Genomic DNA, 57,671 nt, shown 5'->3' with positions numbered 1-57,671 from the left:
GCACGTACATCGCGCTAATCTGATGGAAAAACTGGGCGTCAGTAACGACGTTGAACTGGCTCGCCGTATGTTTGATGGCTGGTGATGAAGACGTTTTTTTCCCGCTTAATTACCGTTATAGCCTGCTTTTTTATTTTCTCTGCCGCGTGGTTTTGCCTGTGGAGTATCAGCCTGCATTTGGTTGAACGCCCGGAGCTGGCTGTGCTGCTGTTCCCGTTTGGCTTGCGGCTGGGACTGATGTTGCAATGCCCGCGCGGATACTGGCCCGTATTGCTGGGCGCGGAATGGTTGCTGATTTACTGGTTGATGCAGGCGGTTGGGTTAACGCATTTTCCGTTATTGATGATCGGTAGTTTACTGACGTTACTGCCCGTGGCGTTGATTTCTCGCTATCGCCATCAGCGTGACTGGCGCACGTTGCTGTTACAAGGAGCAGCGTTGACGGCGGCAGCGTTGTTACAGTCACTGCCCTGGCTTTGGCACAGGTATGGAAACGAGTCGTGGAACGCGCTGTTATTGACCTTAACTGGCGGTCTGACGCTGGCTCCTGTTTGTCTCGTGTTCTGGCATTACCTGGCGAATAACACCTGGCTACCGCTGGGGCCGTCGCTGGTTTCTCAGCCGATAAACTGGCGTGGACGCCATCTGGTCTGGTACTTGCTGCTGTTTGTTATCAGTCTCTGGCTGCAACTGGGGCTGCCGAACGAACTGTCGCGCTTTACGCCATTCTGCCTGGCGCTGCCGATTATTGCCCTGGCCTGGCACTATGGCTGGCAAGGAGCGCTGATTGCGACGCTGATGAACGCCATTGCGTTGATTGCCAGCCAGACATGGCATGATCATCCGGTGGATTTATTGCTCTCGCTGCTGGTGCAAAGCCTTACAGGCTTGTTGCTTGGTGCAGGTATTCAGCGACTGCGCGAGCTTAACCAGTCGCTGCAAAAGGAACTGGCGCGCAATCAGCATCTTGCCGAACGTTTGCTGGAAACCGAAGAGAGCGTGCGCCGCGACGTAGCGCGTGAACTGCACGATGATATCGGCCAGACCATCACCGCTATTCGCACCCAGGCGGGCATTGTTCAGCGATTGGCAGCGGATAACGCCAGTGTGAAGCAGAGTGGGCAGCTAATCGAACAACTGTCGCTGGGCGTTTACGACGCGGTGCGCCGCTTGTTAGGGCGGTTACGCCCACGTCAGTTGGATGACCTCACTCTTGAGCAGGCCATCCGTTCACTGATGCGAGAAATGGAACTGGAGGGGCGCGGTATTATCAGTCATCTCGAATGGCGGATAGATGAATCGGCGTTAAGTGAAAACCAGCGAGTAACGCTGTTTCGTGTCTGCCAGGAAGGGCTGAACAACATTGTGAAACATGCCGATGCCAGTGCGGTCACGCTGCAAGGCTGGCAGCAGGATGAGCGGTTAATGCTGGTGATTGAAGACGATGGTAGCGGTTTGCCGCCAGACTCAGGGCAACACGGTTTTGGCCTCACCGGAATGCGTGAGCGCGTGACGGCGCTGGGCGGCACCTTAACCATCTCCTGTCTGCACGGCACACGCGTCAGTGTCTCTCTCCCCCAACGTTATGTCTAAGGCTTGATGATGTTGCAGTTTCTGAAAGCGCCTGCCGACGCGCCGCTGATGAGTGATAAACGTGAAATTGATGCCTGCTACCGCTACTGGCGTCGGCATATTTTGTTGACCATCTGGTTAGGTTATGCGCTGTTTTATTTCACGCGTAAAAGTTTTAACGCCGCTATGCCGGAAATCCTTGCTACCGGCGTGCTAAGTCGTAGCGATATTGGCCTGTTAGCAACCCTGTTTTATATCACCTACGGTTTGTCGAAGTTTGTCTCCGGCATTGTCAGCGACCGCTCAAATGCGCGTTATTTTATGGGGATTGGGCTTATCGCGACTGGCATCATCAACATTCTGTTTGGATTTTCCACTTCGCTATGGGCGTTTGCCGTGCTCTGGGTGTTGAACGCCTTTTTCCAGGGTTGGGGGTCGCCGGTTTGTGCGCGTCTGTTAACTGCCTGGTATTCACGTACCGAGCGTGGCGGTTGGTGGGCGCTGTGGAATACGGCACATAACGTTGGCGGTGCGTTGATCCCCATCGTGATGGCGGCAGTTGCGCTGCATTATAGCTGGCGTATCGGGATGATGATTGCCGGAAGTTTAGCCATTATAGTGGGGGTTTTTCTCTGCTGGCGGCTACGCGACCGCCCGCAGGCGTTAGGTTTACCGGCGGTCGGAGAATGGCGGCATGACGCACTGGAGGTAGCCCAGCAACAGGAAGGGGCGGGGTTGACACGTAAAGAGATCCTCACCAAATATGTGTTGCTGAATCCATACATCTGGCTGCTTTCGTTCTGCTACGTGCTGGTTTACGTGGTTCGTGCAGCGATTAACGACTGGGGCAACTTGTACATGTCCGAGACGCTGGGCGTCGATTTGGTGACGGCGAATACCGCGGTAACCATGTTTGAACTGGGCGGATTTATCGGTGCGCTGGTTGCAGGCTGGGGATCGGACAAACTGTTTAACGGTAACCGTGGGCCGATGAATTTGATATTCGCCGCGGGGATTTTGCTTTCTGTCGGCTCGCTGTGGCTGATGCCGTTTGCCAGTTACGTGATGCAGGCGACCTGCTTTTTCACCATTGGCTTTTTTGTTTTTGGCCCGCAGATGTTAATCGGCATGGCAGCGGCAGAGTGTTCTCACAAAGAGGCGGCAGGGGCAGCGACGGGGTTTGTCGGCTTGTTTGCTTATCTTGGGGCATCGCTCGCCGGTTGGCCGCTGGCGAAAGTGCTCGATACCTGGCACTGGAGCGGTTTTTTTGTGGTTATCGCTATCGCCGCCGGGATTTCGGCGCTGCTGTTACTGCCCTTTTTGAATGCTCAGGCACCACGCGAAGCGTGATGCATCTCACCTTTTTACTTCATATCCGGCAAAACTAAGAAATTTTCCTGGTTTTGCCTGGACGCTATCCCAGGCCTGATTTGCTGCTGATTTTTACAATGAATACCTCACGCAGGTATTCATTTCAGGAGTAACCCATGCTGGCTTTCCTCAACCAGGTTCGCAAGCCGACTCTGGATCTTCCGCTCGAAGTGCGGCGCAAAATGTGGTTCAAACCGTTCATGCAATCCTACCTGGTGGTCTTTATTGGCTACCTGACGATGTACCTGATTCGTAAGAACTTTAACATTGCGCAGAACGACATGATCTCCACCTACGGGCTGAGCATGACGCAGTTGGGGATGATAGGACTGGGCTTCTCCATCACCTATGGCGTGGGTAAAACGCTGGTTTCCTATTACGCTGACGGCAAAAATACTAAGCAGTTCCTGCCATTCATGCTGATCCTTTCAGCCATTTGTATGCTGGGGTTCAGTGCCAGTATGGGCAGCGGCTCGGTTAGCCTGTTCCTGATGATTGCTTTCTACGCCTTAAGCGGCTTTTTCCAGAGCACCGGCGGTTCGTGCAGTTACTCCACCATCACCAAATGGACGCCGCGTCGTAAGCGCGGGACGTTCCTCGGTTTCTGGAACATTTCCCACAACCTCGGCGGCGCGGGTGCGGCGGGTGTGGCGCTGTTCGGCGCAAATTACCTGTTCGATGGCCACGTGATTGGCATGTTTATTTTCCCGTCGATTATTGCACTGATTGTCGGTTTTATCGGTCTGCGTTACGGAAGTGACTCCCCTGAAGCTTATGGTCTTGGCAAAGCCGAAGAACTGTTCGGTGAAGAGATCAGCGAAGAGGACAAAGAGACGGAATCCACGGATATGACCAAGTGGCAGATCTTTGTCGAATATGTTTTGAAAAACAAAGTGATCTGGCTGCTGTGCTTCGCCAACATCTTCCTGTACGTGGTGCGTATTGGTATCGACCAGTGGTCAACCGTCTACGCTTTCCAGGAACTCAAACTCTCTAAAGCGGTAGCGATTCAGGGCTTTACGCTGTTTGAAGCAGGCGCACTGGTCGGTACGCTGCTGTGGGGCTGGCTCTCCGACCTGGCGAATGGTCGCCGTGGCCTGGTGGCCTGCATCGCGCTGGCACTGATTATCGCGACACTCGGTGTGTATCAGCACGCCAGCAATCAATACATCTACCTGGCTTCTCTCTTTGCATTAGGTTTCCTGGTATTTGGTCCGCAACTGTTGATTGGCGTGGCGGCTGTTGGCTTTGTACCGAAAAAAGCGATCGGCGCTGCCGACGGGATTAAAGGCACCTTCGCCTACCTGATTGGTGACAGCTTTGCCAAGTTAGGTCTGGGGATGATTGCCGATGGTACTCCGGTATTCGGCCTTACCGGCTGGGCTGGAACCTTCGCCGCGCTGGATATCGCCGCAATTGGCAGTATCTGCCTGATGGCGATAGTCGCGGTGATGGAAGAACGCAAAATCCGCCGCGAGAAAAAAATTCAGCAGTTGACAGTGGCATAAACGTAACTGGTGACTTTTGCCCGGCATGATGCCGGGCTTTTTTTATTCCGCGATCTCAAGCGTAGTGAAGGAAAACGTCTCGCCATCAAACAAACCCTGGCTGGTCAGTTTCAGCGCGGGGATCACTGGCAGGGAAAGAAATGCCATCTGAATAAACGGTTCATCCGGTAGTGGACCACATTCACGGGCGGCGACTTTCAATGCGTCAATTTGTTCCGCCAGTGACTGTGCTGTGTCGGTGCTCATCAGCCCGGCAATGGGCAACGGCAGGTGGCTCTGTACCTGACCGTTACGTACTACGCAAAGCCCACCGCCGTCCTGAATAACCTGATTCACCGCCAGCGCCATTTCTTCGGTGCTACGACCGATCACCACAATATTATGGCTGTCATGGCTGACCGTCGCCGCCATCGCGCCTTCGTTCAGGCCAAAGCCGCCGAGCAAACCACAGGCCGGAGCCAGTCGTTGCCCGTAGCGCTCAAGCACGGCAATAAAGCACACATCATCGCGATCAAAACCGTTTTCGCTGTAAACGCAGGAGCGGGAGTGCGTAATCAGTTCGTTATGAATAACGTCAATGACACGATAGCGTTTTCCGGGAGTAAATTGCAGCGCAAAGTCGCTGGCGGAAACTGGCTGGCGGGCAATGGTATTGCCATACGGCGGGGCAGATTGCGCCAGTCTTACCGACTCTTGTGCCTGTAAGGTTCGTGCGTCAATCGGTTCGCCTTTCACCAGTACCTGTTGTACTGTGACCTTACGCGCGTCACTTAGCAGAACGATATCGGCCTGTTTGCCTGGTGCCAGTAAACCGAGATGATTAAGACCAAAATGACGCGCCGTCGACCAACTGGCTACACGATATGCCACATGCAGCGGCACATTGTGTTGTTCGATCAGGCGGCGGATTAAGGCGTCGATATGCCCTTCATGGGCAATTTCCCACGGGTTACGGTCATCGGTACAGAGCATGCATTGCGGGCTGTTAAATTCGTTGATCAACGGTGCCAGTGCATTGAGATTGCGGGCGGCGGACCCTTCGCGGATCATCAACGACATACCGAGTTGTAATTTCCGGCGACCTTCTTCCAGCAGATAACTTTCGTGGCAGTTTTCAATACCCGCAGCAATATAAGCGTTAAGTTCTTTACCACCCAAACCGGGACAGTGACCGTCCAGCGTCAGATGGCGAAACGCGTCCAGTTTATCGAGTAGCGCATTTTGGCCGCTAATCACGCCTGGATAGTCCATCATCTCGGCCAGACCGGTAACCTGCGGATGATCCCGCCAGGTGAGCATCTGTTCGAGGGTAAAACTGGCGCCGTTTACATCGCAGCCTTCCAGGGCGGGAACGCAAGAACTGACCTGCAAATACTGATTCTGCCTTGCCTGTTCAGCGCAGCGGGCAAACCAGGCGAATCCGGCTTCACCCATGACGTTGACGATTTCATGAGGGTCGCAAATGACGGTTGTCAGGCCACGCGGCAGGGTGGCGGTTTCAAAGGTGACTGGCGTCATCATGCTGGATTCAATATGCAGGTGAGCATCAATAAACCCCGGCACTGCCGTTGCGCCGTTAGCATCAATTCGATGCAAAGCCGGAGCGTCGGCGTATTCTGCGCCAACACCGGCAATGTAACGCCCTTTAATCACAATCGGGCCGGAAATTTCTCCGCCATTGATCAGATCCAGAATAGAGACATTATCAATAATATAATCGGCAACGGCTTTTCCACGGGATACGGCTAACAATTCCTGGTATTCGCCCCGACTAATGTGATGAAATTTATGGCTAATAGAATTATTCATGTTTTTCTCATTTTGATTTTATCAGTTTGATTATTATTTATCATAAAGAAACGTCGCGAGATTATTAAAGAATATCCATTAATGTGCAATTGAAATGTGATAATTATCACTGAACCGTTGTTGTCATTTGTTTTACAAAAGCAAGAAATTAAATCTCCTTCAATGGACAAAAAAATGAATAATGAAAATATCGATTACGTGAGTAATGAATCAGGGACGCTTTCGCGATTATTTAAACTGCCGCAACATGGGACCACCGTCCGCACAGAATTGATTGCAGGGATGACCACTTTTTTAACCATGGTGTACATCGTTTTCGTTAACCCGCAAATTCTCGGTGCGGCGCAAATGGATCCGAAAGTGGTGTTTGTCACCACCTGTCTGATTGCCGGTATCGGCAGCATTGCGATGGGGATATTTGCTAACTTACCCGTAGCGCTGGCTCCAGCAATGGGGCTGAATGCCTTCTTTGCGTTTGTGGTGGTGGGGGCAATGGGCATCTCCTGGCAGACCGGTATGGGCGCTATATTCTGGGGCGCAATAGGGCTATTTTTGCTCACGCTTTTTCGTATACGTTACTGGATGATATCTAACATTCCGTTAAGTTTACGTATTGGTATCACCAGTGGCATCGGGTTATTTATTGCCTTAATGGGATTAAAAAACACCGGTGTTATTGTCGCCAATAAAGATACGCTGGTGATGATTGGTGATTTAAGTTCTCATGGTGTGTTGTTGGGTATTTTAGGTTTTTTTATTATAACCGTGTTGTCATCACGTAATTTTCACGCCGCGGTGTTGGTTTCTATTGTTGTTACTTCCTGCTGTGGATTATTTTTTGGTGATGTTCATTTTAGCGGCATCTATTCCATTCCACCTGATATTAGCGGTGTTATTGGTGAAGTTGATTTGAGCGGAGCATTGTCGCTTGAACTGGCCGGTATCATTTTCTCCTTTATGTTGATCAACCTATTTGATTCATCAGGAACATTAATTGGCGTAACTGATAAAGCTGGCTTAATAGATAGCCACGGTAAATTCCCGAATATGAATAAGGCGCTGTATGTCGATAGCGTCAGTTCGGTGGCTGGCGCGTTTATCGGCACCTCTTCTGTTACCGCCTATATTGAAAGTACTTCTGGTGTGGCGGTCGGTGGTCGCACGGGGCTGACTGCGGTAGTGGTCGGCGTTATGTTCCTGCTGGTTATGTTTTTCTCGCCGCTGGTGGCGATGGTTCCTCCTTACGCAACCGCCGGGGCGTTAATCTTTGTTGGTGTGTTGATGACTTCAAGTCTGGCGCGCGTTAACTGGGATGATTTTACCGAATCGGTGCCCGCATTTATTACCACGGTAATGATGCCTTTTACCTTTTCAATTACTGAAGGTATCGCGCTGGGCTTTATGTCGTACTGCATCATGAAAGTGTGCACCGGGCGCTGGCGCGATCTGAACCTGTGTGTGGTGGTGGTAGCGGCGCTATTTGCGTTGAAAATCATCCTGGTGGATTAGTATCTGATAAGTGTTTCCAGATATCATGAGTGCCGTTTACGCAGGAGAACTCATGATCTGGATAATGCTTGCCACGCTGGCGGTGGTGTTTGTGGTTGGTTTTCGGGTGCTGACATCCGGGGCCAGAAAAGCGATTCGCCGCCTGAGCGATCGGCTGAATATTGACGTGGTGCCTGTCGAATCGATGGTCGATCAGATGGGAAAATTAGCCGGTGACGAATTTTTACGTTATCTGCATCGCCCGGATGAGTCGCACTTACAAAACGCCGCGCAGGTGTTGCTCATCTGGCAAATTGTCATTGTCGATGGCAGTGAACAGAACCTGCATCAGTGGCATCGAATTTTGCAAAAAGCCCGTCTCGCCGCACCCATTACCGATGCACAGGTGAGGCTGGCGCTGGGTTTTCTACGAGAGACAGAGCCTGAAATGCAGGAAATTACCGCTTTCCAGATGCGCTATAACGCGTTTTTTCAGCCTACTGAGGGCGTTCACTGGCTGCATTAAAACCGCTTTGCCTGATGCGACGCTGGCGCGTCTTATCAGGCCTACAGACCGAGTACGGATAAGGCGTTCACGCCGCATCCGGCAATCTTTGTCTTGTTCCGTTTCAATCTTACCCCTACCTCATGCGACACCGTAAAAGTTGCAAAAACGTTAAATGCATCACACATTTCAATGTTAAAGTGGTCGGCTTTTCCCCTGAAACATGCCTCGAGTAACACCATGAGTGAATTTATTACAGAAAACCGCGGCGCGGGTGCCATCAGCCGACCGAACTGGTCAGCCGTTTTCTCGGTGGCGTTTTGCGTCGCTTGCCTGATTATCGTTGAGTTTTTGCCTGTCAGTTTATTGACGCCAATGGCTCAGGATTTAGGTATTTCGGAAGGGGTTGCCGGACAATCGGTGACTGTTACCGCCTTTGTAGCGATGTTTGCCAGTTTGTTTATTACCCAGACAATTCAGGCCACTGACCGTCGCTACGTTGTTATTTTGTTTGCCGTTTTGCTGACGCTCTCTTGCTTGCTGGTTTCCTTTGCCAGTTCCTTCAGGATGTTGTTAATCGGCCGCGCTTGTCTGGGACTGGCGCTGGGTGGGTTCTGGGCAATGTCAGCGTCGCTGACCATGCGGCTGGTGCCGCCTCGAATGGTGCCGAAGGCTCTGTCGGTGATCTTCGGTGCCGTTTCTATCGCGCTGGTGATTGCCGCGCCGTTAGGCAGCTTTTTAGGCGAGCTTATCGGCTGGCGCAATGTCTTTAACGCGGCGGCAGTGATGGGCGTTCTGTGTATTTTCTGGATTATTAAATCATTGCCCTCACTGCCTGGCGAACCGTCACATCAGAAGCAAAATACCTTCCGCCTGTTGCAGCGTCCGGGGGTGATGGCCGGGATGATCGCTATCTTTATGTCCTTTGCGGGGCAATTCGCTTTCTTCACTTATATTCGCCCTGTGTATATGAATCTGGCGGGATTCGGCGTAGATGGCTTAACGCTGGTACTGCTGAGTTTTGGTCTCGCCAGCTTTGTCGGTACATCGCTTTCGTCGATCATTCTTAAACGTTCGGTAAAACTGGCCTTAGCGGGCGCACCGTTAGTGCTCGCCTTTAGCGCGCTGATACTGGTGTTGTGGGGAAGCGATAAAATTGTTGCTACCGGCGTGGCGATTATCTGGGGGCTGACCTTTGCTTTAATTCCCGTTGGCTGGTCAACGTGGATCACCCGCTCACTGGCTGATCAAGCAGAAAAAGCCGGGTCTATTCAGGTGGCCGTTATTCAGCTTGCCAATACCTGTGGCGCGGCAATCGGCGGTTATGCGTTGGATAACATTGGCCTGACTTCGCCGTTAATATTGTCCGGTACGTTGATGTTGCTTACCGCACTGTTGGTTACCGCAAAGGTGAAAATGAAGAAATCCTGATGTCAGGTTAAAGAGGCGTTAGTCAGAGGTCATTGCCACTCTTACATATCCGGGCATTCTACCCGACCCAACGCTTCCCAGTAGTTATTCTGATTATTACGCTCCATCGCCACGATGGCTTCGCGTATGTGTTGTTTATTGCCTTCATCTGACAACATTAACTTTTCCCATGCTTCATCTGACAATGAAGCCTGTGGGGTGCAAATTTTCCGCAAATCCTGCAATACCGTATTTTTCTCTTTTGCGGATTGTAATGAGCTAAAAGGTGACTCGGCGTATACGATATCTGGCACAGTAAAAACGGTGAAAATAAGCAGTAGTGTCGTTGATTTCATGGATTCAACCTCTTACAAATGCGCATCGAATAAAGCATAAGTGTAGTTTGCTTTATTCGCTCTCATCATGCTGTACGAAACGCGCTTGTGTAGTCAGTAAGAAGTGCCAGACCTTATATGCCTCTTTTATTCCTTTTTATTCTTATCGATAGCGTTTCGTTTTTTAAACCGCAGCGACCTTACCGCTATAGTCAGGTAATCATTAATAAAAGGATAAAAAATGAAACTGACAACACATCATCTACGGACAGGGGCTGCATTATTACTGGCGGGGATCTTGCTGGCAGGCTGCGACCAGCAAAGCAGCGATACAAAACACATTAAAGTTGGCGTAATTAACGGTGCTGAACAGGATGTGGCGGAAGTCGCTAAAAAAGTGGCCAAAGAGAAGTATGGCCTTGAGGTTGAACTGGTAGGATTTAGTGGCTCATTGCTGCCTAATGATGCAACAAATCATGGTGAACTGGATGCCAACGTTTTCCAGCATCGCCCTTTCCTTGAACAGGATAATCAGGCTCATGGTTACAAGCTGGTGGCGGTGGGAAATACCTTTGTCTTCCCGATGGCTGGTTATTCGAAAAAAATCAAAACGGTCGATCAGCTAGAAGATGGGGCGACAGTAGCAATTCCGAATGATCCGACCAATCTGGGTCGTGCGCTGTTACTGCTGCAAAAAGAGAAACTGATCACCCTGCAAGAGGGAAAAGGTTTACTGCCAACGGCGCTGGATATTACCGGGAACCCGCGCCATTTGCAGATAATGGAGCTGGAAGGGGCACAATTACCGCGAGTGCTGGATGATCCGAAAGTGGATGTGGCAATTATCAGCACGACTTATATTCAGCAAACCGGGCTTTCCCCGGTGCATGACAGCGTTTTTATTGAAGATAAAAATTCGCCGTATGTGAATATTCTGGTGGCGCGGGCAGATAATAAGGATGCAGAAAATGTGAAGGAATTTTTGCAATCTTATCAATCACCGGAAGTGGCTAAAGCGGCAGAAACTATCTTTAACGGTGGCGCGGTGCCGGGCTGGTAATCATCAACCGTACCGCGCTGGATAGTTAAATTTTTCTGGCGCGGCGGCGGGAATCTACAGAAATTAATATTACTGATGAAAGAATCAATAGTGTCCCTAACCAGTCTGGTAATGTGAAGGTGATCCCCAGTAACAGCAAAGAAAGCAGCGCGCTACTTAACGGTTCTGCGCAACTCAAAATGCTGGCTTTCGGCCCGCCAATTAACTGTGCGCCCTTCAAATACAGACTAAAGGTCAGTGAAGTTCCAATTACCACCAGATAGAAAAACGCCAGGATCAGGCTGCCATTAACCACGAAATTTGTTCCTTGCCCGGCATAAAAAGGTAGCAGGATCAGACCACCAATGAGCATACTCCAGCCAACGACGGGCAGCGTGCCGTAACGGGCAATGAGCGTTGAGGGGTATGTTGTATAGAATGCGGCAGCGAAGGCTGAAGCTATCCCCCAGAACAGCGCGGCGGGAGAGATCGATAACGATGTCGGATTACCGTGGGTGACCAACAAAAAGGTGCCCACGAGAGAGGTCAAAATCGCGGTAAATACCAGAATGCCGGGGCGTGATTTACGTACTAGTGAGAACCAGGCCACGATAATCGTTGGTGATAAAAATTGCAGCACCGTTGCTGTAGCGGCATTGGATTTTTCGATGGTCAGTAAGAAAGTAAGCTGGACGGTCAGCGCGCCAACGATGGAAAAAATCAGCAGGCTGATGGCATCTTTATGATTTCTAATGATTGAGAAGACTTTATCGCCGTGGACAAATGAGAGTGTCAGCAGAATAAACCCGGCAAATATCAGTCGCGTCATGGTAAGAAACTGCGATGACATCTGGCTTTGCTCCATGATGTATTGTGCGCAGACCCCTGAACTCCCCCACAAAACGGCGGCAATTAGAACGTTCAGCATTCCCTTTCTGGTGGAACTCATATTTTCCTCTGCATACTGTTTTGTCGTTTATGTTGCAGGCATGATAGCAAAAATGGCGAGGATGGCCGTGTTCGTGCAAGGCATATTTATAAAACCAGTGAAATGCTTGTTAAACTGTCATGTTATGGCGTTATCACTTTTTTTTGACAGCGTGCTACTGTTCGCTTTTTAAACGCGAAGAATGCTATGCAAATCCATAAAGTAATAACCCCCGAGTTTGTGAAGAAGTTTTCCTGCGTCGGTCCCAACTGCCTGATTTCCTGCTGTCAGGGATGGAATATACACATCGACAAGAAAACCCATCATACTTACCTCAACGAACAACACCCGAAAATTGCCCAGTTGGCGAAAGAGAATCTATTACGGGTGCGAAATGGTAAAAGCCGCTATTCGATAATCAAACTGGACGCGCAGGGGCAGTGTCCGTTTCTCGATGAAAATAAACTCTGCCTGGTTCATCGCGATCTGGGAGAAGAAGCGCTTTCAGAAACCTGTTCTACTTATCCACGTAACAAAAGGCACTACGCGGATACAACTCGCCATTCGATGGTGCTCTCATGTCCAGAAGTAGCCCGACTGGTATTGTTTGATGCCGACAGCATGTTAGTGCACGAACAGGATGAGCTGTTGGCGAAGGCGAAAACCCCCTTCACTGCCAGGCAGCCGGTTAATCAGATCCACCAGATTGTGCATCTCTTTGCCTGGCACCTCCTGCAGTCGCCATCGTTGAACGTTGAAGAGAATCTGATGGCGCTGGCACAGTTTATGGTTTACCTACAGCGTATTGAGTTCGATCTGCACCGCTATTTTGTGCAGGCTGAACAGTACCATCAGGAGTTATTAAGCGAGCTGGCGGCAGGTATTAGCCTGATGAGTCAATCAACGCCTACGGAGTCGGTGGGATTGAAGGTGCGTGCGCTGACGGTATTGGGTTCGCTTGTCGCGAATAAGAGCAGCAGGGATCGTATTATTGCTGATGCGCATCGAAAGATGGCAGTGTATTTAGACGTAGCAAACAGCCCGGATAAGCAGGTTCTGGCTGACAAGTTTGCAGTTCTGGACAAGCAGTGGCAGCAGCTTTGCCAGGAATCTATCCTCAGCGCTCCGCATGTATTGCGCAATTTACTGACCTACAAAATTTACCACAGCCATTTTCCTGAGGCTGATTTCTCAACGGTTATGCGCCAGGTTTACCGTTTGATCCTCGACTATTTCTATACAAAGCATTTGCTGAGTGTGATATCGCTGGAAGTCACTCCAGATGAGGCAACGGTGCTGAAGATTGTGGCGAGCCTTGCTGAGAAAACCTTGCATTCGCCAATTATCAATCAGCGGATGGATAAAGCGATCGACATGATCAATACCGGGGACGATCTCTCCTGCTTGCTGTTGATTTGTTGAAAAACAGGCGCAGTAGTAAGCCAGAAATCCCAGGGAATGCCAGCTTCAGCTCCCGTTGTTTCATTAGCGCAGGTAAAGCCAGGTCGATATGAAGCAGCATCGGGGAACAGGATTTCCCGGTGATTGCGGCCAGATCAGTCAGGTAAGATACCCCCAATGACCCCCCAAAAATAACGTGCCGCAGGTTGAAGTCGGTTGACCTCAGGATACAAATAAAACCTGGTATATAAGGAAATAGAAGAGGTTTTGTGAATGTCGGGAGAGTTCAGAAGAGGCAAATTGGCGGAAGATTATCGGGGTCGTATTTGATGGTTAATTTATTGATTTAATATTCATATTTTGAATTGGATAAATGAGTAACCCCCATAAGTATCCCCAAATGGTTTTGCATATGGAGTTGGGGGCATTCTGAGCTACTTTTTCGACTCTTTATTCCACTGTAGCAAAGCGGCAATATCCTTCTCGCCTTCGGCCTCTTTTAAGCACCGTTGTTGTTTGGCAAACTGAACATACTCCGTCTGCGCTTTTTCATCGGCCATTTTCTTACTGATTTTACCCGCGCCGTGTAGAACCTCACGGTCATTAAATTGCAGGAACTGATCCAGCTTATCCTGCCAGTCGCGCAAAAAGACCTGTTGACGACGACGGGCCTGATCCTCGGCAAAGTCCAGCCACATGTTAACCACGCGATTAAGCTCGCTGACTTCATCCTGGGTGAGATAATTTTTTGCCACCGTCACGTCGCTCTTACGCACCTCTTCACCTTTATAGCTGGTCAGCCCCATATGCGGCTGGCTGGCATCGGCACGCAGATGAATGAGTTCAGCAGCGGTATGCCCGGTACAGGCAAAATGCAGTTTGTTCTGGATGGTTTGAAAAAATTGCGTGGTTTCTTTTAACGAAGGCTGATAGTCAGCAGCTAATGCAAAGATCTCCCGCACCCGCAAATATACCCGGCGCTCGCTGGCGCGAATATCGCGGATACGTTCGAGCATCTCATCAAAATAGTCGGGCACAACCGATGAACCGACAGGGGGATTCTTCAGTCGCTCATCGTCCATCACAAAACCTTTGATCAGGTATTCCTGAAGCGTCTGCGTTGCCCACTGACGGAATTGAGTGCCGCGAGGCGAGCGAACGCGATAGCCAACAGCGAGTATTACAGGCAGGCTGTAATGTAGCTTGTTGCGACTTACCTGGCGGTTACCTTCCTGTTGAACTTGTAAGTAAGACTTACAGGTTGCGTTTTGGTCAAGTTCGCCTTCTTCATAGATCGCTTTAATGTGCTGCGTGACGGCCTGAGGAGTGATCTGATAAAGGTTTGCGATGGTTGCCTGAGGGAGCCAGAGTGTTTCTTGTTCAAAGCGACATTCAACACGCACTTCTCCGTCACCGCTGGCAAACATAATAAATTCGCCTTCTGGGGACTGGGTTAAGTCTTTGTCTGACATGCCGCCTCCGTTAGAATCAAATCCGCAATGCTATAACTCACGTAGTATGCCAGAGAACCGCATATGAACAGTGTTATTTTGCTGATAACGCTGACGGATAGTGCTTCGCCACCATGTCATTCATCTTACCCACCAGATCCAGCCGCTTGAATGTGATATGCCCACTGCCTTTCTGGTAATCGAGTGCCATGACATCCTCCGGCTTTTGACGAATCCATCATCCAGGGGGATGTGCGCCAGTAACTAACCTGATACCCCAAAAATAACGCTATTCAGGACGGGGCACAGGATACAAATAAAACCTGGTATATAAGGAAATAGAAGAGGTTTTGTGAATGTCGGGAGAGTTCAGAAGAGGCAAATTGGCGGAAGATCACAGGAGTCGAACCTGCCCGGGACCGCTGGCGGCCCCAACTGGATTTGAAGTCCAGCCGCCTCACCGGAGACGACGATCTTCCGCGCCTCGATTGCTACATGGAGGCGGGGCGCATTATAGCTACTTCCTTGAGTTTCTACATCCCCTGGTTCATTTTTTTCCGGGCAATATGCGCAAAGCTTTATCACTAACCCATTATAATTAACATAAATATCATATATTCCAATGATATATGGGTAGGTTTATCGCTACCACGATCACATAAAACAAGAATCATAAATTAATAACCAGATATCGAAATATTCACTCTGGCAGGGATGGTTTACAAAACTCTTTATCGGTCTCAGCACCCCCATAGCATCAAGGAAAAGCAGATGAAGAGTGAAGTGTTGTCCGTTAAAGAGAAAATTGGTTATGGCATGGGAGATGCCGCCAGCCACATTATCTTCGATAACGTAATGTTATATATGATGTTCTTTTACACCGATATTTTTGGTATTCCTGCCGGATTTGTCGGAACCATGTTTTTGGTCGCTCGTGCACTGGATGCGATTTCCGATCCTTGCATGGGGTTGCTGGCCGATCGAACGCGCTCTCGCTGGGGTAAATTTCGACCGTGGGTACTGTTTGGCGCACTGCCATTTGGTGTGGTCTGTGTACTGGCATATAGCACGCCAGATCTCAGTATGAACGGTAAAATGATCTATGCAGCAATTACTTATACCCTACTTACCTTACTTTATACCGTCGTCAATATCCCTTACTGCGCATTGGGTGGTGTAATTACCAATGACCCGACTCAGCGTATCTCGCTGCAATCCTGGCGTTTTGTGCTGGCGACCGCGGGAGGCATGCTCTCCACTGTGCTGATGATGCCGCTGGTTAATTTAATTGGTGGTGATAATAAACCACTCGGTTTCCAGGGCGGCATCGCGGTGCTTTCCGTGGTGGCATTTATGATGCTGGCTTTCTGTTTCTTCACCACTAAAGAACGCGTTGAAGCGCCACCTACGACGACGCCTATGCGGGAAGATTTACGTGATATCTGGCAAAACGACCAGTGGCGTATTGTCGGTATTCTCACCATTTTTAATATTCTGGCGGTGTGTGTACGTGGTGGGGCGATGATGTATTACGTCACGTGGATTCTGGGTACGCCGGAAGTGTTTGTCGCTTTTCTCACTACTTATTGCGTGGGTAACCTGATTGGTTCCGCACTGGCAAAACCACTGACCGACTGGAAATGTAAAGTCTCTGTCTTCTGGTGGACGAACGCCCTGCTGGCCGTGATTAGCCTCGCGATGTTCTTCGTTCCCATGCAGGCCAGCATCACCATGTTTGTCTTCATCTTCGTGATTGGTGTGTTGCATCAACTGGTGACACCTATCCAGTGGGTAATGATGTCCGATACCGTTGACTACGGCGAGTGGTGTAATGGTAAACGACTCACCGGGATCAGTTTTGCTGGCACGCTGTTTGTGCTCAAACTGGGGTTGGCCTTCGGAGGCGCACTTATCGGATGGATGCTGGCTTACGGTGGATATGATGCAGCAGAAAAAGCGCAGAACAGCGCCACAATTAGCATCATTATCGCGCTATTCACGATTGTTCCGGCGATCTGTTATTTGCTGAGCGCGATTGTCGCTAAACGCTACTATTCTCTCACAACGCACAATCTGAAAACCGTTATGGAACAGTTGGCTCAGGGCAAACGCCGTTGCCAGCAGCAATTCACCTCTCAAGAAGTGCAGAACTAAGGAACGGCAATGAAAATTAGCGATGGAAACTGGTTGATTCAACCTGGCCTCAATTTGATTCACCCGCTTCAGGTGTTCGAGGTTGAACAGCAGGGTAATGAAATGGTGATCTATGCTGCCCCCCGTGATGTGCGTGAACGTACCTGGCAGCTTGACACGCCTTTATTTACGCTGCGTTTTTTCTCCCCACAGGAAGGTATTGTCGGTGTACGGATTGAGCATTTTCAGGGGGCGCTGGAGAACGGCCCTCATTATCCGCTCAATATTTTGCAGGACGCGAATGTCACAATCGAAAACACAGAAAGTTACGCTGAGTTTAAAAGTGGCAACTTAAGCGCGCGTGTCAGTAAAGGTGAGTTCTGGTCACTGGATTTTCTGCGTAATGGCGAACGTATTACCGGTAGCCAGGTGAAAAATAATGGCTATGTGCAGGACACTAATAATCAACGAAATTATATGTTTGAGCGGCTGGATCTTGGCGTCGGTGAAACGGTTTACGGGCTGGGAGAGCGTTTTACTGCCCTGGTGCGCAATGGTCAGACGGTAGAAACCTGGAACCGGGATGGCGGCACAAGTACTGAACAGGCGTATAAAAATATCCCGTTCTACATGACTAACCGTGGTTATGGTGTACTGGTCAATCATCCCCAATGCGTCTCTTTTGAAGTGGGATCGGAGAAAGTCTCCAAAGTGCAGTTCAGCGTGGAGAGTGAATACCTCGAATACTTTGTTATCGACGGCCCGACGCCGAAAGCGGTACTTGATCGTTATACCCGTTTTACCGGCCGTCCGGCGCTGCCGCCCGCGTGGTCCTTCGGTCTGTGGTTAACCACTTCATTTACCACTAACTACGACGAAGCGACGGTTAACAGTTTTATCGACGGTATGGCGGAACGCAATCTGCCGCTGCATGTTTTCCACTTTGACTGTTTCTGGATGAAAGCCTTCCAATGGTGCGATTTTGAGTGGGATCCGCTGACCTTTCCGGACCCGGAAGGCATGATCCGCCGCCTGAAAGCAAAAGGGCTGAAAATCTGCGTCTGGATTAACCCCTATATTGGGCAGAAATCTCCAGTCTTTAAGGAGTTACAAGAGAAAGGCTATTTACTCAAACGCACGGACGGCTCGCTATGGCAATGGGATAAATGGCAGCCAGGGCTGGCGATTTATGACTTTACTAATCCGGATGCCTGCAAATGGTACGCCGATAAACTGAAAGGTCTGATCGCGATGGGTGTCGATTGTTTTAAGACCGACTTTGGCGAACGTATTCCAACAGACGTTCAGTGGTTTAACGGTTGTGATCCACAGAAAATGCATAACCATTATGCATACATCTACAACGAACTGGTATGGAACGTGCTGAAGGAAACCGTTGGCGAGGAAGAAGCCGTCTTGTTTGCCCGCTCGGCTTCCGTAGGTGCGCAGAAATTTCCGGTGCACTGGGGCGGTGATTGCTACGCCAATTACGAATCAATGGCGGAAAGCCTGCGCGGAGGTTTGTCTATTGGCCTTTCTGGTTTTGGCTTCTGGAGCCACGATATCGGCGGCTTTGAGAATACCGCTCCGGCGCACGTTTACAAACGCTGGTGCGCGTTTGGTTTGCTCTCCAGCCATAGCCGTTTACATGGCAGCAAATCTTATCGTGTGCCGTGGGCCTACGATGATGAGTCCTGTGATGTGGTGCGCTTCTTCACGCAACTGAAATGCCGCATGATGCCGTATCTTTATCGTGAAGCTGCTCGTGCGAACGCGCTGGGTACGCCGATGATGCGCGCAATGGTAATGGAGTTTCCGGACGATCCGGCCTGTGATTACCTTGATCGCCAATACATGTTGGGCGGCAGCGTGATGGTCGTGCCGGTGTTCACTGAAGCTGGCGATGTGCAATTCTACTTGCCTGAAGGTCGCTGGACACACCTGTGGCATAACGATGAAATAGACGGCAGCCGCTGGCATAAACAACAACACGGCTTTCAGAGTCTGCCGGTATATGTGCGTGATAACACCCTACTGGGGCTGGGCAACAATGAACAACGCCCCGATTATGCGTGGCACGAAGGCACGGCCTTCCAGCTCTTTAATCTGCAAGACGGGCGTGAAGCCGTCTGCGAAGTCCCAGCCGCTGATGGTTCGGTGATCTTCACCCTGAAAGCGGCACGTACTGGCAACATCATTACTGTGACTGGTACGGGAGAAGCGAAGAACTGGACGCTGTGCTTACGCAATATCGCTAAAGTAAATGGTCTGCAAGGCGGTTCGCAGGCTGAAAGTGAGTTGGGTGTGGTGGTGACCCCGCAAGGGAATGAACTGACAATTACGCTGTAATTTGTTGAAGAAATACCGGGTACGTCTGTGTCGTACCCGGCGAGATTGATTTTACTGTACCGGCTCCGTCGATGTAACTTCACCACTGGAAACCACGCCAGCATTCATGGTTTGGGTCACTTGTTGTTTTTCAGCATTTACGGCGTGGAGCAGTCCGTTAACCGTGGGTTTTAGCGGTGCATCGGCCTGAATATCGCCGCTGGCAGTGAGCTGAATATTGCCATCGCCCGTAATCGGTAACTCTGGCCATCCCCACTGTTGCAGAATATTCACCGGCACACCGCGTCCGTTCAGGCTGATATGGGTCTGGCGCTGCGGCGTTTGTGAGACGCTGGCAGTGGCTTCCAGAATGCCTTTCTCGGTAAACGCGCTAAGTTCGCTGATATTCACCGTGCTGCTGTTGGCGGTTAGCGCCAGCGACGGGCGGCGCACATCAACACGATTGAATGTTGCAGCGGCAGCATTCAGATTTGCCGTGCCACTCCAGACGCCCCACTTATGATCGGCTACCAGTGTCAGATTCGCGCCGTAGCCATCCAGCGCTGTGAGCTGCCACGGGAAGGCTGGGTCAATATCAATGATTAGATTGCGGCTGGCGCTGAATCTCTTCAGTTGCAGAGTGTTTAACCAGGCGGGAGTTTGCTGCATCCACAACTGTTGCCAGTTTTTAGGTAAGGTATATTCCAGTCCAACAATCGCTGCATCGTCGAGGATCAGCGTTTTTCCATCGCGCTGCCAGTTTCCTGACGTTCTGACCATCCCCCCTTCCCAGCGGCTGGTGAACTGGCGCAGTGCTACGCCTTGCGGGGAAAATTCCGCGTTTATAATCGGGTCAAATAAATGCAGCGAACCATAAATAAACTCGCTGGCGTTCATTGACAGCTTGCCTTCCTGTGTCTGCCAGTCATCTTTAATAAAGGTCATATTGCGCAAGCTGAGATCGAGATCGGTCACCGCCCAGTCCGGGCCTTGCAGGCGGGCGTCGATCACTTCCAGGCGGCCAATCTGCAATGACGGGACAGAGCGCAAGGGCGCAAAGAAGTCGGTGAGCGATTTTTCGCTTTGCAGACGGATATCCGCCAGGCGCAGATTTTCCACCTGCCAGCTACCGTCGGCGTTACGCTGCGCATTTCCGGTTAATGTCCCGCGGGCGATGTCGGCACCCAGATTAGTCAGTGTGACGCGATCGTTATCAATATTCCCTTCAATCAACACATTGGTGGCAGGAACATCATTGAGCGACAGAGAGCCAGCACTGAACTGAATTTGTGCTTTTGAGCCTAGTACTTTACCGGCTTCCGGCGACCACGGAACGACGCCGCCATTGACTCGCTGTGCGCTAAGATTCCACTCGCTATTGGGACTGTTAAATGCCATATCACGCAGTTGCAAACGATCCGCTTTAAACGGTAGCGGCGCGGTCTGGTCGGTGAGATTCAGCGTCCCGTTTTCCAGCAGGATAGTATCGACATGCCGTGGCTCGCTCAGTTGCCGACTACTTAGCGCGATATCGACACTTTTTGCAACCAGAGTGGCGGGTTGACCATCACGACCGAATGTGACGTTCTCCAGCAAGATATGAGACGGCGCGGAAAAACGGTGATCCATCGCCCCGAAGGCCAGATGATAGTCGCTATTCTCGGAAATCCATGCGCTGATATGCTCTGCTCCCCAGCGGGTTTGCAGAAGGAAATAGAGGCCAACTATCGCCACTAACAGCGTGATGAAAATGTAGAGAAGCAGCTTCCCAATAAATTTCATGGTCTTCCATCCCGTGAAATGCACATAAGGGAGTTATGCACGATTTACGCGCATTCCTCAAGGCAGGAATGGAGAAAGAGAGTGGTTACGGCGGTAAAGAATTTTACCGCCGCGAGTAAATTACTGCTTTTCTGGCGGGAAAATCAGATTCAGTACAATGGCAGTGATACCGCCAGCGGCAATCCCGGAGGAGAGCAGATTTTTCAGCCAGTCAGGGGCAAACTGCAAAATCAGTGGCTGCTGAGAAACACCCAGACCGACCGCCAGCGACAGGGCAATAATCAGAATCGCCCGACGGTTCAGTGGCTCACGAGAAACGATACGCACACCGGATGCGGCGATAGTACCAAACATCACCAGCGTAGCGCCGCCCAGAACAGGTTCGGGAATGTGTTGGACAAAACCGCTCACCGCAGGGAACAGACCCAGCACGATCAACATCAGCGCCACGACAAAACCGACATAACGACTGGCAACACCGGTCAATTGGATCACACCGTTGTTCTGCCCGAAGCAGGAGTTCGGGAAGGTGTTAAACACCGCCGACACAAACGAGTTCAGGCCGTTTGCCAGCACGCCGCCTTTCAGACGTTTCATGTACAGTGGGCCAGAAACCGGTTGTTCGGAAACGTCGGAGGTGGCTGTGATATCGCCAATAGTTTCCAGTGAGGTGATCATAAAGACCAGCATCAGTGGTAGCAGCAGGCTCCATTCAATACCAAGTCCGTAATAGAGCGGCGTTGGCACCATAATCAGCTCTTGCGTCATCGGCTCGTTGCTTTCTGGCAACATGTCCATAAACCACGCCAGTGCATATCCTGCCGCCATCGCAATCACCAGCGAGGCTACGCGTAAGTAGGGGTTACGTTGGCGATTAAGCAGGATGATTAAAGCTAAGACCACGCCCGCCAGTAGCAGATTTTTCGGTGCACCAAAGGTGTTATCGCTCATGGCCGCATAACCGCCACCAATGGATGTTAGCCCAACCTGAATCAGTGACAGGCCAATAATCATCACCACGACGCCGGAAACCAGCGGCGTAATAATGCGGCGCGCCAGATGCAGAACGCGGGAGATAACCATTTCGGTGCAGCTTGCCAGCATCAGTGTGCCGAACAGAGCCGCCATCATCGTAGGAACATCGGCACCACCGGTCTTCAGCGCTGTTCCGCCCATAATCAGCGGGGCAACGAAGTTAAAGCTGGTGCCCTGAATAGACAACAAACCGGAGCCAACCGGACCCCAGGCTTTAATTTGAATAATTGATGCCACACCAGAGGCAAACAGCGACATACTAATAATGTGTTGCGTGTCCTGTGCTGGTAAACCCAGCGCCTGGCAGATTAACAATGCTGGCGTGATTACCGCGACAAACATCGCCAGCAGGTGCTGACAGGCGGCAAACAGAGTTTGAGCAAGCGGCGGACGATCTTCAAGACGGTAAATCAGTTCGCTGTTTTGAGTCTGCGCAACCGGTTGCGCATTTTCTGACTCGAAGGTGGAAACAGACATCGAAAACAATCCCGTGGTAGCAAAGCGGGCATTTTAGCTGACCGAAAGGCAAAAGCAAACGTTTGCCAATCATTCTTCTAAATATTTAAATGCGATAAATGCACTTTTTTATATAACTTTTGGTTGTTTTCTGCTTAAAATCCATGCCATTTTTTTATTTTCAGCTAAGAATTCGAACCGGGAAAGCATGACTCGATACTCGTCATATTTCGTCTTACTATGATTGCGCGATGAAGTATGACGAGTATGAAGAGTGGTGCGGATACAAAGGAGTAACTATGTTTCATCTCGATACTTTAGCAACGCTTGTTGCCGCAACGCTGACGTTGCTGCTCGGGCGCAAGTTGGTCCATTCCGTCTCCTTTCTGAAAAAATACACCATACCAGAACCGGTTGCCGGAGGGTTGTTGGTGGCACTGGCTCTGCTGGTGTTGAAAAAAAGCATGGGCTGGGAAGTTAATTTTGATATGTCCTTGCGCGATCCATTAATGCTGGCTTTCTTCGCCACCATTGGCCTGAACGCCAATATTGCCAGCCTGCGTGCCGGTGGACGCGTAGTGGGGATTTTCCTCATTGTGGTTGTTGGTCTGTTGGTGATGCAAAATGCCATCGGCATTGGCATGGCTAGCCTGTTAGGGCTTGATCCGCTGATGGGGCTGTTGGCGGGGTCTATTACGCTTTCTGGCGGTCACGGGACCGGCGCAGCGTGGAGTAAATTGTTCATTGAACGTTATGGCTTCACCAACGCGACGGAAGTGGCGATGGCCTGTGCGACGTTTGGTCTGGTTCTGGGTGGACTGATTGGCGGCCCGGTGGCGCGTTACCTGGTGAAACACTCCACCACGCCGAACGGCATACCTGATGACCAGGAAGTCCCCACCGCATTTGAAAAGCCCGACGTAGGGCGCATGATCACCTCGCTGGTACTGATTGAAACTATCGCGCTGATTGCTATCTGTCTGACGGTAGGGAAAATCGTTGCGCAACTTTTGGCTGGCACTGCTTTTGAATTGCCAACCTTTGTTTGCGTGCTGTTTGTGGGCGTGATTCTGAGCAACGGCTTGTCAATGTTGGGCTTTTACCGCGTCTTTGAGCGCGCGGTATCCGTACTTGGTAACGTAAGCCTGTCGCTGTTCCTGGCGATGGCGTTGATGGGGCTGAAACTGTGGGAGCTGGCTTCGCTGGCGTTGCCGATGCTGGCGATTCTGGTCGCGCAAACCATCTTCATGGCGTTGTACGCTATCTTTGTCACCTGGCGCATGATGGGGAAAAACTACGATGCGGCGGTGCTGGCCGCGGGGCACTGTGGTTTTGGCCTTGGTGCAACGCCCACGGCAATCGCCAACATGCAGGCGATCACCGAACGCTTTGGCCCGTCGCACATGGCCTTCCTGGTGGTGCCGATGGTCGGTGCGTTCTTTATCGATATCGTCAATGCCCTGGTGATTAAGCTCTACCTGATGTTGCCGATTTTTGCGGGTTAACTGATGAAGCGGCGGTGCAAATGCCGCCGCTTTTTACGCATTCGAATAGCGTTCCGTCTCCGGCATCCAGCGTTCTATCAGGGCTTTTGCCTGCTGGGGATAACGTTCGTGAATATGGCGTGCCAGGCGCTGAACTTCCGGGATCATGGCCTGATCGCGCAGCAAATCAGCCACTTTAAACTCTGCATTGCCTGTCTGGCGCGTGCCCAGCAGTTCACCAGGGCCGCGAATCTCTAAATCTTTTTGCGCAATCACAAATCCGTCGTTGCTGTCGCGTAGCACTTGCAGGCGGACTTGCGCCGTTTTGGAGAGTGGTGTTTTGTAAAGCAGAACACAGTGAGAAGCCACCGCGCCACGACCTACGCGCCCGCGCAACTGGTGTAACTGCGCCAGACCCAGACGCTCCGGGTTCTCGATAATCATCAGGCTGGCGTTGGGGACATCGACGCCTACTTCAATAACAGTCGTCGCAACCAGCAGGTGTAGCTCGCCTTGTTTAAACGACGCCATTACCGCTTGCTTTTCGGCAGGTTTCATCCGCCCATGAACCAGACCGACGTTCAGTTCCGGCAGCGCCAGTTTTAACTCTTCCCACGTTGCTTCGGCTGCCTGCGCTTCCAGTAATTCCGATTCTTCAATCAATGTACAAACCCAGTACGCCTGACGGCCTTCCGTTATGCAGGCGTGGCGCACGCGGTCGATAATGTCGTTACGACGCGTATCCGGGATCGCCACTGTCGTCACTGGGGTACGTCCTGGCGGCAGTTCATCAATGACCGAGGTATCGAGATCGGCATACGCGGTCATCGCCAGCGTGCGGGGGATCGGCGTGGCGGTCATGATCAACTGATGAGGATGAAAGCCCTGCTGCTGGCCTTTCTCCCATAACGCCAGGCGTTGATGCACGCCAAAACGATGCTGTTCGTCGATAATCACCAGCGCCAGACCGTTAAACTGTACCTGTTCCTGGAAGATAGCGTGGGTGCCGACAATCATCTGCACCTGACCGCTGGCGATGGCTTCTTGCTGTGCCAGCCGCGCTTTGCCCTTCTGTTTGCCCGCCAGCCAGCCCACTTCGATACCGAGCGGTTCAAACCAGTTGCGGAAATTATTGGCGTGCTGTTCGGCAAGCAATTCGGTTGGTGCCATCAGTGCCACTTGTTTGCCGTGAGCGATAGCACGCAGCGCAGCGAGAGCGGCAACCAGTGTTTTACCGGAACCTACATCGCCCTGTACCAGACGCATCATTGGCACATCCAGCGCCATATCGCGCTCAATCTCCGCCACCACACGCGCCTGCGCGCCCGTTGGCTTGAACGGTAAGGCAGCGAGCAGTTTGTCCTTCAGCGCGTCACTGGCGCTAAGCGGCTGAGCATGAAAACGTTGGGCACCGGCGCGTAACGCTAACATGCTGAGGTTGTGCGCCAGCAGCTCTTCCAGAATAAGACGACGCTGTGCCGGATGCCGCCCGGTTTCCAGATCGCTGAGCTGTAGTGTTGGCGGTGGACGATGCAGGGTGCGCAAGGCTTCCGGCAGCGTCATCATTCCTTGTGACAGTTCCGGCGGCAGCAGTTCTTCAATGGCGCAGGTGTCGAGCAGATCCAGCGCCTGATCGGTCAGTTTGCGCAGCGTTGCCTGTTTTACACCTTCCGTTGTTGGGTAAACCGGGGTGAGGGTTTCCTGTAACTCCGGAGTACTGAGATCGCCCTGTACGCGGTATTCCGGGTGGATCATCTCCGCACCATATTTACCGCGCTTTGCTTCGCCATAGGCCAATACGCGTCGACCTGTCGCCAGGCTATTTTTCATCGCGGCGTTAAAGTTGAAAAAGCGCATGGTGAGAATGCCGGAACCGTCGCTAATCTGACAGGTCATCATCCGGCGACCGCCGAAGGAGATATTGCAGTTCAGTACTTCGCCTTCCACCGTGGCATAAATGCCCGGCAACAGCTCACCTATGGGATAGAGATGGGTGCGATCTTCATAGCGCAGGGGAAGGTGTAACAGTAAATCCTGCACGGTATGCAGGTTGATTTTCGCCAGTTTGTTACTTTGCGCCGCGCCAACGCCCGTTAGGGAACTGAGCGGGACAGCATCTAACAGGCGACCTTTCATAGCGCTTACCCTGCGGCCTGCATGGTAGCCCACCACTCAGCATCGGCTTCAATCTCGCCTTGTTGATTGACGTGGGGGTAGGGCAGGCCTTTGCGTTTCGCGACTTTAGCCAGCACCGGATAGCCACCTTCAAACAGCAGGCGTTGTTGCTCTGCTTCCGGCAACATACTGTTTTCACGCAGATACATACCCGCGTTTTGCCGCTGACGCTGGGCTTCGTAAAGAATAAGTGCGGAGGCGACGGAGACATTAAGCGACTGCACCATGCCGATCATCGGAATGATGATGTCCTGATCTGCCAGTTCTAATGCTTCCTGCGTGATGCCCGTTTTTTCCTGTCCCATTAAAATACAGGTCGGGCGGGTGTAATCGATTTCGCGAAAATCGACGGCTTTATCAGAAAGGTGGGTTGCCAGAATCTGCATACCCTGACCTTTCAGGTGGGCGACTGCATCGCCAATGGTGCGGTGTGTTTTCACCTGTACCCAACTGTTACTACCAGCAGCAGCCGAAGCCATGGTGCGCATCCGGCTACCAGGCCAGACAGCGTGAACTTCGTGTACGCCAACGGCATCTGCGGTACGAATGATCGCAGAAACGTTATGGGGTTTGTGAACCTGTTCCATGCAGACGGTCAGGTCAGGCTGCCGCCTGGCGAGCATTTCGCAGATGCGTGCATAACGTGTTGGGTTCATAAAACATTAATTTCTGTTTCGGGTGACTTTAATTACGTCTGGCATCACGCGGATTTTGCGCATGATATTTGCCAGATGTACGCGGTCACGTGCGGTCAGACGAATAAAGGCACTGTAGACGCGACCATCTTTCTCTTCTGTATTCAGACTTTGAATATTGGAATTAGTGGTGTTGATCGCCGCTGTCAGGTTTGCCAGTGCGCCCTGATGGTTGAACATCTCAACTTTTATTTCGGTGATGAACTCCTGCGCCGTCTCTTTATCCCATTCCACAGCCATAAACTTCTCTGGCTCTTTCTGATAGCCACGGATGTTACGGCAGGATTCATGGTGGATCACCAGACCCTTACCGGGGCTGACGTGGGCGATAATCGGGTCGCCAGGAATTGGGCGGCAGCATTTCGCAAAGGTGATCAGCACGCCATCGGCACCTTTGATCGGCAGATGCCCGTGACTTTGGGTCGCTGGTGGAATAGAGGCGTCACCATGTTGCAGATTTTTCGCGACCACCACGCTCATTGCGTTACCAAGGCCAATTTCAGCCAGCAGATCGTCAAGCGTTGCCAGCTTCATGCGGTCCAGTTCGCGCTGGATATTCTCCTGCGGAATTTCATTCAGCTTGCGGCTGCCACCTAATGCATGGTTGAGCAGACGGCGACCGAGGCTTACGGAATCATCACGCTTGAGGTTTTTCAGCAACTGGCGAATTTTGGCGCGCGCTTTCGAGCTGACGACAAAGTTCAGCCATGCGGCATTCGGGCGAGCGCCCGGTGCGGTAATGATTTCAACGGTTTGACCACTGGAGAGCGGCTGCGATAGCGGGTACGGCTGGCGGTCGACGCGCGCGCCCACGCAGGCGTGACCGATATCGGTATGCACTGCGTATGCGAAGTCGACAGGTGTGGCACCGGCAGGCAACTCGACAATGCGCCCTTCCGGTGTGAAAACGTAAATCTCATCCGGGAAGAGATCGGATTTAACGCTCTCGATAAATTCGAACGAGCTGCCGGCGCTTTGCTGCAGCTCCAACAGGCTCTGCATCCAACGCTGGGCGCGGATTTGTGCAGTAGTGCTGGTTTCGCCGTGCTCTTTATACGCCCAGTGCGCGGCAACACCCATCTCCGCCATCTGGTCCATATCTTCGGTACGAATCTGGACTTCAACCGGAACGCCGTGCGGGCCAATCATTGAGGTGTGTAAAGACTGATAGCCGTTCGCTTTTGGGATGGCGATGTAGTCTTTCACGCGCCCCGGACGCGGCTTGTACAGGCTGTGCATCTGACCGAGCACGCGATAACAGGTATCGGCATCATGGACGATTACGCGAAAAGCATAGATGTCCATGATCGAGTGAAAACGCTGCTCTTTGAGCACCATTTTGCAGTAAATCGAATAAAGATGTTTCTCGCGACCACTGACACGGCATGGTATTCCCGCTTCCTGCAAACGCCCTTCGATTTCAGAGAGGATTTTTTGGATCATCTCTTTACGGTTGCCGCGTGCAGCTTTCACCACTTCTTTAATCACGCGGTAGCGGTTGGGGTACAGCGCTTCAAAACCCAGCTCTTCGAGTTCGGTTTTAATGTGGTGGATACCCAAACGGTGTGCCAGCGGACTGTATATTTCAAGGGTTTCACGGGCGATGCGGCGACGTTTGTCCGGGCGGAGTGAGCCCAGCGTGCGCATGTTGTGGGTACGGTCTGCGAGTTTGATGAGAATGACGCGGATATCTTGCACCATCGCCATAATCATCTTGCGAAAGTTTTCGGCCTGCGCCTCTTTCTTATCGCGGAACTTGAGTTTATCAAGTTTTGACACCCCCTCTACCAGTTCGGCTACGCTTTTGCCAAAAAGCTGTTCCATGTCCTGGTAGGTGGCGGGAGTATCTTCAATCACGTCATGAAGTAGCGCCGCCATCAGCGTTTCATAGTCGAGTTTCATCTCGGCCAGAATGCAGGCAACCGCTACCGGGTGCGTGATATAGGGTTCACCGCTTGAACGTGTTTGCCCCTCGTGAGCATCACGTGCAACGAGATACGCCTGCCGCAGACGCTTAATTTGGTCTTCCGGCAGGTAGTTTTGAATCAGTTGATTCAGGCTTTCAAACAGATACAAGGGCGACCCGCTTTGTGATTAACGACGACCTTCAGCAATAGCGGTAACGGCTTGTAATTCAGCGGCTTCCTGCTCTTGCTGTTCCTGGCGTTCGCGAACGTCGAGGATCTGGTTGTTGATCAGACCTTCTTCGATTTCGCGCAGCGCGATTACTGTAGTTTTATCGTTTTCTTCCGGTACTAGCGGATCCTTTCCGCCTACCTGCATCTGACGAGCGCGACGCGCGGCGACCAGTACCAGGTCAAAACGGTTACCAATTTTCTCTACAGCGTCCTGAACAGTTACGCGTGCCATACTTAAAAAGCTCCACAGGTGAAGAAATGACTGGGCATGATACTGAAAGAAGGTTCAGTCTGCCAACAATTTGCTGATTAAAGCGTCATGACGTTGCTTTTGGCGACTCATGCGCAAGCGTTCGGCGCGAATAATGGTCTTCAAATCGGTCAATGCGGTATCGAAGTCATCATTCACAATCAAATAATCATATTCGGCGTAATGGCTCATTTCTGCAACTGCTTGCGCCATACGCTTTGCAATGACCTCTTCGCTGTCCTGACCGCGACCGCGTAGACGGCGGTCCAGCTCGATTTTGGACGGCGGTAAAATAAAGATACTACGCGCATGCGGCATCTTCTGGCGAATTTGCTGCGCACCCTGCCAGTCGATATCAAGAAAAACATCCACACCGCTTGCCAGTACTTGCTCAATGGCCTCGCGCGAAGTGCCGTAGTAATTACCGAACACTTCCGCGTGCTCAAGGAATGCATCTCTGCTAATCATTTCTTTAAATTCATCATGATTAACAAAAAAGTAATGCTCACCGTGTACTTCACCAGGACGCGGTGCGCGCGTGGTGTGTGAAACAGAAACCTGGGTGTCATACAACGGTTGGGTTTTTAATAAAGCCTGAATCAGGCTGGATTTACCCGCGCCACTGGGGGCAGAAACAATATAAAGCGTGCCTTGAGCCATGAGTATCTTTCGTATGTGATTAGCGAAATAAAGCCTACATACGAGCTTATTATACACGGCGTGGCCATGTGACGTAGCCCTTGCTCACACTTTTTGCGCAAAGTTGTTGCGTTTTGCGTAGCTGTTTCCGCAATTCCCTGTCATTTACTGCAATCAGGACGATTCTCTGGAAGCATCATCGCACACTTCAGTTTTGCCTCTCGGCTTTGCATTCACCTCGTTGTATACCTGCCAGCCTGACAACAGCGGAGGTGACGATGAAAGTATGGATTGCAGTGTTAATGAGTGTTTTGTGCTGGCAATCATCGGCGCAGGGAGTCTGCCCAGTCTGGTCGCCAGCCAGAGCGCATGAAGAAATTTCCCGCCTGCAACAGCAAATAAAACAGTGGGATGAGGATTACTGGAAAAAGGGAAAAAGTGCTGTTGAAGACGGCGTTTATGATCAACTCAGCGCCCGCCTTGCACAGTGGCAACGTTGTTTTGGTGAAGAGACAACTCGTGAAGCCATGATACTGCCTTTAATTGGAACCGTAATGCATCCAGTTGCTCATACTGGAGTGCGTAAGCTGGCGGATAAAAATGCATTGAGCCTTTGGATGCGTGAACGCAGCGATCTTTGGGTGCAGCCAAAAGTTGATGGTGTCGCGGTAACTCTGGTCTATCGTGACGGAAAACTGATTAAGGCGATCAGCCGTGGCAATGGCCTGAAAGGTGAAGACTGGACGCAGAAAGTGCGCTCGATTCCTTCTGTACCGCAATCCGTCAGCGAACCTTTAGCCAATAGCACACTGCAAGGAGAAATATTTCTCCGGAGCGAAGGTCATATCCAGCAGCAAATGGGCGGAATGAATGCGCGTGCAAAAGTTGCAGGTATGTTGATGCGCCAGGACAATAACGACACGCTAAATTCGCTGGGCGTTTTTATCTGGGCGTGGCCGGATGGACCGCAGTTAATGGCCGAGCGATTGCAGCAGCTTGCAAGCGCGGGATTTAGTCTGACGCAAGCGTACACTCACACGGTGAAAAATGCTGATGAGGTTGAGCGAGCACGTAATGAGTGGTGGAAAGCGAAATTGCCCTTCGTCACCGATGGCGTGGTTGTGCGAGCGGCTAAGGAACCCGAATCCCGCCATTGGTTACCGGGGCAGGCGGACTGGCTGGTGGCGTGGAAATATCAACCTGTGGCACAGGTTGCTGAAGTGAGTTCGATTCAGTTTGCAGTGGGCAAAAGCGGAAAAATATCGGTGGTGGCGTCACTCGCACCAGTCATGCTGGATGATAAAAAAGTTCAGCGGGTGAATATTGGTTCCGTCAGACGCTGGCAGGAGTGGGACATAGCGCCTGGCGATCAAATCCTCATAAGTCTTGCCGGTCAGGGTATTCCACGTATTGATGATGTGGTGTGGCGGACTGCGGAACGCAGAAAGCCGACACCGCCAGAAAACCGCTTTAACTCGTTGACCTGTTACTTTGCTTCTGATGTTTGTCTGGAGCAATTCATATCACGCTTAGTCTGGTTGGGGTCAAAACAGGTTTTGGGGCTGGATGGCATTGGCGAAGCTGGCTGGCGCGCACTGCATCAGACGCATCGCTTTGAGCATATCTTTTCCTGGCTTTCATTAACGCCAGAGCAATTACAGAACACGCCAGGGATAGCGAAAAGTAAAAGCGGGCAGTTATGGCATCAGTTTAATCTGGCTCGTAAGCAGCCTTTTACCCGCTGGGTGATGGCAATGGGAATACCGTTAACCCGGGGGGCGCTTAATGCCGGTGATGAACGGTCCTGGACGCAACTTTTGCAGAGAAGTGAACAACATTGGCAGCATCTGCCGGGAACCGGATCTCGTCGCGCCAGCCAGATTATTGAATGGAAGAATAATGTGCAAATCAAGACGCTAGGTAGCTGGTTGGCTACCCAGCAGATCGCAGGTTTTGTACCTTAATGACCTTCGTGGCTGTAGTAAAAAACGGGTAATCCCAGTTTAAGACGCAGTGCCAGCAAGCGAGCAAAAAAGCCAAACACCAGGGTGGAGATAATCACCACATCATGGTTGGAAACATAGTGTTGCAGTGCGATATACAGCACGGCGGAAGCAAATGAAACCCCGGCATACAGTTCTTTCTGAAAGACCAGCGGGATGCGTTTACAGAACATATCGCGCAAAACACCGCCAAATACGCCGGTTGTCACCGCAGCGACAACGGCAATGACCGGGCCGTGGCCCATATCCAGCGCGACCTGTGCGCCAATGATAGAAAAGACCACCAGTCCGAGCGCATCTAACACCAGAAAGACTTTGCGCAGGTAAGGCATTACGGGAGCAACAATAGTGGTGAGTACCGCGGCGGTGGCGACGATAATCACATATTCCGGATGTTTGACCCAGCCGAGCGGATAGTGGCCCAAAAGTATATCCCGTACTGAACCGCCGCCGATTGCAGTGGCGGTCGCAATAATAATTACGCCAAATGTATCCATGCGCCGCCGTCCGGCCGCCAGCGCTCCCGTCATGGCTTCGGCAGTAATGCCAACCAAATACAAAATGTGTAACAGCATGGTTCTCTCCCTAAAAATCTGTCTGGCAGGGTAGCGATTTGTACGCATCGTCACGATTGAGATTTTTTAAGGTGAGAGGTTATTGATAATATTTAGTTATGTGAAATTGGTGTTTTCTGTAGTTTTAATGCGTTTCTCTTAGATTGTCAGAAGAAAAATGCATTAGAAATATTAGGGCGTGTTTTAAAGTAAATAAGAAGTCTGTATACGTAGCGCCGCTGTAATTTAACAACGGCCTACGGAATTATGAGGGTTACTCGATATTCTGAATCTGTTCGCGCATTTGTTCGATCAGTACTTTCAGTTCAATAGCTGAATTAGTTACTTCGGCATTGATAGACTTCGAGGCCAGGGTGTTCGACTCGCGATTAAACTCTTGCATCATAAAGTCCAGACGACGGCCAACCGCTTCTTTTTTCTTCAGAATGTTGTAGGTCTCTTTGACATGCGCTTCGAGGCGGTCCAGCTCTTCGGCAACGTCAATTCGTTGCGCCAGCAGCACTAACTCTTGCTCCAGGCGATTGTTTTCCAACTGTACCTGAGCATCTTCCAGTTTCGCTACCAGACGTTCACGCTGCCATTGCAGGATTTCCGGCATATGGGCACGAACTTTAGCCACTTCGGCGGTGACACCTTCCAGACGCTGCTCGATCAACGCTTTCAGCGCCTGACCTTCGGTTTCGCGCGCGACAATAAAGTCGTCAAGAGTACCATCCAGCGCAGCGAGAATTTCAGCGGCAATGGCGTCGAGATCCTGCTCCTGAGCTGCCATCACACCCGGCCAGCGCAGGATATCAACCGGGTTGATTTCCCCTTCGTCGCTCTGCATTTTTACCCAGTTAGCAGCAGTTACGAGCTGTTTAGCCAGCTTTTCGTTGAGAATCAGCTCGCCTTGTGCGCTAACATCTGGCTCATAGCGCAGGGTGCATTCCACTTTACCGCGCGTCAGGCGAGAACGAATACGCTCGCGAACGACAGGTTCAAGGCTACGGAACTGCTCCGGCAGACGAAAGTAAGTTTCCAGATAACGCTGGTTTACCGAGCGCATTTCCCAGGTTGCGCTCCCCCATTCACCCTTGATTTCACGCCGGGCGTAGGCGGTCATACTGCGGATCATAGACGTTCCTGTTTTTGAAAGGAGAGGTGGAAGGATTATAGCCATCGATGCCTTGTCAGGATAGGAATAACCGCCGGAAGTCCGTATAATGCGCAGCCACATTTGTTTCAAGCCGGAGATTTCAATATGCGTCCAGCAGGCCGTAGCAATAATCAGGTGCGTCCCGTTACCCTGACTCGTAACTATACAAAACATGCAGAAGGCTCGGTGCTGGTCGAATTTGGCGATACCAAAGTGTTGTGTACTGCCTCTATTGAAGAAGGCGTGCCGCGCTTCCTGAAAGGTCAGGGGCAGGGCTGGATCACCGCAGAATACGGTATGTTGCCGCGCTCCACCCACACCCGTAACGCCCGCGAAGCGGCGAAAGGTAAGCAGGGCGGACGCACGATGGAAATCCAGCGTCTGATCGCCCGTGCATTGCGTGCAGCGGTTGATTTGAAAGCGTTGGGTGAGTTCACCATTACGCTGGACTGCGACGTACTTCAGGCCGATGGCGGCACGCGCACTGCTTCGATCACCGGTGCTTGCGTGGCGCTGGCAGATGCGCTGAATAAGCTGGTTGAGAATGGCAAACTGAAAACCAACCCGATGAAAGGCATGGTAGCTGCGGTTTCGGTGGGTATCGTTAATGGCGAAGCGATTTGCGATCTGGAATATGTTGAAGACTCTGCCGCAGAAACGGACATGAACGTGGTGATGACCGAAGATGGGCGGATCATTGAGGTTCAGGGAACGGCAGAAGGCGAACCATTCACCCACGAAGAACTCCTCACCTTGTTGGCGCTGGCCCGAGGGGGAATCGAATCCATTGTAGCGACGCAGAAGGCGGCGCTGGCAAACTGATTTTTAAGGCGACTGATGAGTCGCCTTTTTTTTGTCTGTAGAAAAGTAAGATGAGGAGCGAAGGCATGAAACCATATCAGCGCCAGTTTATTGAGTTTGCGCTTGGCAAACAGGTATTAAAGTTTGGTGAGTTTACGCTGAAATCCGGGCGTAAAAGCCCCTATTTCTTCAACGCCGGACTATTTAATACCGGGCGCGACCTGGCACTGTTAGGCCGTTTTTACGCTGAAGCGTTAGTGGATTCTGGCATTGAGTTCGATCTGCTGTTTGGCCCCGCTTACAAAGGTATTCCGATCGCGACCACAACCGCTGTGGCACTGGCGGAGCATCATGACCTTGACCTGCCATACTGCTTTAACCGCAAAGAAGCAAAAGACCACGGCGAAGGTGGCAATCTGGTTGGTAGCGCGTTACAAGGACGAGTAATGCTGGTGGATGATGTGATCACCGCCGGAACGGCGATTCGTGAGTCGATGGAAATTATTCAGGCCAATGGCGCGACGCTTGCTGGCGTGCTGATTTCGCTCGATCGTCAGGAACGTGGTCGTGGCGAGATATCAGCGATTCAGGAAGTTGAGCGTGATTACAACTGCAAAGTGATCTCTATCATCACCCTGAAAGACCTGATTGCTTATCTGGAAGAGAAGCCGGACATGGCGGAACATCTGGCAGCCGTTAAGGCTTATCGCGAAGAGTACGGGGTTTGATAAAAAACGCCGGATGGTAAGTCATCCGGCGTCATTTTATTGCAACTGCGCGGCAATCAACGGCCAGCGAGCGTCAAAGTCATCCGTCGGGCGGTATTTAAACTCGCTGCGGACAAAACGAGACAGCATCCCTTCACAAAATGCCAGAAGTTGGCTTGCCAGCAACGTTTCATCGGTGGTGTAACCTTCACCCTCACGCATTCTCTTTTCACGCAATACCTGACGCAGTTGCGCTTCAATACGCTCGAACAGTTGGTTGATGCGCCCTTGCAGGCGGTCTTGTTCGAACATTAGCGCATGGCCGGTGAGGATACGGGTCAGGCCTGGATTACGCTCGCCAAAACCGAGAAGTAGCAACACAATCAGACGCAGACGCGCAGTGGTGTCCTTCTCATCTTTCAGAATCAGATTAATGCGAGTAATCAGGCTATCTTCGATAAACTCAATCAGGCTATCGAACATGCGGGTCTTACTGGGGAAGTGGCGATACAGAGCCGCTTCGGAAACGCCGACAGAGGCGGCCAGTTTCGCCGTCGTGATACGTTGGCTTCCATCGCTGGATTCCAGCATCAGCGCCAGAGACTGAAGTATTTCTTCGCGACGGTTCCTTTTCGCAGTTTGTTTTTCTGCCATGTTACAAAATACCCCTGAAAATAAGCACTTGCCAGGCGGCACCCACGCTATGACCGCAAACAAAATGTTTGCGGCGATGTTATGACGTTATTTGGATGCGTATGTGTTACTGACGACCAGAGTGACCAAAGCCGCCTTCACCGCGGTCAGTAGCGTCAAAATCTTCCACCAGATTAAATTCAGCCTGTACCACCGGAACAAAAATCATCTGTGCGATACGTTCACCAGGTTGAATGGTGAAGCTGTCCTGACCACGGTTCCATACAGAGATCATCAATTGGCCCTGATAGTCGGAATCGATCAATCCCACCAGGTTGCCGAGTACGATACCGTGCTTATGGCCCAGCCCGGAGCGCGGCAGCATCATCGCCGCCAGTGAAGGATCGGCAATATGAATCGCCAGTCCGGTCGGCACAAGTGTCGTGTCGCCCGGTGCCAATTCTACGGCGTCGTCGAGACAAGCGCGCAGGTCAAGTCCGGCAGAACCAGAAGTGGCATAAGTCGGGAGTGGAAATTCCTTCCCAACGCGCGGGTCCAGAATCTTAACGTCGATTTTCTTCATCATAACGGGTCACAATCTCGTCGAGTAATAATTGGCCAAGGAGCTCTTTTCGCTCAAGCGGTAAGATTTTATCGCCATCTTGCCAGAAAAGGTGTAATGCGTTTTTGTCGCTATTAAAGCCTTGAGTTGGCTGGGAAACATCGTTCGCGCAGATCAGATCAAGGTTTTTACGGATACGTTTTTGTCGGGCGTATTCTTCCACATTATTTGTTTCGGCCGCAAATCCAACAACATAAGGCCGATGGTCTTTTAATGCGGCAACACCGGCGACGATATCGGGGTTTTTAACCATTTTTATTGTTAATTCATCGCCCGGCGTGGCCTGCTTTTTGATTTTTTCGCGGGCAACGGTAGCTGCGCGATAATCCGCAACGGCAGCGCAACCGATAAATATATTTTGCTGTTGTACAGAAGCCTTCACGGCCGCTTCCATCTCCAGTGCGGTTATCACGTCAATACGTTTCACAAACGGTGGCGTCGGTAGCGAAACCGGGCCAGAAACCAGCGTGACGTTTGCTCCTCTACGTGCTGCTGCTGCAGCAATGGCGAATCCCATCTTGCCGGAGCTGTGATTAGAGATGTAACGCACCGGATCGAGTGGTTCACGTGTCGGACCCGCGGTAATCATAATATTCAGATGTTTCAGGTCGTTGACGGGGGAGAAATGGGCCACCGCCATATCAACAATGGTTAACGGATCGAGCATTCGCCCTGGGCCGATATCACCACAGGCCTGGCTGCCGCTATCTGGCCCCCAGATCAACAAACCTCGCGAGGCAAGTACCTCTAAATTACGCTGAGTAGCTGCAGCCCGATACATCTGCTGGTTCATTGCTGGCAGCACGGCAACAGGCGCAGGCGTCGCAAGGCAAATCGTTGATACCAGATCATTCGCCATACCAGCAGCAACGCGGGCAATCAAATCCGCTGTCGCTGGAGCAAGAATCACTAAATCAGCCCATTTTCCCAGCTCAATATGGCCCATTGCCGCTTCGGCAGCTGGGTCCAGCAGACTGTCGGAAACGGGATAACCAGAGACTGCCTGCAAGCTAAGTGGAGTGATAAAGGCTTTTGCCGCTTCGGTCATGGCTACACGGACGTCGGCCCCGCGATCGCGCAAACGACGCACCAGTTCAGGGGTTTTATAGGCAGCAATACCGCCGCTGACGCCGAGAACGATTTTTTTACCGGCCAGGCTCATGATGATTTTTCCTGTTGGGTGACACCAGAAGTTGGCGATTTTATCACAATACTTTTGTTGTCGTGCTTTCACCTGAGAATCACTTTGCGAGGCGCTTTCCAGGATTGAAAACTGACCGTCGATTTAACCAAACGACTATGACAGGATGCGCCCTCCACAAAGGAGGTGAAGGTGAAAAGCAATGCTGACTTGTTGATGCCACGTGAAAAAATGCTGAAGTTGGGTATTAGCGCGTTAACGGATATTGAACTGCTGGCGCTGTTTCTGCGTACAGGAACGCACGGAAAAGATGTGCTAACCCTGGCAAAAGAGATGCTGGAGAATTTCGGCTCTCTTTACGGCTTGTTATCCTCTGAATATGAACAAGTTAGAGGCGTTCATGGAATAGGTGTGGCGAAATTCGCCCAGTTAAAGGGGATTGCCGAACTGGCCCGGCGTTACTACAACGTGCGGATACGCGAAGAAAGCCCGTTACTTAGCCCGGAGATGACGCGCGAGTTTTTACAAAGCCAGCTTACGGGCGAAGAGCGCGAGATCTTTATGGTGATCTTTCTCGACACTCAACACCGGGTACTTACTCACAGCCGATTGTTTTCCGGCACACTAAACCATGTGGAAGTCCATCCGCGTGAGATTGTTCGGGAAGCGATAAAAATAAACGCGGCGGCACTGATCCTTGCCCATAATCACCCTTCGGGTTGTGCTGAACCCAGTAAAGCGGATAAACTCATCACCGAACGGATAATAAAAAGTTGTCAGTTCATGGATTTACGCGTGCTCGACCATATCGTGATTGGGCGTGGAGAGTATGTTTCTTTTGCCGAACGCGGCTGGATTTAACCCGCTATGCGCGATCCTTCGGGATCTTTGTCTGTTCGGGACTTGAGCACATCGCTGAGTCAGCGTATACTACGCCACCTTTGAGAATCTCGGGTTTGGCATTTGGGCCTGGCAATCGAGAGTTCACATAGAACTGCGATGACCGGGCTGTAAAGCCTGACGAGGCGCCAATACCCCATACGAAGCTCGAGCTAATTTGATTTTTGGAGAATAGACATGTCCCGAGTCTGCCAAGTTACTGGCAAGCGTCCGGTGACCGGTAACAACCGTTCCCACGCACTGAACGCGACTAAACGCCGTTTCCTGCCTAACCTGCACTCTCACCGTTTCTGGGTTGAGAGCGAGAAGCGTTTTGTCACCCTGCGCGTATCTGCTAAAGGTATGCGTGTAATCGATAAAAAAGGCATCGATACAGTTCTGGCTGAACTGCGTGCCCGTGGCGAAAAGTACTAAGTACTTAGAGGAAATAAATCATGGCTAAAGGTATTCGTGAGAAAATCAAGCTGGTTTCTTCTGCTGGTACTGGTCACTTCTATACCACTACGAAGAACAAACGTACTAAGCCGGAAAAACTGGAACTGAAAAAATTCGATCCAGTTGTACGCCAGCACGTGATCTACAAAGAAGCGAAAATCAAATAATTCTCGCTTTGATGTAATAAAAACCTCGCTCCGGCGGGGTTTTTTGTTATCTGCTTGCCCCCATATTGACTGCATCTGTTCATTCCAGGAGATGCTATGCCTGAATTACCAGAAGTTGAAACCAGCCGCCGCGGCATTGAACCGCATCTCGTTGGCGCGACCATTCTTCATGCGGTGGTCCGCAACGGGCGTTTGCGCTGGCCAGTCTCGGAAGAAATCTACCGTCTAAGTGACCAGCCGGTGCTTAGTGTGCAGCGCCGCGCTAAATATCTGTTGCTGGAATTGCCGGAAGGCTGGATCATCATTCATCTGGGTATGTCTGGCAGTCTGCGCATACTTACGGAAGAACGTCCTCCTGAAAAGCATGATCATGTTGATTTGGTGATGAGCAACGGCAAAGTGCTGCGATATACCGATCCTCGTCGCTTTGGTGCCTGGTTGTGGACCAAAGATCTGGAAGGACACAATGTGTTGGCACATCTTGGACCGGAGCCGCTTAGCGATGATTTCAACGGCGAATACCTGCATCAGAAATGCGCGAAGAAAAAGACAGCGATTAAACCCTGGCTGATGGATAACAAGCTGGTGGTGGGCGTGGGGAATATCTATGCCAGCGAGTCACTGTTTGCTGCGGGGATCCATCCGGATCGGCTGGCGTCATCGCTGTCGCTGGCGGAGTGCGAATTGCTGGCTCGGGTGATTAAAGCGGTGTTACTGCGTTCTATTGAGCAGGGCGGCACGACGCTGAAAGATTTTCTGCAAAGCGACGGAAAACCAGGTTATTTCGCGCAGGAATTACAGGTTTACGGGCGTAAAGGCGAACCGTGTCGGGTTTGTGGTACGCCGATTGTGGCGACTAAACATGCGCAGCGGGCGACGTTTTATTGCCGGCAGTGCCAGAAGTAATTCATGCGAGCCGGATGGCATTCCATCCGGCATAAAAGCTACGCTAACTTCGCCATCAGCGCCTGATGGACATTCTTCGGCAGGAAATGGGTGACATCACCCTGATGGCGCGCAACTTCTTTCACCAACGATGAAGAAATAAACGACCACTCTTTCGAAGGCATCAAGAAGACGCTTTCCAGCTCCGGCATTAAGTGGCGATTCATATGCGCCAGTTGCATTTCATATTCAAAATCTGCTACCGCACGCAGGCCACGAATCAGTACCGTGGCTTGTTGATTACGGGCGAAGTTCGCCATCAAATCACTAAAACCGACCACTTCAACGTTATCCAGATGTGCGGTTGCCTGCTGAGCCAGCGCCACACGCTCTTCCAGGGTAAACATTGGTTTTTTACTGGGGCTGGCGGCAATCGCCAGAATAACGTGATCGAACATCTGCGTAGCGCGCGTCACGATATCGATATGACCATTGGTAATGGGATCGAAAGTCCCCGGATAAATCGCCCGTTTTTGCATAACAACCTCAATGCGTTTTCGGTGGCAGGTAAGGTTCCAGCAGTTGAAGCAGACGCTGCAGCGCGCCCTGGTTTTGATACAGCACTTCAACGGCATGACGGCCATAGAAACTACGGTAATCGGCGTCAGTGAGCAAAGAGGAAACCTCTTTTGCCAGTGACGCGGCATCGGTGACGGTAATCAGCCCGCTTGCCTGCTCCAGCCGTGCGCAAATGTCTTTAAAGTTAAAAGTATGCGGCCCCATCAGTACCGGAATAGCGTGTGCGGCGGCTTCCAGCGGATTATGCCCACCGCGTTCGACCAATGAACCGCCAACAAAAGCGAGATCGGCAATGCCATACAGCAGCATCAGCTCGCCCATCGTATCGCCAATTACCACTTGTGTACTGGCGGAAGGGATTTCTCCGGAAGAGCGTGTGATATAGCTTAGCCCAGCCTGGCGGACAAGGTTAATCGCATCCGGGAAGCGTTCCGGATGACGTGGAACAAGAATAAGCAATAAATTAGGGAACTGCTGCAACAGCGCCTGATGTGCGGCAATCACCACACTCTCTTCGCCATCGTGAGTGCTGGTGGCAATCCATACCGGACGATGAGGTGCCCACTGGCGGCGCAGTGTTACTGCTTTAGCGGCTAGCTGCGGAGTTACCGAGATATCGAATTTCAGGCTACCAGTCACAGTCACCTGATTATTTTTTGCGCCCAGCGCCACAAAACGCGCGCCATCTTCTTCGTTTTGCGCGGCGATTAGTGTAATACGACGCAACAAGCGACGAACAAATTTGCCCAGTTTGGCGTACCCCGCCGCAGAGCGTGCAGAAAGTCGCGCATTGGCGATAACCAGCGGGATCTTGCGCTTATGTAGTGCCGCAATCAGGTTAGGCCACAGCTCCGTTTCCATAATCAACACCAGTTTAGGATCGACTTTATTAAGAAAACGGTTGAGCGCATCGGGTAGATCGTAAGGCAGATAGACGTGCTGAACATCTTTACCGAAAGCAGATTGCACGCGTTCCGAGCCGGTCGGCGTCATAGTCGTGACGGTAATTGGCAAATCAGGATAGCGATGACGCAGCGCGCGCACCAACGGGATCGCCGCCAGGGTTTCACCGACGGAGACGGAGTGCAGCATGATGCCGCCTTGTTTCAGCGGATGGCGGTAAAAACCGTAACGTTCACCCCAGCGTTTTCGATAGGCCGGAGCCTTACGTCCGCGCACCCAAAGCCGTATCCAGATCAACGGCTGAATAAGGTAGAGAAGGGCGGTGTAAAGCAATTCAAGCATAATAAATAGCTGACTTATGGATGTGCTGGGGATTCTATGTATTTAGCTGGGGCTTTACCATTACTTTTCCCGTTTTTGACTTAAATAGCTTCTGTTTGGCCTGAACTGCCGCTACATCTCCAGTTTTTTTGTATTTTTATGCGATTTATTGAAACTCGACCCTATTTTCAACTCTACATCGGCTATACCGGTATTATCTGCGCGCTTTTTCTTATCTATATGATTTTTATGATTAAAACATATTTTGTGTATAAAAATCATTCGGGTCGGATTGCTGCGAAAGAAATGCTACACTAGCACGTCAAAGTAAGTACGTTATCAGTATTCAGGTAGCTGTTGAGCCTGGGGCGGTAGCGTGCTTTTTTTCTGCTTAACTTAACCAGACAATCACACAAAAGAGTCGCTAGTGGAAAAGCCATTTCGAAAAATCCTGGTCATAAAGATGCGATATCATGGAGATATGTTATTAACCACTCCTGTCATCAGTACGCTCAAGCAGAATTATCCTGATGCAAAAATCGATATGCTGCTTTATCAGGACACCATCCCTATTTTGTCTGAAAACCCGGAAATTAATGCGCTCTACGGTATAAGCAATAAAAGTGCAGGAACATTCGATAAAATTAAAAATGTGCTTTCATTGATAAAAACTCTGCGTGCGAATAATTACGACCTGGTCATTAATCTTACGGATCAGTGGATGGTGGCACTGTTGGTACGTTGTTTACCCGCACAGGTGAAAATATCGCAACTTTATGGTCATCGGCAGCATAGCATCTGGAAAAAAAGCTTTACACACTTAGCGCCAATACACGGCACACATATTGTTGAGCGTAATTTATCGGTCCTTGAGCCATTAGGTATTACCGATTTCTACACTGATACAACAATGAGTTACGCCGAAGATTGCTGGAAGAAGATGCGCCAGGAATTAGATGCTCTGGGCGTGAAAGAGCATTATGTTGTTATCCAGCCGACTGCTCGTCAGATATTTAAGTGCTGGGATAACGATAAATTTTCTAAGGTTATCGATGCGTTGCAACAGCGAGGGTATCAGGTTGTGCTGACCTGCGGGCCTTCGGCAGATGATCTCGCCTGTATCGATGAAATAGTGCAAGGCTGCCAAACAAAACCTGTCGCTGGCCTTGCGGGTAAAACACGGTTTACTGAACTGGGTGCTTTAATTGATCATGCCGTACTCTTTATTGGTGTGGATTCTGCACCAGGACATATTGCAGCGGCAGTGAAAACGCCAATAATTAGTTTATTTGGTGCAACTGATCACATATTCTGGCGTCCCTGGACTGAGAATATTATTCAATTCTGGGCGGGGAATTATCAGCAAATGCCGAGCCGACATGAACTTGACCGCAATAAAAAATATCTTTCTGTTATCCCCGCGGAAGATGTTATCGCCGCTACGGAAAAGCTGCTGCCAGAAGATGCCCCTTCAGTTGACAGGAATGCACAATTATGATCGTGGCGTTTTGTTTATATAAATATTTTCCTTTTGGTGGGCTTCAACGTGATTTTATGCGTATTGCATCAACCGTTGCCGCACGAGGCCACCATGTTCGGGTCTATACGCAGTCGTGGGAAGGCGAGTGCCCAAAAACATTTGAGCTTATTCATGTGCCAGTTAAGTCCCATACCAACCATGGACGCAATGCAGAATATTATGCCTGGGTACAAAATCATCTCAAAGCGCATCCCGCTGATCGCGTTGTTGGGTTTAATAAGATGCCTGGGTTGGATGTTTATTTTGCCGCTGATGTTTGTTACGCCGAGAAAGTTGCGCAAGAAAAAGGTTTTTTATATCGTCTAACATCACGTTATCGTCATTATGCCGCATTTGAGCGAGCGACTTTCGAGCATGGTAAATCGACGAAACTCATGATGCTGACTGATAAGCAAATCACCGATTTCCAGAAGCATTATCAAACTGAACCTGAACGTTTTAAAATTCTTCCCCCCGGCATCTATCCGGACAGAAAATACAGCGCGCAAATCCCAAATAGCCGTGAAATTTATCGCCAGAAAAATGGCATAAAAGAGCAACAAAACTTATTGCTACAAGTTGGATCAGATTTTGTTCGTAAAGGTGTGGATCGCTCAATTGAAGCTTTGGCAGCGTTACCGGAATCATTACGCCACAATACGCTTTTGTTTGTTGTTGGCCAGGATAAACCGCGAAAATTCGAAGTGCTGGCAGAAAAACTCGGCGTGCGGAGCAACGTGCATTTCTTTTCCGGTCGCAATGATGTGTCAGAATTAATGGCTGCAGCCGATTTATTATTGCATCCCGCTTATCAGGAAGCTGCTGGTATCGTTCTCCTTGAAGCGATCACTGCTGGATTACCTGTTTTGACAACAGCGGTATGCGGTTACGCGCATTATATTGCCGATGCCAATTGTGGAACGGTTATCGCTGAACCTTTCTCCCAGGAACAATTAAATGAAGTTTTACGTAAAGCATTAACACAATCTTCATTGCGAATGGCCTGGGCGGAGAATGCTCGCCATTATGCCGATACTCAGGATTTGTATAGCTTGCCAGAGAAAGCCGCGGATATCATTACAGGTGGTTTAGATGGTTGAATTAAAAGAGCCGCTTGTCACACTTTGGCGTGGTAAAGATGCTTTTGCCGAAGTTAAGGAACTGAATGGCGAGGTCTTCCGCGAACTGGAGACACGTCGCACATTACGCTTTGAACTGTCCGGGAAAAGCTATTTTCTTAAATGGCACAAGGGGACAACATTAAAAGAGATTATAAAAAATCTGCTCTCATTGCGGATGCCCGTTTTGGGTGCAGACAGAGAGTGGCATGCTATTCATCGCCTGAGTGATGTCGGTGTTGATACGATGAATGGCATTGGGTTTGGTGAAAAAGGTTTAAATCCATTAACCCGTACATCATTTATTATTACCGAAGATCTCACTCCCACGATTAGCCTTGAAGATTATTGTGCAGATTGGGCAGTCAACCCACCTGATGTGCGTATTAAACGTATGTTGATCACGCGAGTGGCAACCATGGTGCGTAAAATGCACGCAGCAGGGATAAATCACCGTGACTGTTACATTTGCCACTTTTTGCTTCATTTGCCATTTACTGGCCGGGAAGATGAATTAAAAATTTCGGTTATCGATCTACATCGGGCGCAGATACGCTCAAAAGTACCGCGCCGTTGGCGCGATAAAGACTTGATTGGCTTATATTTCTCATCAATGAATATTGGTCTGACGCAGAGAGATATATGGCGATTTATGAAGGTTTATTTTGGAATGCCTTTACACGAAGTTCTATTGCGGGAAGTTAACTTAATTAAAGAAGCAGGAATTAAGGCGCAAAAAATAAAAGAAAGAACAATAAGGAAAAAGCTTTAAATGTTCATTTCTTATAATAAGGGCTTAAAAATTGTTAAATATTAGGAACTTCGTCGCTAAGAAACAAAATTTATTTCAACACGAAATACCGAATGTTAAACATTTGCATATAGCATTATGCTTTGACCGTGGATTCATAATGCCAGCGGGTGTTGCATTATATTCAATCATTTCAAATAATAGTGATATTAATCTTCACTTTCACCTTCTTGTTTCAGGAATAAGTGAAAATGAATTCTCCGTATTTTCCGAACTAGAGGGACCGAATACGTCAATATCAGTATATCATGTGACAGATGAATTTGATATTAATCCGGACACCTTAATCCTGGGCATCCCTTTATCAACGTGTTTGCGTTTTTTAATCCCAGAGGTTATTGATGATAAAATAACAAATATACTTTATCTTGATTGTGATATCATATGTAATAGCTCTTTATATGAGCTCGTTGATTACGATTTAAATGATTATATAGCATGCGTCATCCCTGACTCACCAGATATGCAAGACCGTGTGAAACAGTTAGACTATGGCATTGAATTTATCAATTATTTTAATGCCGGAGTTATGCTTATTAATACCAGCGCATGGAAAAACGAGAACATAACACAAAAAGCGTTGGAGATGATCAACAATGGGAAAGTATATAGGTATGCAGACCAGGATGTGCTAAATATTTTACTTAATGGGCGATTATATTATCTCGATAAAAAATATAATAAAAAGACAACATTATCAGTAAGATGTGATGAAGAACAAAAAAATTTACCCAACACAATTATAATGCATTATGTTACTCAGAATAAACCATGGTATAAAATATTTAGGGCACAAAACTTTGAACGTTATTTTTATAATTCACCGTGGAGACATCATAAAAGGATGTTATCACCATCATCAAGTGATATTAGGTTAAAAGCTAAAGTTTATTGGTCCGAAGGGAAATATGGCAAAGCCATTTCTTATTATTATCATTATCTGTTCGCTAAATTATTCAACGTGAAAATTTAGATGGAAAACTAATATAATTATGAAAATAGCATTTATCGGCGAAGCGGTTTCTGGATTTGGTGGCATGGAAACGGTTATCCGCGATGTCATTAATACCTTCAGGCAACAACACATCCAAAGTGAAATGTTTTTCTTTTGTCGCAATGACAAAATGGATAAGGGATGGTTGGAAGGTATTGAATACTCGTGTTCATTTTCCAATATTCGGTTAGGTTTTTTGCGTCGAACGAAACATATTCATGCTTTAAGCAAATGGCTTCAGAATTATCAGCCAGATGTTGTTATTTGTATTGACGTTATCTCGTGTTTGTATGCGGCCAAAGCACGTAAAAAATCAGGAATTGATGTGCCAGTATTTTCATGGCCACATTTTTCTTTAGATCACAAAAAACATGCTGAATATGTCACCTGTGCCGACTATTATTTAGCAATCAGCTCTGGCATTAAACAGCAAATGATTAATCGGGGTGTACCAGAATCGACGATAAATGTTATTTTTAATCCAGTCGAAGCTAAAGACACAGTCATTCCTGCGCCTGAGGAAGGCGAAACGGCAACGTTCATTTATGTTGGGCGTATGAAATTCGAGGGCCAGAAGCGGGTTAAAGACCTCCTTGATGGCTTATCACAAGCTCAAGGTGACTGGAAACTCCATGTACTGGGTGATGGCTCCGATTTTGAAAAATGCCAGGCTTATAGTAGAGAATTAAATATTGATGATCGAATTGTCTGGTATGGTTGGCAACAACATCCTTGGGAATTAGTCCAGCAAGATATTAAAAAAGTGAGTGCGTTATTACTCACGTCATCTTTTGAAGGTTTCCCAATGACTTTACTTGAAGCTTTATCATGGGGAATTCCTTGTATCAGTGCCGATTGTGTCTCCGGACCTGCTGACATTATTCAATCTGATGTTAATGGTCATCTGTATCAACCGGGAGATATTACTGGTTTTGTAACTCTTCTGAATAAATATATAGCAGGTGAAATTCATATCGAACATGGAAAAATTCCTTCATCGATAGATAAGTTTTATAAACCGAAGTATTACGACAGATTACATAAGATAATTATTTCTGCTATTTCCCGGAGGAAATAATGCAGCAGGTGTTTTTCCAGGAAACTGAGTTTCTTAATTCAGTTATTGATTATAATCATAAAGTAGAAACAGAAAATCTTTGTCTGGACATCGCTTATGGAACTGACAAAAATTTTCTTTTTGGTTGCGGAATATCGATTGCTTCTATATTAAAATATAATGAAGGAAGTCGATTGTGTTTCCATATTTTTACTGATTGTTTTGGTGATGATGATCGTAAGTATTTTGATGCCCTGGCGTTACAGTATAAAACCAGAATTAAAATATATCTGATTAATGGTGATCGACTTCGATCATTGCCAAGTACCAAGAACTGGACTTATGCAATATATTTTCGATTTATTATTGCGGATTACTTTATTAATAAGGTGCCTAAAGTCCTTTATCTGGATGCAGATATCATTTGCCAGGGGGCTATTGAGCCACTAATCAATTTCTCGTTTCCAGACTATAAAGTCGCAATGGTTGTTACGGAAGGCCAGGCTGACTGGTGGGAAAAACGCGCACATTCGTTAGGTGTTGCGGGGATTGCTAAAGGTTACTTTAACTCCGGTTTTTTATTTATCAATACAGAACAATGGGCAGTCGAGCAGGTTTCAGCGCGAGCCATTGCAATGTTAAATGAACCAGAAATAATCAAAAAAATAACACATCCTGATCAGGATGTATTAAATATGCTGCTGGCTGACAAACTTATTTTTGCTGATATTAAATATAACACCCAGTTTAGCTTAAATTATCAACTCAAAGAAAGTTTTAAAAACCCAGTAAACGAAAATACTATTTTTATCCATTATATCGGTCCAACCAAGCCCTGGCATGACTGGGCCTGGGATTATCCTGTATCACAAGCCTTTATGGAGGCAAAAAATGCTTCGCCATGGAAGAAGACGGCGTTGCTGAAACCTAACAATAGCAATCAATTAAGGTATAGCGCAAAACATATGCTTAAAAAGCATAGATATCTAAAAGGATTTAGCAATTATCTTTTGTATTTTATTAAAAAGATAATGCATTAAAACTGGGAAACTATAAAATAATGATATAAGGGTAGCATTGTGGACTCATTTCCTGCCATAGAGATAGATAAAGTTAAAGCCTGGGATTTTCGGCTAGCTGATATAAATACTTCTGAATGTTTAAATGTTGCCTATGGTGTCGATGCTAATTATCTTGATGGTGTAGGTGTTTCTATCACATCAATTGTTCTAAATAATCGACATATTAATCTTGATTTTTATATTATTGCTGATATTTACAATGATGACTTTTTTCAAAAAGTCGCAAAACTTGCAGAACAATACCAATTAAGAATCACGTTATATAGAATTAATACTGATAAGCTTCAGTGCTTGCCTTGTACACAGGTCTGGTCAAGAGCAATGTACTTTCGTTTATTTGCATTTCAATTGTTGGGTTTAACGCTTGATCGTTTGCTTTATCTTGATGCGGATGTTGTTTGTAAAGGTGATATTAGCCCGCTATTGCATCTGGATTTAAACGGAGCGGTGGCTGCTGTTGTTAAAGATGTTGAGCCAATGCAGGAAAAGGCAGTATCAAGGTTGTCTGATCCTGAACTACTGGGGCAGTACTTTAATTCTGGTGTCGTTTATTTAGACTTAAAAAAATGGGTTGACGCAAAACTAACAGAAAAAGCGTTGTCTATTCTTATGAGCAAAGATAATATTTATAAATATCCTGACCAGGATGTTATGAATGTCTTACTGAAGGGAATGACAATATTTTTACCTCGTGAGTACAATACAATTTATACAATAAAAAGTGAATTAAAAGATAAAACACATCAAAACTATAAAAAGTTGATTACAGAAAGTACTCTTCTTATTCATTATACAGGTGCTACTAAACCGTGGCACAAATGGGCAATATATCCATCGGTGAAATACTATAAAATAGCGTTAGAAAATTCCCCCTGGAAAGATGACTCTCCGCGAGATGCAAAATCAATTATTGAATTTAAAAAAAGATATAAACATCTGTTAGTGCAACATCATTATATCTCAGGAATCATAGCAGGAGTCTGTTATCTTTGCCGAAAATATTACCGTAAATAACATTTAACTGGTTTATCATGATTCAGAAGAACAAGATCAAAGACTTAGTTGTTTTTACCGATGAAAGCAATTCAAAGTATCTCAATGTATTAAATGACTTCTTGTCTTATAATATAAATATCATCAAAGTTTTTCGTTCTATTGATGATACGAAAGTCATGCTTATTGATACCGATTACGGTAAATTAATACTTAAGGTCTTTTCCCCGAAAGTTAAGCGTAACGAACGTTTCTTTAAGTCGCTGTTAAAAGGTGATTATTACGAACGCCTTTTTGAGCAAACCCAAAAAGTACGAAATGAAGGGTTAAATACCCTCAATGATTTTTATTTGTTGGCTGAGCGAAAAACCTTACGATTCGTCCATACTTATATCATGATTATCGAGTATATTGATGGTGTAGAGTTGTGTGATATACCCGATATTGATGATGTACTAAAAAATAAAATTCAGCAATCAATTAATTCATTGCATCAACATGGTATGGTTTCTGGTGATCCCCATCGTGGTAACTTCATTATAAAAAATGGTGAGGTTAGAATTATTGATCTTTCAGGAAAACGTGCTTCAGCACAGCGTAAAGCGAAAGATCGTATTGATTTAGAGCGTCATTACGGTATTAAAAATGAGATTAAAGATCTAGGTTATTATCTTTTAGTATATCGTAAAAAAATGCGCAATTTTATGCGGCGTTTGAAAGGGAAACCAGCACGCTAAAATAGAAATATCCAACAATTACGTGTCTTCACCAGGACAGTTTTAAGCGGAGTTATTTATTTCACAGGTTTATCATGAAGAATATTAGATACATTGACAAAAAAGATGTTGAAAACCTGATAGAAAATAAGACATCTGATGATGTTATTATTTTTCTGTCTGGTCCCACATCGCAAAAGACGCCTTTGTCGATATTACGGGCAAAGGATATTATTGCTGTCAATGGTTCAGCGCAATATCTGTTAAGTCATAATATTGTTCCCTTTATATATGTACTTACAGATGTTCGCTTTTTACATCAGCGTCGTGATGATTTTTATAAATTTAGCCAGAGAAGTCGTTATACCATAGTAAACATTGACGTTTATGAACACGCTTCCGAAGAAGATAAACTTTATATCCTCCAGAACTGCCTTGTATTACGGTCTTTTTACCGCCGGGAAAAAGGTGGTTTTATAAAGAAGATCAAATTTAATATTTTGAGTCAGATTCACAAAGAACTGCTGATCTCTGTACCTTGGTCTAAAAGAGGTCGTCTGGTCGGATTTTGCAAGGACATCAGTCTTGGTTATTGCTCATGTCATACTATTGCCTTTGCTGCAATTCAAATAGCATATTCACTGAAGTATGCACGGATTATTTGTTCTGGTCTGGATTTAACTGGTAGCTGCTCGAGATTCTATGATGAAAATAATAATCCCATGCCCTCGGAATTGAGTAGGGATTTATTCAAAATATTACCATTCTTCCGTTTTATGCGTGATAATGTAGAAGATATTAATATTTATAATTTATCTGATGATACAGCTATTTCTTACGATGTAATTCCATTCATTAAACTTCAAGAAATCAGTACCGAAGAATCAAAAGATGAGACAAGAATAAAAATACAATATGAAGTCTCAACTGATTCTTATGCTAATTAAACATCATGAAACTAAAATAATATGGTATAAAAATGCGCCTAGGAACTTTTCATAAAAAGAAAAGATTTTATATAAACAAAATCAAGATTAATTTCCTTTCTTTTATATTTCGTAGGGAAATTAATAATCAAGTTACAGAACCTGCGCAAGTTAAATCATGTCTTATAATTCATGATAATAATAAACTCGGTGATCTAATTGTATTAAGTTCGATTTATCGTGAACTTTACAGTAAAGGGGTTAAAATAACCATTCTCACAAATAGAAAGGGTGGGGAGTTTCTCTCTAATAATAAAAATATATTTGATTTCTGTATTAAAGAATCAACTGGCTTCCTTAAAATGCTTAGTCTATGTAAGCATCTGCGGGATTTACAGTTCGATATTGTATTAGACCCCTTTGAAACTATGCCTTCATTTAAGCATAGTTTAATATTATCAAGTTTAAAAGATTCTTACATTTTGGGTTTTGATCAATGGTATAAGCGTTACTATTCATTTTACCATCCCCACGATGAATGTTTAAAAGAACACATGAGTACACGAGCAACAGAAATACTGAAGCATATTTATGGTGAGGGTGAATTTTCCACCGACTACGACTTGCATTTACCTGTAGATGTTGAAAATAAAATAAAAGATTTTATTGGAAATACAAAAATAGTCATCATTAACCCATTAGGTGCAAAAAAAATATGCCGACTTACTCCTGAACAAATAAAATTTATATATCAAGAAGTGAAGATATGGTTTAAAAATTATCGAGTGATATTTACCGGGTTACCGCAAGATTTATTGACAATACCAATATCTGAAATTGAAACACTACCTTTCAACGAATTTATTTATACTGTTGCGTTGACCAGGTATAGTGATTTTGTCATTTCTGTTGATACAGCTCTTGTTCATATCGCTGCGGCTTATCATAAACCAACGCTTGCATTTTATCCTAATTCACGTGCTCCGGAATATCCCTCACATTTAATTTGGGCTCCGAATAATCATCAATCTATACAAATAGTATCCCCAACATTTACGGTAAAAGATATCGATACTGAAACTTTAACTGATTCAGTAAAGAGATTAAGTTGTATAGATAAGAAGTGAGTTTTAACTCACTTCTTAAACTTGTCTATTCTTGATTAATAGTATTGTTGCGATTATTAATAACGAGTAAGAGAACTATGGCGGATATAACGATAATTGGAATGCTGCGTGCCCATATGATCACATCACTGAGTCCAACCCCCATAATGCCAAGCGTTAATATCAACAAACCCAATGCGCGTTTTTTATATGCTGTATAAAATAGTGAGAAATAGAAGAATATAGTGGAAAAAATTCCCATCATACCTTTCAGTGAAGCAGCTTCAATTATCTCATTATGCAGATGTACGTTAGAAAAATCCAATGCCCCTCTCAGTCTGCTGTGTTCTGCGACTAACAAATTCATACTTTCAGCGCGCGACTCTGCAGATCTAAATGAAAAAGGTGATTCTTTGAATATATCTAAACCAATTTCATACATTGCTAGTCTTGCACCTAAGGAAGTCACGCTATTAGCATTGGTGTAACTGTTTAAATCATTTAACGCTTCGTTATAACGATATTGAATTTGTTTATTAAATATAATTACAACACTAGCCAATATGGTAATTAGTAGAATGATAGCGGTGCTGAATTTTTTTGGTGATTTGTTATAATAAGCTATTAATGCAACAGTACAAATCACAGGGAAGAGCAGTAGGGTTGCTCTGGTTTGTGTTAGTGCCAGAACATAAAGCACCGCGCAACTATTTAATAAAAATAAAAAAGGATGATTTTTTTTAGTATAAAGAATTGCAACACCACTAACTATGCCTATTAACATAGTTGAATATGCCGCTCCTGTTGCCGTTCCTATACCAAAAGAAATGCGATCATGTTCATAAATGCTATTAATATAAAATGCATATGCGGCAATTATAAATGACAGAGAATACATAACATATAATGCAATTTCTTTTTTTTGTTTTAGTTTGCTGGTAAGGGCTAAAAAAACAATAAAAGAACCAAATAAAAATATTTTGGCAGTATTTAAGTAATTATGGTAAGTAGCACGAAATGGTGAGTTATCTACTTTAAATAAAGAATACCAAATTAAATCAAGCAATCCTATAAAAAATATAGAAAGGGGAAGAATAAGTTTTTTTATATTATAATTTCCTTGTCTACCACGTAAAATTAGTGATAATAAGCAAACTACAGCAGTGATATTATATATCTTTATGCTGAAAGTGTTATCGACGAATGCAATTATCAACGAAAAAAAACTTAATATATAAGTCATTATCTCTAAAATCGTAGATGATTTTAGAGCATAAGGTTTCCATGATTGGAGTTTAATGAAGGTTGGCATGTTTTACCTTTATAATGATGATAATTTTTCCAAAACTGCGTGACCGTTGAGATTAATTAAGCTTTTCCCCGGGGCCCTACAAACCACCTGATTCTTCCCATATCCGCCAATTAATCCCGGATCGGTCGGTCCATAAACAGTGATATTGGGTTTATCCAGAGCCGCAGTTAAATGGCTTAACCCCGTATCTACCGAAACCACGAATTTCGCCCCGGCCAGCACTCGGGCAACTCCTTCCAGACTCATCTTCGGCAATACGTCGACATAATCAAATCCCTCCGCCAGCCTTTTCGCCCGAGCTTCTTCATGCGGTGCGCCCCAAGGGAGTTTAATGCGGATCCCCGAATCTGCCAGCAAGCCGATTAATTCTCGCCAGTGCTCTTCCGGCCAGTGTTTATCATCACGGGTCGTGGCATGCAGAAATACAGCATATTCACCAGCATCCGGTAGTGGATTTGTCAGGAAATGCTGCGCAATAGCATAATCGCCCTGGGTTTGTGGTTTGCTATACCCCAGGCTTTTAGCGAACAACTCACGGGTTCGTTCTACGGCGTGCTGCTGTTTCGCAATATGGTGCTTGCGATTATAAAACAGGCTTGCCAGTGGTTCGCGAGCAGTTTGCCAGTCCATTCCATGCTTAACGCCATGCGCCAGACGTGTCACCAGCGCGGCACTTTTTACCAGTCCTTGCGCATCAATAATCGCGTCATAGTTTTCCGCCCGTAGCGCTTCACGAAACGCTTTCCGCTCTGCTTTAACAGGCGCTGAAAACCACGCTTTACGCCAGCGACGTATCGCTACCGGAATAACCCGCTCAACGGCGGCGTGCCAGGAAGGAATTTGTGCAAAACCTTCTTCCACCACCCAGTCAAACGTAATCCCCGGGATTGCCTGCTGTGCATCGGTGAGCGCGGGCAGCGTGTGGAGAACATCGCCCATCGACGATGTTTTGACGATCAGTACCCGCATCCGTCAGGCTTCCTCTTGTAACAACAGCGTGTTGAGTTCTTCCAGCACGAGTTGTGGCGTAATGTCGACCAGGCTCTGGTGATAACCCTCTGCGGCGTCACCTTTACGCACTTTGTGATAACCCGTAATCAGGCGGATCACCCGCGCTTTATGGGAAAGCGGCGGTGTGAAGTCCGGGCTGCTTGGGCCATACAGTGCAACCAGTGGGCGATTAAGCGCTGCCGCAACGTGCATCAGCCCTGAATCATTAGTGACAATGGCTTTACAAGCCGCAATCAGGATAACCGCTTGATCAAGCTGCGTTTCCCCTGCCAGATTACGACACCACGACTGCTGCTCGGTATTCAATGCCGCAAGGATCTCATTACCCGCTTCATGATCTTTAGCCGAGCCAAACAGAACCACCTGATAACCTTCATCAATGAGCTGTTTCGCCAGTTCCGCGTAGTGGTAGTGCGGCCAGCGTTTTGCCGGACCAAACTCTGCACCAGGGCAAAAGCCAATCATCGGGCGTTCTGATGAGAGGGAAAATTGATTACAGGTATACGATTTTTCACCTTCGCTCACCTGTAGCTGCGGCCATAGCAGTGGCTGCGGCAGATCTTGTGCTGTGCGCATAATGCCTTTGTCGTAGGCCAGCGCGACATAGCGTTCCACCATCAGTGGCCAGGCTTCTTTATCAAGTACGCGAACATCGTTGAGTAAACCATAGCGCATTTCACCCCGCCAGCCGGTGCGATGAGGAATACCTGCGAAGAAAGGCACTAATGCTGATTTAAAGGAGTTGGGTAAGACGTAGGCGCGGTCGTAACGTTTTTCGCGCAGGCTATGCCCCAGCTTGCGGCGTTCGCTAATCTCCAGCGCCCCATGACCGAGGGGCATGGGAATGGCTTCGTTGACTTCCGGCATCCGCGACAATAACGGACGGCACCAGGCAGGTGCCATCACGTCGATTATCGCCTGGGGATAGCGCGCCTGGAGCGTACGATAGAGACTTTGCGACATCATCATGTCGCCAACCCAAGACGGGCCGATCACCAGTATTTTCATTCAAAGCTCTTATGCGTCGCGATTCAACCAGGCCATATATTCCGTTACGCCTTCGGCAACGGTTTTGAATGGTTTGTCATAACCCGCAGCACGCAGGTTAGTGAGATCTGCCTGGGTGAATGCCTGATAACGGCCTTTCAGTTTATCCGGGAACGGAATGTATTCGATCTGGCCTTTCTTGTGATAAGCCAGCGTCGCATCCGCCACGGCCTGGAAAGATTCTGCACGACCGGTGCCGAGGTTAAAGATGCCGGAAACGCCATTTTCCAGGAACCACAGGTTCACATCAGCCACGTCGCCCACGTAGACGAAGTCGCGTTTAAAGTTTTCGCTACCTTCGAACAGTTTCGGTGATTCACCGTTGTTAAGCTGAGTGTTGAGATGGAAAGCGACGCTCGCCATGCTGCCTTTATGGCCTTCACGCGGCCCATAAACGTTGAAGTAACGGAAACCGACAATCTGCGAGTTCGCTTCTGGCAGGATTTGACGAACATATTCATCAAACAGGAATTTTGAGTAACCGTAGACGTTCAGTGGTTTTTCGTATTCGCGGGATTCGATAAAGTCGGAGGTGCGTCCGCCATAGGTGGCTGCGGAAGATGCATACAGGAATGGGATTTCGCGTTCCAGACAGTAGTGCAGCAGCTCTTTGGAGTATTGATAGTTGTTATCCATCATATACTTGCCATCCCACTCGGTGGTGGAAGAGCACGCGCCTTCATGGAAAATCGCTTCGACATCACCGAACTCTTCGCCAGCCATAATCTGGATCAGGAAGTCTTCCTTATCCATATAGTCTGCGATATTCAGATCCACCAGGTTCACAAACTTGGTGCCGTCTTTCAGGTTGTCCACCACCAGAATATCGGTGATGCCTTTATCATTCAGGGCCTTAACGATGTTGCTGCCGATAAAGCCCGCGCCGCCGGTAACGATGATCATAACTGTAACCTTCGAATTATGGAGTCAGAGACAATCTCAGACACGAATACTTCTATCATATCACTACACGGCGTTGGCTTCAGCCATTCACCGAAAGTGAGAATGATGGGCGTTATTTATTCTAAATTTTACAGAAGTGTTAACGCGTCATCTCGTCGCGACCTGTAAGTTTGGGTAATATGTGCGGGAATTTGTCCTGTCTGGAGAGTCGCAATGCGTGGAGAATTTTATCAGCAGTTAACTAACGACCTGGAAACCGCAAGGGCGGAAGGGTTGTTTAAAGAAGAGCGCATTATCACGTCTGCGCAACAAGCGGACATCACTGTGGCTGATGGAAGCCACGTCATTAACTTTTGTGCCAATAACTATCTCGGGTTGGCGAACCATCCTGAGCTGATTGCGGCGGCAAAGGCGGGAATGGATTCTCACGGTTTCGGGATGGCTTCAGTACGTTTTATTTGCGGTACTCAGGATAGCCATAAAGAGCTTGAGCAGAAACTGGCAGCATTCCTGGGTATGGAAGATGCGATTCTCTACTCATCCTGTTTTGACGCCAACGGTGGCCTGTTTGAAACGCTGCTGGGCGCAGAAGACGCCATTATCTCTGACGCGCTGAATCACGCTTCGATCATTGACGGTGTGCGTCTGTGCAAAGCCAAACGCTATCGCTACGCCAATAACGATATGCAGGAGCTGGAAGCGCGGCTGAAAGAAGCGCGTGAATCCGGGGCGCGCCATGTGTTAATCGCCACCGATGGTGTGTTCTCTATGGATGGCGTAATTGCCAACCTGAAAGGAGTTTGCGATCTCGCGGATAAATACGACGCTTTGGTGATGGTCGATGACTCTCATGCTGTCGGTTTTGTCGGTGAAAACGGCCGCGGTTCTCATGAATACTGCGACGTGATGGGCCGTGTCGATATCATCACCGGCACGCTGGGTAAAGCGCTGGGCGGTGCTTCCGGCGGTTACACCGCGGCGCGCAAAGAAGTGGTTGAGTGGCTGCGCCAGCGTTCTCGTCCGTACTTATTCTCCAACTCGCTGGCACCGGCCATTGTCGCCGCTTCCATTAAAGTGCTGGAGATGGTCGAAGCGGGCAGTGAACTGCGTGACCGCCTGTGGGCGAACGCGCGTCAGTTCCGTGAGCAGATGTCAGCCGCTGGCTTTACCCTGGCGGGTGCCGATCACGCCATTATTCCGGTCATGCTTGGTGATGCTGTAGTGGCACAGAAATTTGCTCGTGAGCTGCAAAAAGAGGGCATTTACGTTACCGGTTTCTTCTATCCGGTCGTACCGAAAGGTCAGGCACGTATTCGTACCCAGATGTCTGCGGC

51 protein-coding genes, 1 tRNA gene and 2 pseudogenes (2 of these 54 only partly in view) are annotated in these 57,671 nt (G+C 48.4%); 30 read left to right on the top strand and 24 right to left on the bottom strand.

Annotated elements, in window-relative coordinates; translation table 11 throughout:
- The 4 genes from uhpA to uhpT form a co-directional block, all read left to right on the top strand.
- A protein-coding gene (gene uhpA, locus A1WG_RS13445; protein WP_000633662.1) for a response regulator transcription factor UhpA crosses the window boundary here: on the top strand, nucleotides 1-85 show its final stretch. It extends 506 nt beyond the left edge of the window; the window shows 85 of its 591 coding nt (coding positions 507-591); the start codon falls outside the window, past its left edge; the stop codon is at nucleotides 83-85.
- Nucleotides 85-1,593, top strand: coding sequence for a signal transduction histidine-protein kinase/phosphatase UhpB (gene uhpB, locus A1WG_RS13450; protein WP_001517438.1), 1,509 nt, complete (start codon nucleotides 85-87; stop codon nucleotides 1,591-1,593). Before uhpA ends, uhpB begins: the two co-directional genes overlap by 1 nt.
- A gap of 9 nt (nucleotides 1,594-1,602) precedes the next feature.
- Nucleotides 1,603-2,922 carry an MFS transporter family glucose-6-phosphate receptor UhpC gene (uhpC, locus tag A1WG_RS13455; RefSeq protein WP_001517439.1) on the top strand — a complete coding sequence of 440 codons (1,320 nt, stop codon included), beginning with the start codon at nucleotides 1,603-1,605 and terminating at the stop codon, nucleotides 2,920-2,922.
- Nucleotides 2,923-3,059: 137 nt separating this feature from the next.
- Nucleotides 3,060-4,451, top strand: coding sequence for a hexose-6-phosphate:phosphate antiporter (gene uhpT / locus A1WG_RS13460; protein WP_016242554.1), 1,392 nt, complete (start codon nucleotides 3,060-3,062; stop codon nucleotides 4,449-4,451).
- A 42-nt stretch (nucleotides 4,452-4,493) separates the two neighbouring features.
- Here the strand turns inward: uhpT and adeD are convergent, their stop codons facing one another.
- Complete coding sequence (gene adeD, locus A1WG_RS13465) at nucleotides 4,494-6,260, bottom strand: adenine deaminase (protein WP_001517440.1); 1,767 nt, start codon at nucleotides 6,258-6,260, stop codon at nucleotides 4,494-4,496.
- A 174-nt stretch (nucleotides 6,261-6,434) separates the two neighbouring features.
- On the opposite strand from adeD, the gene adeQ reads away from it, so the two are divergent.
- From adeQ to nepI, 3 genes are all read left to right on the top strand, one after another.
- Nucleotides 6,435-7,769, top strand: a complete 1,335-nt coding sequence (gene adeQ, locus A1WG_RS13470; RefSeq protein ID WP_001517441.1) for an adenine permease AdeQ — start codon at nucleotides 6,435-6,437, stop codon at nucleotides 7,767-7,769.
- Between the two features lie 52 nt (nucleotides 7,770-7,821).
- On the top strand, nucleotides 7,822-8,274 hold the full coding sequence (locus A1WG_RS13475; protein ID WP_001517442.1) for a DUF1198 domain-containing protein: 453 nt from the start codon (nucleotides 7,822-7,824) through the stop codon (nucleotides 8,272-8,274).
- Nucleotides 8,275-8,493: 219 nt separating this feature from the next.
- Nucleotides 8,494-9,684, top strand: a complete 1,191-nt coding sequence (gene nepI, locus A1WG_RS13480) for a purine ribonucleoside efflux pump NepI (protein ID WP_001288577.1) — start codon at nucleotides 8,494-8,496, stop codon at nucleotides 9,682-9,684.
- 41 nt (nucleotides 9,685-9,725) lie between these two features.
- Here the strand turns inward: nepI and yicS are convergent, their stop codons facing one another.
- Nucleotides 9,726-10,019 (bottom strand): protein YicS, encoded by a 294-nt coding sequence (gene yicS, locus A1WG_RS13485; protein WP_000843473.1) that lies wholly within the window; start codon nucleotides 10,017-10,019, stop codon nucleotides 9,726-9,728.
- Between the two features lie 220 nt (nucleotides 10,020-10,239).
- On the opposite strand from yicS, the gene nlpA reads away from it, so the two are divergent.
- On the top strand, nucleotides 10,240-11,058 hold the full coding sequence (nlpA, locus tag A1WG_RS13490; protein ID WP_000779416.1) for a lipoprotein NlpA: 819 nt from the start codon (nucleotides 10,240-10,242) through the stop codon (nucleotides 11,056-11,058).
- A gap of 3 nt (nucleotides 11,059-11,061) precedes the next feature.
- Here the strand turns inward: nlpA and A1WG_RS13495 are convergent.
- Nucleotides 11,062-11,986, bottom strand: a pseudogene (locus A1WG_RS13495) (carboxylate/amino acid/amine transporter).
- Between the two features lie 186 nt (nucleotides 11,987-12,172).
- Between A1WG_RS13495 and fliB the strand changes: the two are divergent.
- On the top strand, nucleotides 12,173-13,387 hold the full coding sequence (fliB, locus tag A1WG_RS13500) for a flagellin lysine-N-methylase (RefSeq protein WP_001517443.1): 1,215 nt from the start codon (nucleotides 12,173-12,175) through the stop codon (nucleotides 13,385-13,387).
- 413 nt (nucleotides 13,388-13,800) lie between these two features.
- Here the strand turns inward: fliB and A1WG_RS13505 are convergent, their stop codons facing one another.
- The 3 genes and pseudogenes from A1WG_RS13505 to A1WG_RS13510 all read right to left on the bottom strand — a co-directional run bounded on the left by A1WG_RS13505 (nucleotide 13,801) and on the right by A1WG_RS13510 (nucleotide 15,296).
- Nucleotides 13,801-14,838, bottom strand: coding sequence for a virulence RhuM family protein (locus tag A1WG_RS13505; protein WP_001280590.1), 1,038 nt, complete (start codon nucleotides 14,836-14,838; stop codon nucleotides 13,801-13,803).
- A 73-nt stretch (nucleotides 14,839-14,911) separates the two neighbouring features.
- Nucleotides 14,912-15,016 (bottom strand): annotated as a pseudogene (locus A1WG_RS23130) (DUF4942 domain-containing protein); the annotation flags it as partial.
- A 185-nt stretch (nucleotides 15,017-15,201) separates the two neighbouring features.
- Nucleotides 15,202-15,296: transfer RNA gene (locus A1WG_RS13510), tRNA-Sec, on the bottom strand.
- Nucleotides 15,297-15,588: 292 nt separating this feature from the next.
- Here A1WG_RS13510 and A1WG_RS13515 point away from each other — a divergent pair.
- Both A1WG_RS13515 and yicI read left to right on the top strand, forming a co-directional pair.
- On the top strand, nucleotides 15,589-16,971 hold the full coding sequence (locus tag A1WG_RS13515; RefSeq protein WP_000834449.1) for a glycoside-pentoside-hexuronide family transporter: 1,383 nt from the start codon (nucleotides 15,589-15,591) through the stop codon (nucleotides 16,969-16,971).
- Nucleotides 16,972-16,980: 9 nt separating this feature from the next.
- Nucleotides 16,981-19,299 (top strand): alpha-xylosidase, encoded by a 2,319-nt coding sequence (gene yicI / locus A1WG_RS13520; protein ID WP_001517444.1) that lies wholly within the window; start codon nucleotides 16,981-16,983, stop codon nucleotides 19,297-19,299.
- A 51-nt stretch (nucleotides 19,300-19,350) separates the two neighbouring features.
- Here yicI and A1WG_RS13525 read toward each other — a convergent pair whose 3' ends face one another.
- Both A1WG_RS13525 and xanP read right to left on the bottom strand, forming a co-directional pair.
- The gene (locus A1WG_RS13525) at nucleotides 19,351-21,060 is read right to left on the bottom strand and encodes an AsmA family protein (RefSeq protein WP_001517445.1); all 1,710 of its coding nucleotides are present in this window, start codon (nucleotides 21,058-21,060) and stop codon (nucleotides 19,351-19,353) included.
- Nucleotides 21,061-21,180: 120 nt separating this feature from the next.
- Nucleotides 21,181-22,572 carry a xanthine/proton symporter XanP gene (gene xanP / locus A1WG_RS13530; protein WP_001517446.1) on the bottom strand — a complete coding sequence of 464 codons (1,392 nt, stop codon included), beginning with the start codon at nucleotides 22,570-22,572 and terminating at the stop codon, nucleotides 21,181-21,183.
- 278 nt (nucleotides 22,573-22,850) lie between these two features.
- Between xanP and gltS the strand changes: the two genes are divergently transcribed.
- Nucleotides 22,851-24,056, top strand: a complete 1,206-nt coding sequence (gene gltS, locus A1WG_RS13535; protein ID WP_000468834.1) for a sodium/glutamate symporter — start codon at nucleotides 22,851-22,853, stop codon at nucleotides 24,054-24,056.
- A 33-nt stretch (nucleotides 24,057-24,089) separates the two neighbouring features.
- Here the strand turns inward: gltS and recG are convergent, their stop codons facing one another.
- From recG to gmk, 5 genes are read right to left on the bottom strand one after another with little or no spacing between them, the layout of a single operon-like run.
- The gene (gene recG, locus A1WG_RS13540) at nucleotides 24,090-26,171 is read right to left on the bottom strand and encodes an ATP-dependent DNA helicase RecG (protein WP_001517447.1); all 2,082 of its coding nucleotides are present in this window, start codon (nucleotides 26,169-26,171) and stop codon (nucleotides 24,090-24,092) included.
- 5 nt (nucleotides 26,172-26,176) lie between these two features.
- A complete protein-coding gene (gene trmH / locus A1WG_RS13545) occupies nucleotides 26,177-26,866 on the bottom strand; it encodes a tRNA (guanosine(18)-2'-O)-methyltransferase TrmH (RefSeq protein WP_001070171.1) in 690 nt (229 codons plus the stop codon).
- Nucleotides 26,867-26,872: 6 nt separating this feature from the next.
- The gene (spoT, locus tag A1WG_RS13550) at nucleotides 26,873-28,981 is read right to left on the bottom strand and encodes a bifunctional GTP diphosphokinase/guanosine-3',5'-bis pyrophosphate 3'-pyrophosphohydrolase (protein ID WP_000280466.1); all 2,109 of its coding nucleotides are present in this window, start codon (nucleotides 28,979-28,981) and stop codon (nucleotides 26,873-26,875) included.
- A gap of 18 nt (nucleotides 28,982-28,999) precedes the next feature.
- Nucleotides 29,000-29,275, bottom strand: coding sequence for a DNA-directed RNA polymerase subunit omega (gene rpoZ, locus A1WG_RS13555; RefSeq protein ID WP_000135058.1), 276 nt, complete (start codon nucleotides 29,273-29,275; stop codon nucleotides 29,000-29,002).
- A gap of 54 nt (nucleotides 29,276-29,329) precedes the next feature.
- Nucleotides 29,330-29,953: a guanylate kinase gene (gmk, locus tag A1WG_RS13560; protein WP_001517448.1), complete on the bottom strand. Its 624-nt coding sequence runs from the start codon at nucleotides 29,951-29,953 to the stop codon at nucleotides 29,330-29,332.
- Between the two features lie 257 nt (nucleotides 29,954-30,210).
- On the opposite strand from gmk, the gene ligB reads away from it, so the two are divergent.
- Nucleotides 30,211-31,896, top strand: coding sequence for an NAD-dependent DNA ligase LigB (gene ligB / locus A1WG_RS13565; protein ID WP_000870023.1), 1,686 nt, complete (start codon nucleotides 30,211-30,213; stop codon nucleotides 31,894-31,896).
- Here the strand turns inward: ligB and A1WG_RS13570 are convergent.
- Together A1WG_RS13570 and A1WG_RS13575 are read right to left on the bottom strand one after the other, a co-directional pair.
- Complete coding sequence (locus A1WG_RS13570) at nucleotides 31,893-32,510, bottom strand: trimeric intracellular cation channel family protein (protein ID WP_001517449.1); 618 nt, start codon at nucleotides 32,508-32,510, stop codon at nucleotides 31,893-31,895. The two genes, ligB and A1WG_RS13570, sit on opposite strands and share 4 nt — an antisense overlap.
- Before the next feature lie 253 nt (nucleotides 32,511-32,763).
- Complete coding sequence (locus A1WG_RS13575; RefSeq protein ID WP_000621334.1) at nucleotides 32,764-33,627, bottom strand: YicC/YloC family endoribonuclease; 864 nt, start codon at nucleotides 33,625-33,627, stop codon at nucleotides 32,764-32,766.
- Between the two features lie 126 nt (nucleotides 33,628-33,753).
- Here A1WG_RS13575 and rph point away from each other — a divergent pair, with 126 nt between their 5' ends.
- The gene (gene rph, locus A1WG_RS13580) at nucleotides 33,754-34,470 is read left to right on the top strand and encodes a ribonuclease PH (RefSeq protein ID WP_001247086.1); all 717 of its coding nucleotides are present in this window, start codon (nucleotides 33,754-33,756) and stop codon (nucleotides 34,468-34,470) included.
- Between the two features lie 65 nt (nucleotides 34,471-34,535).
- On the top strand, nucleotides 34,536-35,177 hold the full coding sequence (pyrE, locus tag A1WG_RS13585; RefSeq protein ID WP_001517450.1) for an orotate phosphoribosyltransferase: 642 nt from the start codon (nucleotides 34,536-34,538) through the stop codon (nucleotides 35,175-35,177).
- 36 nt (nucleotides 35,178-35,213) lie between these two features.
- Here pyrE and slmA read toward each other — a convergent pair whose 3' ends face one another.
- From slmA to coaBC, 3 genes are all read right to left on the bottom strand, one after another.
- Nucleotides 35,214-35,810 carry a nucleoid occlusion factor SlmA gene (slmA, locus tag A1WG_RS13590; protein ID WP_000818603.1) on the bottom strand — a complete coding sequence of 199 codons (597 nt, stop codon included), beginning with the start codon at nucleotides 35,808-35,810 and terminating at the stop codon, nucleotides 35,214-35,216.
- A 106-nt stretch (nucleotides 35,811-35,916) separates the two neighbouring features.
- Nucleotides 35,917-36,375 carry a dUTP diphosphatase gene (gene dut, locus A1WG_RS13595; protein ID WP_000976070.1) on the bottom strand — a complete coding sequence of 153 codons (459 nt, stop codon included), beginning with the start codon at nucleotides 36,373-36,375 and terminating at the stop codon, nucleotides 35,917-35,919.
- Nucleotides 36,353-37,573: a bifunctional phosphopantothenoylcysteine decarboxylase/phosphopantothenate--cysteine ligase CoaBC gene (gene coaBC, locus A1WG_RS13600; protein ID WP_001517451.1), complete on the bottom strand. Its 1,221-nt coding sequence runs from the start codon at nucleotides 37,571-37,573 to the stop codon at nucleotides 36,353-36,355. The genes dut and coaBC overlap by 23 nt, the downstream gene beginning before the upstream one ends.
- Before the next feature lie 171 nt (nucleotides 37,574-37,744).
- Here coaBC and radC point away from each other — a divergent pair, with 171 nt between their 5' ends.
- From radC to mutM, 4 genes are all read left to right on the top strand, one after another.
- Nucleotides 37,745-38,413 carry a RadC family protein gene (radC, locus tag A1WG_RS13605; RefSeq protein ID WP_001517452.1) on the top strand — a complete coding sequence of 223 codons (669 nt, stop codon included), beginning with the start codon at nucleotides 37,745-37,747 and terminating at the stop codon, nucleotides 38,411-38,413.
- A gap of 216 nt (nucleotides 38,414-38,629) precedes the next feature.
- Entirely contained in the window at nucleotides 38,630-38,866 is a 237-nt protein-coding gene (gene rpmB, locus A1WG_RS13610; RefSeq protein ID WP_000091955.1) for a 50S ribosomal protein L28, read from the top strand.
- A 20-nt stretch (nucleotides 38,867-38,886) separates the two neighbouring features.
- Complete coding sequence (gene rpmG, locus A1WG_RS13615) at nucleotides 38,887-39,054, top strand: 50S ribosomal protein L33 (protein ID WP_001051798.1); 168 nt, start codon at nucleotides 38,887-38,889, stop codon at nucleotides 39,052-39,054.
- Between the two features lie 96 nt (nucleotides 39,055-39,150).
- Nucleotides 39,151-39,960, top strand: coding sequence for a bifunctional DNA-formamidopyrimidine glycosylase/DNA-(apurinic or apyrimidinic site) lyase (gene mutM / locus A1WG_RS13620; protein WP_001517453.1), 810 nt, complete (start codon nucleotides 39,151-39,153; stop codon nucleotides 39,958-39,960).
- A 38-nt stretch (nucleotides 39,961-39,998) separates the two neighbouring features.
- Here mutM and coaD read toward each other — a convergent pair whose 3' ends face one another.
- Both coaD and waaA read right to left on the bottom strand, forming a co-directional pair.
- Nucleotides 39,999-40,478, bottom strand: coding sequence for a pantetheine-phosphate adenylyltransferase (coaD, locus tag A1WG_RS13625; protein WP_001517454.1), 480 nt, complete (start codon nucleotides 40,476-40,478; stop codon nucleotides 39,999-40,001).
- 7 nt (nucleotides 40,479-40,485) lie between these two features.
- Nucleotides 40,486-41,763, bottom strand: a complete 1,278-nt coding sequence (gene waaA, locus A1WG_RS13630; protein ID WP_000891578.1) for a lipid IV(A) 3-deoxy-D-manno-octulosonic acid transferase — start codon at nucleotides 41,761-41,763, stop codon at nucleotides 40,486-40,488.
- Between the two features lie 406 nt (nucleotides 41,764-42,169).
- Between waaA and rfaQ the strand changes: the two genes are divergently transcribed.
- The 10 genes from rfaQ (at nucleotide 42,170) to A1WG_RS13680 (ending at nucleotide 52,085) form a co-directional block, all read left to right on the top strand.
- On the top strand, nucleotides 42,170-43,240 hold the full coding sequence (gene rfaQ, locus A1WG_RS13635) for a lipopolysaccharide core heptosyltransferase RfaQ (protein ID WP_001517455.1): 1,071 nt from the start codon (nucleotides 42,170-42,172) through the stop codon (nucleotides 43,238-43,240).
- Entirely contained in the window at nucleotides 43,237-44,361 is a 1,125-nt protein-coding gene (gene rfaG, locus A1WG_RS13640) for a lipopolysaccharide glucosyltransferase I (RefSeq protein WP_001517456.1), read from the top strand. Before rfaQ ends, rfaG begins: the two co-directional genes overlap by 4 nt.
- The gene (rfaP, locus tag A1WG_RS13645) at nucleotides 44,354-45,151 is read left to right on the top strand and encodes a lipopolysaccharide core heptose(I) kinase RfaP (protein WP_001517457.1); all 798 of its coding nucleotides are present in this window, start codon (nucleotides 44,354-44,356) and stop codon (nucleotides 45,149-45,151) included. The genes rfaG and rfaP overlap by 8 nt, the downstream gene beginning before the upstream one ends.
- 31 nt (nucleotides 45,152-45,182) lie before the next feature.
- Nucleotides 45,183-46,163: a glycosyltransferase family 8 protein gene (locus A1WG_RS13650; RefSeq protein WP_024191927.1), complete on the top strand. Its 981-nt coding sequence runs from the start codon at nucleotides 45,183-45,185 to the stop codon at nucleotides 46,161-46,163.
- 19 nt (nucleotides 46,164-46,182) lie between these two features.
- Entirely contained in the window at nucleotides 46,183-47,262 is a 1,080-nt protein-coding gene (waaB, locus tag A1WG_RS13655; RefSeq protein WP_016242553.1) for a lipopolysaccharide 1,6-galactosyltransferase, read from the top strand.
- Nucleotides 47,262-48,281, top strand: a complete 1,020-nt coding sequence (waaO, locus tag A1WG_RS13660) for a lipopolysaccharide 3-alpha-galactosyltransferase (RefSeq protein ID WP_001517460.1) — start codon at nucleotides 47,262-47,264, stop codon at nucleotides 48,279-48,281. Before waaB ends, waaO begins: the two co-directional genes overlap by 1 nt.
- A 39-nt stretch (nucleotides 48,282-48,320) precedes the next feature.
- On the top strand, nucleotides 48,321-49,337 hold the full coding sequence (gene rfaJ / locus A1WG_RS13665) for a lipopolysaccharide 1,2-glucosyltransferase RfaJ (protein ID WP_000376837.1): 1,017 nt from the start codon (nucleotides 48,321-48,323) through the stop codon (nucleotides 49,335-49,337).
- Nucleotides 49,338-49,354: 17 nt separating this feature from the next.
- Entirely contained in the window at nucleotides 49,355-50,053 is a 699-nt protein-coding gene (gene rfaY, locus A1WG_RS13670; RefSeq protein WP_000615163.1) for a lipopolysaccharide core heptose(II) kinase RfaY, read from the top strand.
- 74 nt (nucleotides 50,054-50,127) lie between these two features.
- On the top strand, nucleotides 50,128-50,979 hold the full coding sequence (waaZ, locus tag A1WG_RS13675) for a 3-deoxy-D-manno-oct-2-ulosonate III transferase WaaZ (RefSeq protein ID WP_000790282.1): 852 nt from the start codon (nucleotides 50,128-50,130) through the stop codon (nucleotides 50,977-50,979).
- Between the two features lie 32 nt (nucleotides 50,980-51,011).
- Nucleotides 51,012-52,085, top strand: coding sequence for a glycosyltransferase family 9 protein (locus tag A1WG_RS13680; RefSeq protein ID WP_001236429.1), 1,074 nt, complete (start codon nucleotides 51,012-51,014; stop codon nucleotides 52,083-52,085).
- A gap of 25 nt (nucleotides 52,086-52,110) precedes the next feature.
- Here the strand turns inward: A1WG_RS13680 and A1WG_RS13685 are convergent, their stop codons facing one another.
- The 4 genes from A1WG_RS13685 to rfaD are packed head-to-tail and all read right to left on the bottom strand — an operon-like array spanning nucleotide 52,111 to nucleotide 56,337.
- The gene (locus A1WG_RS13685; protein ID WP_001517462.1) at nucleotides 52,111-53,376 is read right to left on the bottom strand and encodes an O-antigen ligase family protein; all 1,266 of its coding nucleotides are present in this window, start codon (nucleotides 53,374-53,376) and stop codon (nucleotides 52,111-52,113) included.
- A 9-nt stretch (nucleotides 53,377-53,385) separates the two neighbouring features.
- On the bottom strand, nucleotides 53,386-54,345 hold the full coding sequence (rfaC, locus tag A1WG_RS13690) for a lipopolysaccharide heptosyltransferase RfaC (protein WP_001264628.1): 960 nt from the start codon (nucleotides 54,343-54,345) through the stop codon (nucleotides 53,386-53,388).
- 3 nt (nucleotides 54,346-54,348) lie between these two features.
- Complete coding sequence (rfaF, locus tag A1WG_RS13695; protein WP_000699256.1) at nucleotides 54,349-55,395, bottom strand: ADP-heptose--LPS heptosyltransferase RfaF; 1,047 nt, start codon at nucleotides 55,393-55,395, stop codon at nucleotides 54,349-54,351.
- A gap of 9 nt (nucleotides 55,396-55,404) precedes the next feature.
- Nucleotides 55,405-56,337 (bottom strand): ADP-glyceromanno-heptose 6-epimerase, encoded by a 933-nt coding sequence (gene rfaD, locus A1WG_RS13700; RefSeq protein WP_000587764.1) that lies wholly within the window; start codon nucleotides 56,335-56,337, stop codon nucleotides 55,405-55,407.
- A gap of 213 nt (nucleotides 56,338-56,550) precedes the next feature.
- On the opposite strand from rfaD, the gene kbl reads away from it, so the two are divergent.
- On the top strand, nucleotides 56,551-57,671 hold the 5' portion of the coding sequence (kbl, locus tag A1WG_RS13705) for a glycine C-acetyltransferase (protein WP_001213851.1). Its footprint extends 76 nt past the window's final position; 1,121 of the gene's 1,197 nt are visible here — the first part of the coding sequence; its start codon is at nucleotides 56,551-56,553; the stop codon falls past the right edge of the window.

The sequence above is a fragment of the Escherichia sp. KTE96 genome, from assembly GCF_000408525.1.
GTDB classification, from domain to species: Bacteria; Pseudomonadota; Gammaproteobacteria; order Enterobacterales; family Enterobacteriaceae; genus Escherichia; species Escherichia marmotae.
Note: the sequence above shows the minus strand (reverse complement) of the source record. Positions and strands in the feature narration are given on the sequence as shown.

What these genes read in the sequence shown, in the direction of transcription:
- rfaD (WP_000587764.1), bottom strand. Translation starts at nt 56,337, where the DNA reads ATGATCATCGTTACCGGCGGCGCGGGCTTTATCGGCAGCAACATCGTT.
- rpoZ (WP_000135058.1), bottom strand. Translation starts at nt 29,275, where the DNA reads ATGGCACGCGTAACTGTTCAGGACGCTGTAGAGAAAATTGGTAACCGT.
- fliB (WP_001517443.1), top strand. Translation starts at nt 12,173, where the DNA reads ATGCAAATCCATAAAGTAATAACCCCCGAGTTTGTGAAGAAGTTTTCC.
- nlpA (WP_000779416.1), top strand. Translation starts at nt 10,240, where the DNA reads ATGAAACTGACAACACATCATCTACGGACAGGGGCTGCATTATTACTG.
- adeQ (WP_001517441.1), top strand. Translation starts at nt 6,435, where the DNA reads ATGAATAATGAAAATATCGATTACGTGAGTAATGAATCAGGGACGCTT.
- A1WG_RS13475 (WP_001517442.1), top strand. Translation starts at nt 7,822, where the DNA reads ATGATCTGGATAATGCTTGCCACGCTGGCGGTGGTGTTTGTGGTTGGT.
- gltS (WP_000468834.1), top strand. Translation starts at nt 22,851, where the DNA reads ATGTTTCATCTCGATACTTTAGCAACGCTTGTTGCCGCAACGCTGACG.
- yicI (WP_001517444.1), top strand. Translation starts at nt 16,981, where the DNA reads ATGAAAATTAGCGATGGAAACTGGTTGATTCAACCTGGCCTCAATTTG.
- rph (WP_001247086.1), top strand. Translation starts at nt 33,754, where the DNA reads ATGCGTCCAGCAGGCCGTAGCAATAATCAGGTGCGTCCCGTTACCCTG.
- dut (WP_000976070.1), bottom strand. Translation starts at nt 36,375, where the DNA reads ATGATGAAGAAAATCGACGTTAAGATTCTGGACCCGCGCGTTGGGAAG.
- uhpB (WP_001517438.1), top strand. Translation starts at nt 85, where the DNA reads ATGAAGACGTTTTTTTCCCGCTTAATTACCGTTATAGCCTGCTTTTTT.
- coaBC (WP_001517451.1), bottom strand. Translation starts at nt 37,573, where the DNA reads ATGAGCCTGGCCGGTAAAAAAATCGTTCTCGGCGTCAGCGGCGGTATT.
- recG (WP_001517447.1), bottom strand. Translation starts at nt 26,171, where the DNA reads ATGAAAGGTCGCCTGTTAGATGCTGTCCCGCTCAGTTCCCTAACGGGC.
- waaZ (WP_000790282.1), top strand. Translation starts at nt 50,128, where the DNA reads ATGAAGAATATTAGATACATTGACAAAAAAGATGTTGAAAACCTGATA.
- rfaC (WP_001264628.1), bottom strand. Translation starts at nt 54,345, where the DNA reads ATGCGGGTACTGATCGTCAAAACATCGTCGATGGGCGATGTTCTCCAC.
- uhpT (WP_016242554.1), top strand. Translation starts at nt 3,060, where the DNA reads ATGCTGGCTTTCCTCAACCAGGTTCGCAAGCCGACTCTGGATCTTCCG.
- trmH (WP_001070171.1), bottom strand. Translation starts at nt 26,866, where the DNA reads ATGAACCCAACACGTTATGCACGCATCTGCGAAATGCTCGCCAGGCGG.
- mutM (WP_001517453.1), top strand. Translation starts at nt 39,151, where the DNA reads ATGCCTGAATTACCAGAAGTTGAAACCAGCCGCCGCGGCATTGAACCG.
- A1WG_RS13570 (WP_001517449.1), bottom strand. Translation starts at nt 32,510, where the DNA reads ATGCTGTTACACATTTTGTATTTGGTTGGCATTACTGCCGAAGCCATG.
- ligB (WP_000870023.1), top strand. Translation starts at nt 30,211, where the DNA reads ATGAAAGTATGGATTGCAGTGTTAATGAGTGTTTTGTGCTGGCAATCA.
- rpmB (WP_000091955.1), top strand. Translation starts at nt 38,630, where the DNA reads ATGTCCCGAGTCTGCCAAGTTACTGGCAAGCGTCCGGTGACCGGTAAC.
- slmA (WP_000818603.1), bottom strand. Translation starts at nt 35,810, where the DNA reads ATGGCAGAAAAACAAACTGCGAAAAGGAACCGTCGCGAAGAAATACTT.
- nepI (WP_001288577.1), top strand. Translation starts at nt 8,494, where the DNA reads ATGAGTGAATTTATTACAGAAAACCGCGGCGCGGGTGCCATCAGCCGA.
- A1WG_RS13685 (WP_001517462.1), bottom strand. Translation starts at nt 53,376, where the DNA reads ATGCCAACCTTCATTAAACTCCAATCATGGAAACCTTATGCTCTAAAA.
- waaB (WP_016242553.1), top strand. Translation starts at nt 46,183, where the DNA reads ATGAAAATAGCATTTATCGGCGAAGCGGTTTCTGGATTTGGTGGCATG.
- A1WG_RS13505 (WP_001280590.1), bottom strand. Translation starts at nt 14,838, where the DNA reads ATGTCAGACAAAGACTTAACCCAGTCCCCAGAAGGCGAATTTATTATG.
- pyrE (WP_001517450.1), top strand. Translation starts at nt 34,536, where the DNA reads ATGAAACCATATCAGCGCCAGTTTATTGAGTTTGCGCTTGGCAAACAG.
- rfaY (WP_000615163.1), top strand. Translation starts at nt 49,355, where the DNA reads ATGATTCAGAAGAACAAGATCAAAGACTTAGTTGTTTTTACCGATGAA.
- A1WG_RS13515 (WP_000834449.1), top strand. Translation starts at nt 15,589, where the DNA reads ATGAAGAGTGAAGTGTTGTCCGTTAAAGAGAAAATTGGTTATGGCATG.
- A1WG_RS13575 (WP_000621334.1), bottom strand. Translation starts at nt 33,627, where the DNA reads ATGATCCGCAGTATGACCGCCTACGCCCGGCGTGAAATCAAGGGTGAA.
- waaA (WP_000891578.1), bottom strand. Translation starts at nt 41,763, where the DNA reads ATGCTTGAATTGCTTTACACCGCCCTTCTCTACCTTATTCAGCCGTTG.
- rfaG (WP_001517456.1), top strand. Translation starts at nt 43,237, where the DNA reads ATGATCGTGGCGTTTTGTTTATATAAATATTTTCCTTTTGGTGGGCTT.
- gmk (WP_001517448.1), bottom strand. Translation starts at nt 29,953, where the DNA reads ATGGCTCAAGGCACGCTTTATATTGTTTCTGCCCCCAGTGGCGCGGGT.
- yicS (WP_000843473.1), bottom strand. Translation starts at nt 10,019, where the DNA reads ATGAAATCAACGACACTACTGCTTATTTTCACCGTTTTTACTGTGCCA.
- adeD (WP_001517440.1), bottom strand. Translation starts at nt 6,260, where the DNA reads ATGAATAATTCTATTAGCCATAAATTTCATCACATTAGTCGGGGCGAA.
- xanP (WP_001517446.1), bottom strand. Translation starts at nt 22,572, where the DNA reads ATGTCTGTTTCCACCTTCGAGTCAGAAAATGCGCAACCGGTTGCGCAG.
- uhpC (WP_001517439.1), top strand. Translation starts at nt 1,603, where the DNA reads ATGTTGCAGTTTCTGAAAGCGCCTGCCGACGCGCCGCTGATGAGTGAT.
- rfaF (WP_000699256.1), bottom strand. Translation starts at nt 55,395, where the DNA reads ATGAAAATACTGGTGATCGGCCCGTCTTGGGTTGGCGACATGATGATG.
- rpmG (WP_001051798.1), top strand. Translation starts at nt 38,887, where the DNA reads ATGGCTAAAGGTATTCGTGAGAAAATCAAGCTGGTTTCTTCTGCTGGT.
- A1WG_RS13525 (WP_001517445.1), bottom strand. Translation starts at nt 21,060, where the DNA reads ATGAAATTTATTGGGAAGCTGCTTCTCTACATTTTCATCACGCTGTTA.
- coaD (WP_001517454.1), bottom strand. Translation starts at nt 40,478, where the DNA reads ATGCAAAAACGGGCGATTTATCCGGGGACTTTCGATCCCATTACCAAT.
- rfaP (WP_001517457.1), top strand. Translation starts at nt 44,354, where the DNA reads ATGGTTGAATTAAAAGAGCCGCTTGTCACACTTTGGCGTGGTAAAGAT.
- waaO (WP_001517460.1), top strand. Translation starts at nt 47,262, where the DNA reads ATGCAGCAGGTGTTTTTCCAGGAAACTGAGTTTCTTAATTCAGTTATT.
- A1WG_RS13680 (WP_001236429.1), top strand. Translation starts at nt 51,012, where the DNA reads ATGCGCCTAGGAACTTTTCATAAAAAGAAAAGATTTTATATAAACAAA.